Here is a 40,911-nt window from a genome sequence, read left to right on the forward strand (position 1 = left end):
GTTCCCGGAGGGGTCAGGGGTGGATCACGTGCTCGGCTCACTTGTGGCCCCGGCGGGTGCCGGGATCGGCTGAGACACGGGGCCGTTGGCGATGTCCTCGGTGAGCCGGGCCAGGACGTCGGAGATCGCCCAGTGTGCGGTGCTGCGGTGGTCGCCGTCGTACTCGCGCCAGTCGACATGGGTGCCGCGCTGCCGGTAGGCAATCAGAGCCTTTCGTCCGGCGCGGACGGGCACGATCAGATCGAGTTCCCCGTGGTAGAGATGCAGGGGCACATCAATTTTCCCGTGTGCGAGGGTCTCCAGGGCGAGGACCCTTCTCCACCAGTGGTCGTTCCACGGGTCGGGTTCGCGGCACCAGTGCGCGAGGGGCTCTGGGAACCGTTGCAGCAGTTCCAGGGCGGTGAGGTGGCGGGCCTCGGCGGCAGCGACGAGACCGTCCTCGTTGAGCACGTGCCGCAGGGGCAGGTGGTCGTAGGCGCGAGCCAGGCCGATCAGCCCGGCGAACGCGAGCCCCGCGAGACCGGTGTGGGTGCCCCGGCTGACCAGCGGAGCCAGTACCGCGAGGTCGGAGGCGACTGCTCCGGCCGCGACGCCACGCAGGTCGATCTCGGGGGCGTACCAGGGCTGCAGCTCCCCCGCCACCGCCGCGACACGGCCACCGTCGGCGTATCCCCAGGCCACCACCGGCGCGACCGCGACCCCGAGGTCCGCGCCCCGATACACCGCTCGCGCGAGGTCCAGCACGCTCCGGGCTCCGGCGCGGGCGGCGAGGAAGGTGTGCGGGCCGCCTCCGGTGATGCCCAGGCCCTCTCCGTCGGGGATTGCCACCACCCACCCTCGCCGCAACGCGGCCTCGATACCGGTGGTGTCGGGTTCGGCGCCGATTGCCAGCAGTTGCGACGGCGCGCAGACCCCGCCGAGGCCGCGAAATTCCGGGCAGTACACCAGGATCGCGGTCGCGCCGGGGGCTGCGATGGTCTCGGGGATCAGCACGATCCCCGAGGCCGCGATGGTTTCGGAGTGGGCGTTGGCCGTGGCGTAGACGACCTGCCACGCCCCCCGCGCCTCCCTCAGCTGCGCGACGAACACCGGTCGTGTGCGCACGAGGTCTCCGGGGCGGTAGCCGTCGAGGGTCGTGACGTGGTAGAAGTCGTTGCTGCTGGTGGTCATTGGTAGCTCCCGGCGAGGTCGTGGGCGAGTGCGGTCAGCCATGCGATGCCGCTGGCGAGTTGCCCGGCTGCGGCGTAGCCGGTGTGGCGGCCGTGTATGTCGGCGTAGCGAAGCCACACCGCCGGATCGAGCAGGTCGGCGTTGTCGCCGACCAGCTGGCCCCATGCGGCGGACAACTGCCCGGCCAGCTTCGGCAACTGCCCGACCGGGTCGGAGGCCACCACCCCGGTGATCTGTCCCCACCGCGCCGTCGCGGCAGCCGTCTGGTCCGGACCGGGTCGTGGAGTACGGGGGTCGGAGGCGTCGGTAAGCCGGTCGGCCAAGCTCGCCGCGGGCACGTAATCGACGACGCCGGGCCCGATTCGGAAGTCGTTGTTCACCACGGTGGTCCACGCGTCACCAAGCACACCCGACAGCAGCGCCTGGATTGAGCCGAGCGCGGCCACCGGATCACGCAGATCCGCCTGGGCAGCGACCTGCGCGGCCACCCGCAACAGGGCGGCGCGATCGGGTGCCGAGCAACTCAAGTCACCCTCGACACAGATATCGGCGACCCGCCCGGTCAACGCCCCGTACTCGACACCCTCGCCGGTGGCGATGCCGCCGCCGGAGGCGGGCGCGGTGGTGATCGCCACACCCGACACCGCCGCCCCAGAAGTGCCGGGAGCGGGGTCAGGGGTGAGTTGGCCGGGGCGGCCGGGGATCACCGGCGATCCCGGGGCGCGATCGGGGTCGGAGTACAAGGCGATGCCTGCCACCCGCTCGGCCGCGACGGGTCCCTCGCCCGCGCCGACAGCTCGCGCGAACTCCGATACCACCTGCGCACCTTGGGAATATCCGACCACGGCCAGGGCGGTGCCGGGGCAGTCGGCGGCGATCCGGTCGGCGGTGGCCGTGAGTGCGGCCAGGCCCTCGCCCACGGAGACCGCGTAGGAGTCGGGGCCGCCGCCGGTGCCCACCGCGCCACCGAACCCGGCGGGATAGGCGATGTAGGTGCGCTGCACCAGATCCGGGACAGTGGCCGCTACCGGGCCGAGCAGGAATCCGAGCATGCCGGTGTCGGCGGTCTCGGAGGCTTCCGGCGAGGACTCGCCGGTGCCTTGTACCCCGAGGACCCACAGCACGGGGCAGCCCGGCCCGGACGGGGACGGTTGCGCCGACACCGAGCCGGGCGTGCTCAGCGCGCTCGTGCAGGCTGCCAGGACGGTGGCGGTGAGGAGACGGAGACCGGTCACGGCTGGCCCACCCCCACTCCGGCACCGAAGCCCGCGCCCACCGTGCCACCGACCAGCGCGCCGACCACGGCGGCGGGAACTCCGGCCACGATCGCGCCCGCGACAGCGCCCGCTGCCGCGCCCAGCGCGGTACCGGCCACACCGGAGGTGATCGTGCCGATGACCGGCACGGTCACCACGGTGCCCAGTGCGGCCCCGGCGATACCGCCGATCGTGCCACCGGCCAGCCCGCCCGCGACCGCGCCCGCTGCCGCCGCCGGGGTCCCCGCCAGCGCGCCTCCGATCGCACCACCGGCTCCCGCCCGGCGATCGTTGAACCGGCCACCCGATCAGAGCGTCCCGCCGGGATCCCGATCGAGTCCAGGAACGTCGCGGCCTGCGCTTCGGCGTTCGCGGCGGTGGTGTTGATGCCGTCGCGGATCTCCGGGGGCAGCCAGTCCGGTGACGGGGTCTCCCACTGGCCGACGCGGATCGTGTCCGGCGGCGGCTGGATCGGCGCGACTGGAGGCACTGGTTCGGGTGAGTGCAGCTCGATCACCTGCACCGGCGGTGCGGGAGCAGGTGGAGGCGCCGGGCGCCGGGCCGGGCCGTTGCGGATCTCGGGCGCCTGTTGCGGATACACAGCGGCCTCGGGCGGCGGTTCCGGGCTGGACCGGGGCGGTGACTCCGGGCTGGTCGGCGATCGGATCCAGCGTCACAGCACTGGCTTGCGGCGCGACCAGCATCATCACCACCGGCACAGCGCCGACAGTCAATATGTGGCGACCCCACAGCAGCCGACTCCCGTACGCGAGGGATGTATTCCCGTTTTCGGGCACGACAAATAACCCTTTCGATCGAATGAGAAAGGAGAGGAAAAGGATCAGAAAATGCGCGTGACAACGCGCGAGAAGCGACGGATTCCCCGGCTGCCGACCGCAGCCGGGGACCCGTCGCCGTATTCCTCATTTCAGAGGAATGGCATGGCTGATCAGACGAACGACAGGACCAGGCTCAACGCCTGCGAGGCGACCGACAGGACATTCGAGACCAGCGAAGCGCCTGCGTCGAGCAGCGACAGGATGGTGTAAGGGTCCACAGTTATTCCTTTACCGGAGGAGGTGCAGTTGCCCCACCATCACAGCCCCGAAAACCACTGCCGCGCCACCCCTTCGAGAGGTAAAGAATGTGCTACCACAACCATTACCCCTCCAGCCGCACATAGCGACCTGCGTCGATGCAAGAAAGGGGTAACGCGAGTATCAGTAGAGAAACTAGAGAGATGTCCCGAACGCGCGGATCATCCCGGCACGCGAGCACAGCAATACGCCGCGCCTGCCGCGCGGATGCCTATGGCTATCTGTCGGCTAGCTCACGGAGAATAATATTTGCCGGGGATGATCTTTCTCTGGTAGGAACGAATCGAGTCGGGGGAAGTGAACCCTTCAACGTACCCCACGTGGAAGGAAGTACGAAAGACCGTAGTAGGAGGGGCTTTACGTGACCCGGACAACGAACCCGGCCCGCCATCCACGACGACGCCGCCAGCAGGACCGCACCTGCTCGTCTTGTTCGGAGATACCCGACCTCGGTGGCTGGGCACGCCGGATCCGCGAGCGCCACAAGCTCCCGCGCCCGCGCGCCGCCGACCGCCTCCACATCAGCAAACACATGCTCAAAAAGATCGAACACAACCAGGCGACGCCCTCGCCAGCGGTTTTGAGCCACCTCGTCACCGCCTACGACCTCGATCGCGCGCAGGAACGCTACATCCGCGACCTCGCCCGGCCCCCGGTCACTCTGCCGCCGATCGCGGAACTACGCACCCGCACCGACACTCCCGAGCACCGGGCGACACTGATCAATCTCGACCGCCGCGAGGTCGCCGGCGCCTACCTCGATCCGCTGTGGAATGTGGTCCTCGCCAACGAACGGTTCACCGCGAGCTTGCCCGGCATCGAAGGATTCCGCGACAACGTCGCCTTGTGGTTCTTTCACCCCGGCTCCACCACGCCCACCGCCGAACCCGTCCTCGTGCACTGGGACAGCGCCGCCGCCTACCTGGTCGCGACCCTGCGAGGCGCCCTCGGACGCCACCGCGACACCCCGCACGCCCTCACCCTCATCCACGACCTTCGCGGCGCGGCCACCTTCCGCGAGAGGTGGGACACCAGCGACGCGGTCGCCTACGGCCGCCGCCCCGAGGAACCAATCCACCTGCGCGACCCCACCACCGGCGAGCCGTACTCCGCACACATTCACCTCGGCTACGCCTCGAGTTCCCACGACATCCGATTCTGCGTGTACTACCGCCAGCCCTACAGCGGACCAGCACTGCTCTGACCGACCCCCGAACAGGAGTACCGAATGACAGGCAATTCCCCCGACCGCCACCAGCACGCCGAATCGGCACCTCGTCGTTCGCGCACCAGGGAAACCGCCCACCCGCTACCCCCGCACAGACAGGAAAGATGAAATGCACCAAGCCCCGCCACTCGACGGGATGCCCGACTTCCACGACTCGCTGGAATGGCTGCGCCACCGCGATCACCTGACCCGCGAGTCCGCCGCCCAACAAGCCGGTTTCAGCAGCTCCTACCTCAACAAGCTCATCCGGGATCGGACCTACCCCGGCCCTGGCGTCTTCGCCAAACTGGCCGACGCCTTCGACCTCGACCCCGCACAGCGACGACACCTACACGAACTGTGGAAACCCTCCGACAACCTGCCACCCGCCCAGCAGCTACGCCAGCACCTCACCGTCCTAGGCATCCAAACCCACCTCGACCACCTCGATAACCGCCAAGCCCTCGCCGTCTACCTCGACCCCCTCCGAACCGTGCTGCACGGCAACCGGACATTCCACCGCATGGTGCCCAGCATCGCCGAGGCCGACAACAACTACTTCCAATGGATGTTCTCCCCCTCCGCCCGCAACCGCATTCACAACTGGGACAACGAAGCCCGCTACACCGCCACCATCCTGCGCGGAACCCTCGGTCGATACCGCGACCTCCCCCGAGCACGAACCCTGTTCCGGAAACTGCGGACCACCCCCGAATTCCCCCGCATCTGGGAAGCCACACCCATGCAAGTCACCTACGACCGCCCCCGCCCGACACCGATCCACATACGTACACCCGGCACCGACAAGCCCCTCTCCCTCAACCTCGAGATCAGCGACTACCCCGACTGCCCCCACGTCCTCCTCGCCTACGGCCTCTACGACACCTCAGCCATCGCCCGCTAACGGCTGCACCATCTGTCAGGCACCGGTGGCGGCGAGATATTCATCGAGTTCTCGTACTACCGGCGCGTCTGGTGCGACCGTTTTGAGGGCGAGCCGGGTTGTTTGGACCTCGGTCGCCAGGCGGGGTGATCCGTAGGCTGTGGCGACGGTGCTGGTGGCGCGGGTGATGCGTGCGGACTCCTCGATCTCCCCGGCCTGGCACAGTGCGGCGGCGAGCCCGATATCGGCGAATCCTCGCGAGAGGGCGTAGGCCGGGTCGATGAGGTCGACACAGTGACGCGCCGCGGTGACCGCTGGCTGTCGATCACCCAGTTTGACCAGGCATTCCGACCGGAATCCGTGGTGTATCGCCGGATCGAACACATAGGCCGGCAGAGTCGCCTCTGCGCTGTCGATGAGGTCGTTGGCTTCATCCAGTGCGCTGCGGCATTGGCGGGCGTCGCCTCGTTCGGCGTGGGCCTCGGCGGCCATGTCCAGCGCGTAGGCGGTCAGCAGTCGGTCTCGGGATTGAGTGGCCCACCAGCGGGCGGCGGCGGCGTGGTCGACTCCGAGCCCGGGTTGCCCGTCTCGGGTCGCAGCGAGGGAGGCGTTGCACAGTACGAGCGCGGTGAGCGCCGGGTCGGCGGCGGCGTCGGCCGCTGTCCGGGCGACCTCGTAGTGGGCGGCTGCTGCGCGCGTGTCGCCGGAGTCGTATGCCTGCCAGCCGATCACGCGCGCCAGCGAGGCGCGGACGGCGTGGAGGCGGGGTTTGAGTTTGGAGGGACAGTCCGGGAGCAGGGTTTCGACAAGTTCGGCCTGTCCGCGCCGGATCGCGGCCACAGCGCGGGGGCCGAAGGACTCGTACTGCTGGGCGGTGACCTCGCAGACGGCTTCGAGTTGTTCGATGGCGGCTTGGTCGACCTTGCCACCGAGGGCGTATCCGAGGCGGCTTCGTGATGCTTCGTCGAGTCCGGCCAGCACGGCGGCGGCGGGCAACGTCCCGGCCGCGCCGAGGAAGGCCAGCAGTTCACGTCGGTTCATATCGATCCACGCCTTCAGGTCGAGGGGAAGCTGGTGCAGGTCGACCGCCGCCGAGAAGGCGGGATCGACCGCGAACTGGTGAGCGGTATGGGCGTCGAAGGCGGTCAGTAGTGCTCCACCGGCTCGGACTGCCGCGTCGGCGGCGATCCAGAACCGGCGCTCGGGTACTGCCCGACCGGCTTCGACATGCGCGATATAGGAGCGGTCGACCCGGCATTGCTTGGCCACGACCAGCTGGGTCAGTCCCGCGTCACGGCGGGCTTGGGCCAGCATCGCACCTAACGTCGGTCGCCCTGTCTCGAGCATGTCCCCACCCAGCTCTCAACCTTGTCTTGTTGTTTCGTCCACGATAGGCGCGATGGTCCCCGATGGTGAGGCTTTGTGACAGCGGCCTGTGATCACTGTGGTCACACACGAATTCACCGATGACATGGGTGGTGCCCACTCCCACCCGATGAAGGAGGACTCGTGAGTACCGTCCTTGTCACCGGAGCCGCCGGATATGTCGGCTCCGTCCTGGTTCCCGAACTACTCGAGCACGGACACACCGTGATCGCGCTCGACACGTTCCCGCACGGCCCCGTCCTCGACCCGCACCCCGGTCTGCACGTCGAAACCGGCGACATGCGCAGCATTGCAGCGGATCTGCTCACCGGGGTCGACACCGTTATCGCGCTGGCGGCGGTGTCCAACGATCCCGCCGGACAACTCGACCCGTCCTGGACGGGCGCGGTCAACCGCGACGGCACAGTGCGCCTGGCGATGCTGGCGCGCGAACAGGGGGTGCGTCGCTTCGTCCACGCCTCCACGGCTGCGGTGTATGGTGCGGCCGACGTTGTCCTGGACGAGGATTCGCCGCTGGCACCGCAGTCGGAGTACTCGCGCAGCAAGCAGGCTGCCGAGCAGGCACTGTCGCAGCTGGCGACCGATGGGTTCCGGCCGATCTCGCTGCGGATCAGCACGCTGTTCGGTGTATCGCCGAGGATGCGGATCGATCTGGCCGTACACGCAATGGTGCACCGGGGCCTCACCGAGGGTGTGGTGCGGGTGGATGGGGACGGCGCCCAATGGCGGCCGATGCTGCATGTGCGTGACGCAGCGCAGGCGTACCTGCGTTGTGTCGAGCAGTCGGATACCGGGTGGCCTGCCGCACCGGTGTGGAACGTGGTCGGGGAGAACATCCGCGTTCGCACGCTGGCTCGTACGGTGGCCGGTGAACTCAGCGGCGTGAGTGTCGAGTTCACCGGTGGCCCACCCGACACCCGCAACTACCGCCTCGACGGGGAGGCTTTCGCCGCCGCGACCGGATTCGTGGCCACGCAGTCGATCGTGGCCGGGATACGGGAGGTCCGCGACTGGTTCCGCACCGACCCGGCCCGCTTGGATCACGCGGCCACCGACAGTTCGTTCTCCACCGCGGCGAGTCTGCGCCGCCAGCTCGTCGTCCCGGCCATCGACGGCGGTATGCCGATCCGGCTGCGCCCCCTGCCGTTCGCTCTGCCCTCGTTCGGTCCCGACGAGGAACACGAAGTGCTGGCGACGCTACGTTCGGGGTGGCTTGCGACCGGGCCTCGCGCCAAGCGCTTCGAGGAGATGGTGGCCGAGTACGTCGGCGCCCGCCACGCTGTGGCGACCAACTCCTGCACCGGCGCATTGCACACCGCGCTCGTCGCCGCGGGCATCGGTGCGGGCGATGAGGTGATCACTTCCCCGATCACCTGGCCCGCGACCGGCAACGTCATCGTCCACGCCGGGGCGGTGCCGGTGTTCGCCGACATCGACCCCGACACGCTGATGGTGACCCCGGAGACGATCGCGACAGCGATCACACCCCGTACGCGGGCGATCATGCCGGTACACATCGGCGGTCAACCCTGCGACATCGCCGGAATCTCCGCGCTAGCAGCAGAACACGGGCTACTGGTGATCGAGGACGCCGCCCACGCCCTGGGCGCGGAACAGGACGGTCGGCGTATCGGATCGTGGTCGCCGATGACCTGCTTCAGCTTCTACGCGACAAAGAACGTCTCTTGCGGCGAGGGCGGAATGCTGGTCACCGATGACGACGATCTGGCCGAGAAAGCCAGGATGCTGGTCATGCACGGCATCTCCCGTGATGCGTGGAAACGGTACTCGGTCAACGGTTCTCCGCATTGGCAGCAGTACATGGCCGGATTCAAGTACCACATGCCCGACCTGTCGGCGGCGCTTGGTATCCACCAGCTGCCGAAGCTCGATGAGTTCATTCGGACCCGTGCGGCGTATGCCGACCGCTACGACGCGATGTTCGCCGGACTGGAGTCGGTGCGGCCGCTGCGCCGCCGCACGGGTGTGCGGCATGCGCACCATCTCTACATCGTGGATCTGGATCTGGATCGGTTGAGCATCGACCGGGACGAGTTCGTCGCGGCGTTGCGTGAGGAGGGCATCAGCACCGGCATTCACTTCATCGCGCTCAACCAGCAGCCGTACTATCGGCGCGAGCACGGGATGGCGGCCGAGACAGCATCCCTGGCCAGCCAGGTGTCCGACCGTATTCTGAGTCTGCCGCTCTATCCCGCGATGAGCGAGACCGACGTCGATGATGTCGCCACGGCGGTCCGCAAGCTCGCTATCGCCTACCAGCGCTGAAAGGAACCTGATGGCGAAGAAGGAAGGCACGCAGATCATCTTGGTCAACCCGCGTAACGAGGTCTTGATGTACCTGCGCGACGACAAACCCGACATTCTCTACCCGAACCAGTGGAGTCTGCTCGGCGGGATGATCGAGCCGGGAGAAACACCCGAAGAGACCATTGTCCGCGAGATCGAGGAGGAAATCGGTATCCAGCTCGACCCGTCGGCCGTGCACTACCTGTGCACACGAGACCTCGACTTCGGGATCGAGCACACCTTCACAACGGACGTCGATTTCGAGATCGAGGACGTGACGCTCACCGAGGGCCAGGGCCTGCGGTGGTTCAGCGAAGCCGATGTCGCGACGACCGAGTTGGCGTACGCCGACAACGCGATCCTGGAAACCTTCTTCGGGTCACTGGAGACAAGCTCGCGGTAGCCTCTGTCGTCCGGATCGAGGGTTGAGCCCTCGATCCGGACGGACCCGGAGAAGTGGCGTGTCTGGACTTCGGCCGTCCGTCAGACCAGCAAAGCTGTGGTTCGTAGGCCGCGACCTCGTCCATAGCTACGCGGCCAGGAGGTTGAACTCTCCAGCGTGAACTCCCCGGATGAACGCGGTCCATTCATCCGGGGTGAAATCCAATTCGGCAGCTGTGTCGGGGATAGGGGCTACCTCAACGCCACAGGATTGACTGCATGTGGAACCGCCACGCAGGCGCCGGTACATCATAAGCTTTGCAGGGTGGCGATTCGTGCGGCGATAACTGGAAGGATTCCTGGGAGTCGCGGATCGACGCCATCACCTTCGTGGAGGATTCGGTGTATCTCTCGGTTAACTTTGGAGAGCGCTTCAATGAGTGAGTGCAACAGATATCCGGCGTGCGGTTCGAGTTCGATAAGATTCTGGAGCTTTGCGAGGCCGTCATCGATGCTTCCTGTGCGAAGTTGGACGACGATATCGAGCGAGTCGAGGCCAATGCGGGTATCGGGATCGGCGTCGGCACGCAGCGATGGTATGAGTCTGCCGAGATCCTCGAATTTTCGCGCGTTATAGAGTTCATTGATAAGAGCATTCCGCGCGGCTGGGCGTGTATCTGGCCAAGGGTCTGCGTCGATGATCCTTTGCAGGATTTCGTTCGGTACGCGCAGCACTTCGGCCGACTGATAATCAGCCGTACGGGTCAACCAAATTCGAAGCTCTCCAGCGTAGGTATAGCCGAGATCTTGGTAGGCTCGGCGTGAATCGGCGATCACGGCTTCGATCCCCCGCACCGCCAGGACTGCCACAGCGGCAAGGACGTCGGGTGACACCTGCATGAACGACAGATCGTGAATTATGTTGGTGAGAATCGGAACGGCCATTGCGTTCGCCGCCGGTTCGGCACCGACGACGCTCAAGGTGGCGGCAGCCGCGCGCGCGAAGTGGATGGAGCGGTCGTAGCGTCTTCTGCTCGCATGGCAAGTGCTGAGTTCGGCTTGCAGTAACGCCTTGGTGTAGGAGTAAGACCGTTGTCCCTGTGGGCCGTAGGAGTGAAGCGGCTCGTGCGCATCAACGATGGCGAGGAGCGCTTCCGCATGAATGCGAATTTGGTCTGTGCCGAGAAAATCACTGCCAACGCGCAGCGACCCCAGCCATCCTCTCAAGAAATGCATCAACACAGTCGAGTCCGCCTGTAGCTGTCCCGGCGGAAGGGATCGCAATCGTGATGTCTGCAAGATCTGGTGGATCAGCGGGTGGACGGCAATGGTCTCATCCGTGGGGCTCTGGTTTTCACCGGTGCGCAGTGTCCGTCGCGCGATTGACTGCGTTCGGAGGGTCGCGACGACCCCTCGCCGAAGTACCGGATCCGCCTCGGATGGCATCGGAGCCTCGGCGACGTCCATCTTGATCGTCGGCACCGACGCCTGCAACATGAGGTTCAGGGGGATCTGTTCCGGGGCGAGCAATGATCCCATCTCGAGTACCGCGCGGGCACTTGTGCCGTGTCCGGTCGGGCCGTCAGTTGCCAGCGTAGCGACGGCATGCTGCACCGCTTTGAAGGCCGTCCGATTGAAGCCAGGCGGAATCGACAAGGTGTCGTCGAGCGCGGCGAGATCTGCGAAGTATTGCGGCGCTAGTTCACCAACCGAACCTTGAGCATTCTTGAAATATATTCCGGCCATACTTACGGCAAGCGGAATATTCCCGAGGGACTCGACTATCCCGGCTACGACATGATCATCCACTTCGTTCTCTCGGAGACCAGCGTACGCTCGGAAACAAAATTCGGCCTCCACCGATGTGAAGCCCTTGATCTCGATAACCGTCGAGTCAGGCCACCATCCGGTTTCATTGACGCTGGCGATCAGGATGACACCGTGGCCTCGCGTCGGAAGATACCTTTCGATGTCGCCCCTACCAGCAGCTCCATCGAACACAAGAAGCCACGGCCCTGGATGCCGGCCTAAAAGGCCGGTGAAGACCGGAGCGATATCGCCATCAGACACCGGGGCACCATTGGTCAATTGGAGCACAAGATCGCGGATCTGAGTCTCGAGATAGGCGGAGTCTCGGCAGTCGAGCCAGCACATAAATGCGAAAGACACTGCGTCGAGGTGACAGTAGTCGGACGCAACGACCGATTTCCCAGATCCGGTGTGACCAGCCAAAACAATCCGAGACGGCAGACGAGAAGAGTCCTCGGGAAATTCACTCTTGATCTCGGCAAGGTAGGCAAGACGCGGAACTGTGGAGGCGTAGTGGGGAACCCCGGACAGCGGCAGTCCCCAATCGAAGCCGCCCGCGATCTTGGCAATCCGCGCATCAGGCAGCGCGAGCAGCTCTACGACTTCGAGTGCGTCGATACGATACGGTGAATCCGATGCCGCCGCGTCGAAAATTCTCTCCAAAAGTATCGGCACCAGCAAATCACACGTAATCTCTCCTAGGCTGAGCTGGCGGTCTCTGCGAAACTCTCGGATCAGCGCGCTGATCGACTCTCTAACCTCACGGCGACTCCTGCAGTCCACCGTAATTGTGGGATGGAGATCAGGCTCCGACACGCCGATGAGTGCCGCCGACCATTCGTAGGACACGACACCAGCACGCGGTGATCGACGGTTGTCTACCGTGACGTCGTCGGCCAGCGTCGGTGACAGTGGTTTGTTCGTATACAGCGCGAAATCCTGCGCATTGTGGACAGCGAGTCTCTGCAAGACTTCCCGTGCCGCAGCGGGCGTGAGCGGATTCTCGGCCGGATTCAAAGACGATTTCACCTGATAGTGGTGGGTAGCGATTCCATCGGTCAGGAATCCGAAGTCGACAATGTCGTCGACCGCACCACTCGCAGCGACCACCAGAGGTTCTACCTCGAGCGCCACCCGCGGCAAGAGGTCCAGGTTGTCCCGCAAGTACAGCAGGAACTGCTCGATGGTCGCCATGTATTGATACTTCAGGCCGAACGCAGCGATTGTGCCCCCACCAGCAGCCATCGACACCACCTACTCCAGCTCTCGCCCCAACGTTCGGACTCAACCGCCAAGCTCGGACAGCGGACGCCCCACGCTTTGTTGCTAAGGAGTACATTCTGCCTCGGATTCGCTGTCCACCTGCCCTTCTCACGAACATCCGGTACAACCACATCGACTGGATGCGCCCGTTCTCTGCCGAGACCGCCCGAAATGCGACAATCGGCCGAACGCTACCCATCCCAGCGTTGCACGCCCACCACGGACAGACATGACGGACAGGCAGTTCCTCGACTCGTCCGTGTGCCATCTACCCCTACGGCCCCAAACACGTAGGCCACCGCACCACGTCCCCCTCACCCAAGGGCAAAATCCGCTTCTATCACCAACTGACCGCAGCAAGTCCCCAGTTCGCGTGCGTTCCCATCTTCGATGCGCCCCGCCGAAGACACAGCATGCACGCGGGTTAGGCATTGTCTCCTTTCGAGTCGTTGTCCGCCGGCCCCGGTCGGGTACGCACGCATACTCGTAGGGTTACCCGGTAGGGGTACAGTGAACCGACAAGGAGACCAAGGAGGCCGTCGATGACCGTGGACAGTTACTTCGACCGAGCAGGCGCTCGAATTGCGTACCAGTTCAGCGGTTTCGGTTCGCCGGTCGGCTACGCCCACGGGGTCCCCCTCAGCCGCGCGGCGGTCCGTCGGCTCGGTTTGTTCGACTTCGATGCGTTGGGTGCGGGGCGGCGTCTGCTTGCCTACGATCAGCGCGGGCACGGCAAATCCACGGGACGACCGATCGCCGAGGACTATCGGTTCGAGAACTTCACGGCGGATCTGATCGCATTGCTGGACGCAGTCGGAGTAAGCGAGCCGATGGACTTCGCGGGGTCTTCGCTGGGATCCGACTGCGCTCTCCGCGCGGCCATCCTCGCGCCACAGCGGTTTCGTCGACTTGCGCTGCTGATTCCGCCAGTCTCCTGGGAGCGTGGGCCCGAACGCGCAACTCAGTGGTACTTCGACACGGCAGAGGACATCGAGAGGCTGGGCGCTCCAGCGTGGCGGCAGAAGTTGGCCCACGCTGATCCGCTGCCGATCTTCGCCGGATACCCTCGGTTCGATCTCACCCCTGATGTACCCGATGAGTTGTTACCCGCGATCCTGTGCGGCGTCGGTATGTCCGAGCTGCCTGCGCCCGAGGAGATAGCTACAGTTCAGCAGCCCACCATAATCCTTGCCTGGGATACCGATCCGTTGCATCCGGTGTCTACCTCGGAGCGGCTGCATGAGTTGATACCCAACTCGTCACTGCATGTGGCGCGGTCGGTGGACGACATTCAAACCTGGACCGACCGCGTCGTCGAGTTCTTCGCAGGCTGAGACACAGGTCAACTGCGCGGGCGCGCGTCGGCGATCAGCGGTGCAGTGAACCGCGAGACCTTCGGCAACGACCGTTACGACGCCGGTTCGCGCACCATGGCAGTCCAGGGCGTATTCCATCGCCGACCGGGCCCGCTGCCGCCCGATACGCGGCCGCGTGCGGTGGTTACAGCCGGGCTGGGAGTTCGTCCGCAGCCCGAGCGGACCCGTATCCGACTGGTGCCACGAATTCCCGAGGATCGGGCTGGCCTGAATCGGTCCGTCAGATTCTTTAGGAGTGCCGAGAATTCGGTCTCGCGAGGACACGGATCAACAGACTGCGGATCGGCGTGCGGTCACGCCGTCGACGGGCGAGACGCGCTGCCGACCGGTCTCCGAGCGCGAGACCGGTCGGCAGCGCAGGTGAGGATCAGCCCTGGGTCAACAGGGTCTGCATCTGTTGAATCTCAGCTTGCTGGTCGGCGATGATGCGCTGGGCCAGCGCTTTGGCGTCAGGGTTGGCGCCCTGGGCCAGTTCGGTCTGAGCCATCTGGATCGCGCCTTGGTGATGTTCGATCATCATGGTCAACCACATCCGGTCGAACTCGGCACCGGTGGCTGCCTGCAGCTGCGCCATCTGCTCGGCGGTCATCATGCCGGGCATCGGGGTCAAGCCGTGATCCATACCGGGCATCGAGGTAGAACCGTGATCCATACCGGGCATCGAGGTGGTGGACGTACTGGCCGCGGCGCCCCAGGCCCGCAGCCAGCTGTTCATGGTGTCGATCTCCGGGCCTTGCGCCTGCTGGATGCGGGCGGCGAGGTCGCGGATCGCGGAATTGGCGGCGCGGCCTTGCGCCAGCTCGGCCATCTCCACGGCCTGAGTGTGATGAGGGATCATGTCCTGGGCGAAGCGAATGTCGGCCTCGTTGCGCTGACCTGTGGCCGCTGTGCCGCTGGGGCCGGCGGGCGCTGTGGTCGGTGAGGCGCTCGCAGACATCGAGGACATGTCGTGGTCGCCGGAGTCGTCGCTACAGCCGGTCAGCACGACGGCCGCGGCCAGGATCGCCAACGCGGTTCCGGTCGAAGTTCGGGTGGTCATGGTGCGCTCCTAGTGAGTCTGGAAGTGATGGGTGTGGTCGGGCAGCGCCGCGACCCGGATCGGTCCGGGTCCGGCGGGCGTCGATCACAGCCGCAACACGCACAAACAGGCCAGGCGTCTCGATGTCGGCAGAGGAGGCGGACGGGCGAAGGCCATTGGGTACTCGGTACTGCCACCGACTCTTGCCCGGCGCAACGGGTGGCTGCCCAGCGCGATCAGCATCAACGCGAACCCGGCCGCGGCCAGGAGCACAGCCAGGCACAAATGCAGCAGGTGCCCGCTATCGTGGCCGACCGGGGTGTCGTGACCATCAGGGGCGATCAGCAGCTGCGGACAGCGTTGATGGCAGGATCGGTGCGTCGCTACAACCGCTTCGTCAACGGCGCGAGCAGCGTGGGAGATGGGGGCAGCATGATCGTTGCGGTGGATGTGTGCCGATGGCCCCGCGAGGTGGTGCATGCCTGCAACGGCCACCGCCAGTATGGCCAGCAGCAGCGAACGCCGGAGCGTCCGAGCAGATGCGAGCTGCACGAACGCCAATCTAGCAGCCGCGCCGGTTGCGGTGGGACCCATCTCGCTCGCCACGAGCCGGCCCCGCATGCGAAATGACCCACCCTTCGGGGCGGGCCATTCCGCATGCGGGGCCGAATTGAAACTTCTACACGGTCTCGGGCACGGATTCCGGCGCGGGGCTGCGCATCGTGAGCGCGGTTAGACCGGCCCCCGCCAGGGCGATGAAGGCCGCGCCTTGGAATGCCGCAGCGAAACCGTCGGTGAGTTCAGGCAGGTCTCCGGTCTGGTCCGCGCCGAATGCCGTGGCGACGGCGGTCATCGCGGCCAGTCCGATGGCTGATCCCACCTGGTAACTGACGTTGACGATGCCGGAGGCCACTCCGCCTTCTTCGGGACGTGCCGCGGAGATGGCGGTACCCAAGGACGGTATGAAGGCCAGTGACATGCCGCCAGCGGCCACCAGCGACGCGGGAAGCACGTCGACCCAGAAGTTGCCTGTGGGTCGGACCAGCGACATGATCCCCAGGCCGAGGCCGAGTACTGCCAGGCCGGTGACGATCATCGGCTTGGCGCCGAAGCGCTGCATCGCCCGCGGCGCGAGCACCACCATGCCGAGCATGATCAGCGTGGTCATCGGCAGCAGCGCCGCGCCGGAGGGGAACGCGCTGTAGCCGAGCACCTGCTGCAGGTACAGGTTGAGGAAGAACCACATCGGCACCCACGCCGCCCCGAGCAGCAGCTGAGCCGCGTTGGCGGCGGCGAGATTCGGCGCACGGAAGATCCCGAGCCGCATCAGTGGTTCGCGACGGCGCGATTGGACGACGACGAAGCCGATGAGCAGCCCGGCCGCGGCGGCCAGCGCCGCCCAGGTCTGGCCCGAGCCCCAACCGACCTCCGGCGCGCGCACGATCGCGTACACGGCGGCACCGAGACCCGCGGTGACAGTCACCGCGCCGAGAAGATCCATCGACCCCGACCGGCCCGGAGCGCTGGGCATCAGGGCAGGGACCGCGATCAGGGCGAGGACGGCAATCGGGATGTTGATGTAGAAGACCCACGGCCAGTCGAGGTACTCGGTGATGACTCCACCGAGGAATACGCCTGCTGTGCCACCTGCCGGAGCCGCGGCGCCGTAGATGGCCAGCGCCTTGGTCAATTCGCGGGGTGTGGAGCCGAACAGCATCATCAGCAGCGTCAGAGCGGAGGGCGCGATCAGTGCGGCACCTGCGCCTTGGACGGCTCGGCCCGCGAGTTCGGTGCCGACATTGCCCGCGGCGCCGGCGAGCACGGAGCCGATCAGCAGCACCAGCCAGCCCGCACCGAAGACCCGGCGGGCACCGAGTAGGTCAGACAAGCGCCCACCCAGCAGCAGCAAGCCGCCGAAGGCGACCACATAGGCGTTGAACACCCACGTCAGATTCTCCGGAGAGAACCCGAGATCGGCCTGCATCTTCGGCAGCGCGATGCCGATGATCGAGGTGTCCATGATGACCATGAACTGGGCGGCGGCAATAACCGCCAGCGCCGACCACTTGCGCGTGGCCGGCGACGTCTGTGTCGACATTTCGAATCCCGTCCTTACCTATATCGGTGATCTGGCGGCATACCATACCCCCCTAGGGTATATATCCGTCAAGCCCTCGGGCGAACGGAGTTCGAAGCCACGCGGGGCGGGGGTGACAGCCGGGAAAGGCTGGGCATGCGCGAAGGCTGGATTGATACCAGACCTGAGCACCCCCTCGGGCCGAGTCGTTCCACCTACCCAGGGCCACCGACTCCGACAGGGACGCCGTCGATCGAGAGTCGGCGGCCGAGCGGCGAAATGATGCGATCGCGGTCGCTGACACGAAGGCAGGGCCCTTGCCGCGGAATCCTCCCGGCGTGACCCACCCCATAAGGCGAGGACTTGCCACATACCCCCATGGGGTATATGTTTCGAGTCGTCCGAACGAACAAGGCCCAGAGAGGTTCGAACGATGAGCATCGAGACGCACGCCGCGCATCACACCCACCATCACGCACCTGCCCACCACGCGGGGCACAGCGAGCGGACCGGCCACAGCGAACACGGGGGCGGCGCGCCGGGCGGGCTACAGATCACCCAGGACGGATACACCCTGGACCTCGACACCGAGATCGTCCGCCCCGGCGAATTCGACTTCACCTTCCGGATCCTCGGTCCGGATCAGCGTGCGGTCACAGATTTCGACGAGATCCACGACAAGAAGCTGCACTTGATCGTCGCGCGGCGGGAGCTGACCGGCTTCTGGCACGTTCATCCCGAACTCGCGGCGGACGGCACCTGGTCGGTGCGGCTGAATCTTCCCGACGCGGGCGCCTACCGCGTCTTCACCGACATCGCGCCGAGCGCCTTCGGCCGGACCATCACCCTCGGCGCCGACCTCGCCGTCACGGGGGCCTACGAGCCACAGCCGGTCCCGCAGCCGACCCGGCTGGTCACGGTGGACGACTATGACATCGCGCTGGCGGGCGAACTCGCCCCCGGCGAGGGGCGGCTGCTCACCCTCACCGTGCGCAAGAACGGTGAACCCGTCACCGACCTCCAGCCCTATCTCGCCGCTTTCGGACATCTCGTGGTGCTGCGCGCGGGCGATCTGGCCTACGTGCACGTGCACCCCAACGGCGCCCCCGGCGACGGAGTGACCGCCCCCGGACCCGACATCACCTTCCACACCGTCGTCCCCGGCCCCGGAACCTACCGGCTGTTCCTCGACTTCAAGCACGGCGATGCGGTCCGCACCGCGGCCTTCACCCTGCCCGCCACCGCCCACCGGCACTGAACGACCACCGCGAAGGAGAAGTCATGTGTGCCCGCTGGTGTCCCAGAACCCGTGACCCCCCGTACGACTCCACTCCTTGGAAGGAAGTGTTCGGCGATGCGACAGTCGATGATCACCTCACTGTTCACCCACCGCGACTACCTGCGCCTGTTCACCGCCCAGGTCTCAGCCCTGTTCGGCACCGGATTGACCACCGTGGCGCTGGGACTGCTCGCCTATGAACTCGCCGGTGCCGACGCGGCCGCAGTGCTCGGCACCGCACTGACCATCAAGATGATGGTTTACGTCACGGTAGCGCCGATCGTGGCCGCCTACGCCCACCGTTTCCCGCGTAGGGGCTTCATGGTAAGCCTCAACGTGATTCGCGCCGCAGTGGTGCTGGCGCTGCCGTTCATCGATCAGGTCTGGCAGATTTACGTGCTGATCGCGGTCCTGCAGACCGCCTCCGCCGCGTACACCCCGACCTACCAGGCGGTGATTCCCGACATCCTGCCCGACGAACGCCAATACACCCGCGCCCTGTCAGCCGCGCAACTCGCCGCGACGATGGAAACTCTGCTCAGCCCGATGCTCGCCGCAGCGGCACTGACCCTGATCAGCTTCCACTGGCTGTTCGTCGGCACCGCCATCGGATTCGCGGTCTCGGCCGTCCTGGTGCTCACCACCCGCATCCCCGACACCGGCGCGACCGCCCAAGGCTCGTTCCGGGATCGCATCGTGATCGGTATGCGGATTTTCGCAGCCACTCCCCGGCTGCGCGGACTACTCGGTCTCAACCTGGTGATCGCGGCAGCAGGTTCGGTGATCATGGTGAACACCGTCAACTACGTGCGTGACACCCTCGGCGGCACTCAGTCCGGAGTTGCGATGCTGTTAGCCGCCAACGGGTTGGGCACCATGATCGTCGCACTGGCGCTGCCGCGGGTCCTCGACGGCCTCGACGCCCGGCCGGTGATGTTGGCCGGCGCCGCCACCCTCATCGCCGGACTCGCGGGGGCCATCGCACTGTCGACCGCTGACACGGGGCAATGGCGATGGGCCGCCGCGATCGCGGTGTGGAGCCTCGTCGGTGCGGGCACCGCGGCGGTGCTCACACCGACCGGCCAGGTCCTGCGGCGCTCGTCGCAGCCGGCCGACCGGCCCGCCCTCTTCGCTGCCCAGTTCTCGCTGTCGCACGTCGCCTGGTTGATCACCTACCCCATCGCTGGGTGGCTGACCACCGCCGCCGGTCTCACCACCACCTGGGTGACGCTGGCTGTGCTCGCCGTCGCTGGAATCATCGTGGCAGTACGGATGTGGCCGCGTAACGATCCGGCAGAGCTGACGCACCTGCACGAACTCGGCACCATCGACCCCGCCCGCCTGGTCGGCGCCGTCCAGGTGAGCGAGCGCCTCTACCAGCACACCCATCCTTTCGTCATCGATGCCGAGCACCGGCGCTGGCCTACCCAGACGACACGGCAACCCGCCATGGCAGGACGGTGAAATGGCATAGCCCGCTCTCTTATTGCGAGCTCGGGCATCGATCAACTCTCCAGGCCGCCATCCTTTGCATACATAGCGTATCGTGAATAGACACTATGTCTCCAAAAATCGCGAAGGTGACACTACAGAGGACACGACGATGTTCACTTCCACGCCCGACTCACACCTCCCGTACCCCGGCTCGCGACGCCCGACCGGACCCGACGACCTGTACTCCACTCCTCCGCCCTGGGATATCGGGCGGCCTCAGCCCGCCTTCCTCACCCTTGCCGATGCAGGCGAGATCCGAGGGCGGGTGCTCGATATCGGATGCGGTACCGGCGAACACGCCTTGTTGGCAGCAGCTCGCGGGCACGAGGCGGTCGGTGTCGACCAATCAGCTCAGGCCATCGCACTGGCGGAGCAGAAGGCCCGTGACCGCGGCCTGAGCGCACAGTTCGTGCGTCATGACGCCTTCCGGCTCACCGAACTCGGGGAAACCTTCGACACCGTGCTCGACTGCGGATTGTTCCACCTCTTCGCCCCCGAGGCCCGCGCCGACTACGTTGCCGGCCTCGCCAGCGCCCTCCGTGCCGGCGGGCGCTACTTCATGCTCGGCTTCAGCGATCGCCAACCCGGCGACTGGGGCCCCCACCGGCTGAGCCGCAGCGACATCCAGGCCGCATTTCGCGAGGGCTGGCGGGTCGAATCGATCGAGCAGTCCACGATCGAGATCCTGCCGGATCCACATGGCGTCCGGGCATGGCTGGCTACGATCACCAGGATGGACATCGAGGGCGCCGATCGAGACCCGCATTCGGACTGACAACGGACAGATACCTCCGAAGTGATCCCGCAACATACCGCTGGGCATGTTCGGAAAGAGACCATCGGCCGCACATGCGCGGCGGGAGCCCTGCCCTGCGCCGTACGGTGTCGTGGCGGGCCCGACTGGTCCCTGCAGATAGTTCTCCTTGCAGAGACGGATGGCTATAGTCGTGATGTGACACGCCACGGAGTGCGAGGGCGGACTGTTCGCGCGGTCCTCGCGGTACTCATTGTCGGCGGTCTGCTGGGACTGGGCTCCAGCCATTGCCAAATTCTCAAAGCCAGGCATCTAGCCCAGGCACATTCCGCATCGGCGGGCACAGCGTCCTCTTCCGACATGGTCATCGTCGCGGCGTCGACGGTTGAGATCGCTACCGGCTCTCTTGCGCATTCACACCCCCGCGACAGTGAAGCGAAGCATGTCGCTGGACATCTCAAGGTCAAGTCGGTGACACCGCGGACGGAGAAGTCGGCAACAGCTCCATCCGCAACGGTCCCGATTCTGACTGACTTGGTAGCAGTAGTGGCCGCGACGATACGAGCTCCGCCACCACCAGAATCGGCTATCGCCGATAGCCGCGACATTCTGACCCGATTCTGCATTTCCCGACGCTGACAGGTCAGCGACAAGCCGACGAATCACGTCGGCCGGTGTCCGCTGCCCTGATCATCGTCCGCCGCCCAGCTCCGGCGGCCCACCCAGAATCGAATTCACATGAAACGGTCGACGATAAATGACGCCGAGGTAATCCATCCCATCTTTGCCCGCTCCCCGGTGAAGCTGCTCCACCGGGCGAACTTCGCCCCTGCGGGCCTGGTCGGAAACACCCCGATGCTGTGGGTAGCCGAACCGCTCGCCGCCTCCAGACGGGGGTTCTGGACCGAACTCGAAGGCGCCGACCCAGGTGGCAACAAGACCCGTTCCGTCTTGCATCTGATCGAGCAAGCCGAGATCCGCGAGGATTTGCGCCACTCCTGGACGCGCCCCACGGTCGTCGCCCCTGGCGGTGAGGTCGCCATTCCGTTCGGCGCTGGCTTCCGCAGCTCCGACCGGCCCGCCGGACAGGAGTCCGCAGAATGAGTATCGCGGCGTGTCTGCTGCTCTACGGATTCACCGTCGCGGTCCTGGCACCGCAAGTCTTCGAGCATCTCACCGACGGACGCCTTACCCCGCGGCAGGCGTTGTTCGCCTGGTTGACCGCGATCGGCTCGGTAGCGGCTTCCTTGGCGCTGGCGCTTGTCGTCCTGATCATCGATCTGCTGAGCGACCTCGCCCACCCCGGGCACATGCAGATGCTGCATACTTGCTTCTCTCAACTGCACGACGCGGCCACCGGCCGATACGGCGTGCTCGTGCAGGGTGGGTTGCTGACGCTGACCGTGTTCGCAGCGACAGCCGCCGCCGTAGGTGGCGGGCGGTTGGTGTGGACATTGCTGCGAGCACGCAGCACCACGCACGACCATGCGCGCAAGGTGCGCATGGTGGGCCGCCACAACGCGGAGTTGGACGCGGTCGTGCTCGACCTTGCCGAACCAGCCGCCTACTGCGCGGCAGGTAAGCCCCACACGGTCGTCGTCACCACTGCACTGGTGGCAGCACTCGAGGAGCGCCATCTCGCGGCCGTACTGGCACACGAACGCGCCCACCTCGCGGGGCGGCACCACCTACTACTGGCGGTGACGCGAGGGCTGGCAACCGGCTTTCCCTGGTTTCGTATCTTCACCGTCGGCGCCACCGAGGTCGCTCGTCTGCTCGAGATGTGTGCCGACGACAGCGCGGCCCGCGCCTACGGCCCCGACACAGTGCGGGAGGCTTTGCAGATGTTGGCCGCATCCGCTACCGAGCCGACGGGAGCGCTCGCGGCGACCGGCGACAGCCTGGCCAGACGGGTGGCACGGCTCACGGCGCCCGCCCGAGACACGCAGCGCTCCCGCCGCCGATTTGGGGCTGCGGCCGCCCTCGTCACGATCGTCCCTTTGATGGCAACCATCGTGGCCGCCGTAGGTATCGCCATGTGCGCCCAGATGCCGATTTGATGGGCGGTTCGGACGGCGGGCGCACAGCCTGTCGGACTGGCCGCCGCATGGTCGCCGGTACTTCTGTTCACATGATCAACGACGGCTTGTCGAAGTCTTGGTTGGCCAATGGCCTCGTCCGGTGTAAACCAATTCCTGGTTCTCCGGTGCCGAGCCGGTTCGCCTCGAGTCCTGGGTCGTTCGGTGCCGCCCCGCGGACTCGCTGGGACTCGCCTGGTCGTGGGGTGGTCGGTCGAGGCGGTGCAGGGCGAAGGCCGCGATAAGGCCGATTACGCTGAGCCCGGCCCAGACTGCCCAGTCCGCGCCGGCATCGCGTGCGGCGCCGACGACCGTGCCGGTGGCGAGGTTGCCGATCAGGATTCCGACGCCCACCACGGTGTTGTAGAAGCCGTAGTGGGTCGCCACGAGTTTTCCGTCGGCCAGTGACACCACGGTATCCATTTCGAACGGGAATACCGCCGCCGTGCCGACTGCCAGCAGTGCGGCCGCGACCAGCAGCGCGGCGGCGGCGGGCGCGGTACCGAACCGAACCGGGTCCGGGATCACCACCAACGGCAGGAATGACACGGCGAGAATCCCCATCCCGACGACCAGGCTGCGACCGGTGCCCCAGCGGGCGCGGAACCATGCGGTGATGCGCAGTTGACCGGCGACCGCCACAATCCCGGACACTACGAACAGCGCCGACACCAGCACCTGCGATTGGGCCCCTGCGACGAACTCCGCCTGCAGCGGCAGCGCGAGGTACACCTGGAACGACAGCACGTAAGAGCCGATCATCGCCAGCGCGAACCACACGAACCGCCGATTGCCGACTACGGTCCGCCAATCATCGAGCACGGAGGCCTTCGCGGCGGGTGCCTCGGCGCGGCGTGCCGGTAGCGCGAACAGCTGCGCCACGGTGAGCGCCGCGAACACCACTGCCGCCGCCCCTGCGGTCACCCGGAAGTCGAGGGCCATCAATGCCAGCCCGACCAACGGACCGGCGAGGATGCCCGCTTGATAGAAGATGTTGAACACCGCGAATGCCTCGACCCGCCGCTCGCCGGTGTCGGCGGCCAGGTAGGCGCGCACGGCCGGGTTGAACAAGGCCCCGGCGAAGCCGGTGGCGGCCGATGCCACCAGAAGGCCTGGCAGCGAGGTCGCGAACACCAGCAGGGCGAACCCGCCGGTGCGCAGCAGACAGCCCGCGACAATCAGTGGCTTGTAGCCGAGCCGGTCGGCGAGGGTACCGCCGATCAGGAACATGCCCTGCTGGGAGAAGTTGCGCACACCCAGTACCAGCCCCACCGCCCACGCTGCCAGGCCCAGCGGCCCGGCCAGGTATCCGGCCAGGTACGGCATCAGCATGTAGAAGCCGAGATTGATGCCGAACTGGTTGACCATCAACAGCCGAGCGGCCAGGTCGAAGCTACCGAACTTCCGTAACACGATCACGCCAGCGGCTCCCGGTCGCGCGCCAGGTTTCGCGGGTCCACCACCGTGGCACACCGAGTCCAGGACCGCACCACCCGTTCGGCCGGATGCGCGATCGTGTCCGGCTCGACGGGAGGAGTGGCGTCGAGCAGGCCGTGCTCCTCGCAATAGGCGTCGTTGTAGATGGTGTCGAAGTAACGGTGCGGACCGTCGGGGAAGACCGCCGCGATCCGGGTATCGGTGTCATACACGCGGGCCGCCCAGCCCGCGACCAGCGCGACCGCACCCACGCTCCAGCCACCAGTCGCGTGGTGGGTAGCGGCCAGGGTGCGGCAGGCCCACACCGCCTCCGACGGCGCCACCCAGTGCACTTCGTCGAACGCGTCGTAGTCCACATTGACCGGGTAGATGCTCGACCCGAGACCTCGCATCAATCGTGTCCCAGCCGGCTGGCCGAAGATCGTGGAAGCGACGGTGTCGACTCCGATCAGCTTCATGTCCGGATTGAATCGCCGCAGCACCCGCGCGACCCCGGCGGAGTGGCCTCCTGTGCCGACCGCGCACACCAGCACATCCACCATTCCCAGCTGCTCCACCAGCTCCAGAGCCAACGATTCGTAACCATCGACGTTGTCCGGGTTGCTGTACTGGTCCGGGCACCACGCATCGGGCTCACCCGCGAGCAACTCGGCCACGCGATCGCGGCGGGCTTGCTGCCAGCCACCGGTCGGATGTGGTTCGCTGACCAGGTCCACTTTTGTTCCGTAGGCGGCGAGCATGCGGGCTACGATCGGCTCGAGACCCGGATCGGTGACCACCGTGACCGGATGGCGGGACACCATCCCCGCCAGCGCCAAACCCAGACCCAACGTGCCGCTCGTGGATTCGACGATCCGTGCCCCCGGAGCCAAGTCGCCACGCTCTTCGGCCCGGCGCACCATATGCAGGGCGGGGCGGTCCTTCATCCCACCGGGATTGAACCCTTCGAGCTTGGCCCAGAACCCGCGGCCAGCAGGTGCCAAGGGAGAACCGACCCACAACACCGGAGTGTTGCCGACCAGCGCCTGAGGCGACCGGGCAGCCAGCGGCGCGCCGACCAAGGCCGCCGAGGACTGCGGAAACCCGTCGAGCACGATCTTGTCCATGACTGTCGCTTTCTGTATCGAAACCGCCCCACAGGCGGCGAAGACGTGAGCAGGCAGCAGACACCGGCCGACTTCACACAACGTCGGCCTGGCGCTGACCGATCAGCGTCGGGCGATACAGAACTTCGTCAACGTAGCCCGGCCACCGGCGACGGGCACATACACTCTCGGCGGGCCCCGCACCCCGCTAACCGCCGACAGGCCGATGGCCGCGGCAACGAATGCCACCGCGAAGGCAAAGGCGAGAATATTCAGCGGCGGGACATGCACGACTGCACTGGGCAATACCGACTCCACAATGCAGTGAGTCAGATGCGGTGCGCAGTCATCAGCAGGAGGAAAGACGAAATCATGCGCGATATGTTCCACCGCCGACGGCGCAAGATGCCCGGGATGCGAGACGAACGACGTATGCCGATGCGCATCATTGCCATGCAACGCACAGTCGAGCATCGGCACAACGAGCAGCACCGCGATGAGCAGCGCCACCACGGAGCCACCGAGCCGCAACCGATCGCCGAACCGCATAGTGCGCTCGACTATAGCAACTAATCCGTAACGAGGCCGGTCCAGGCAGGTCACGGTAGTACCTCGGCCGAAGCCCGCCACGATTCCACATCAGCGATCCCCACCACTATCAGAGTCCCTTTTTCTCTGCCCGAGCCCGCAGGCTCAGCGCGCCACGGCCGTTCGAGCGCACTGCGGCGAGTTGCCGAATCGTCCGAATTGCCAGGCACTTCCAACCACACCCCCTTCGATGTAGGCAACAACCGATTGACATCCCGCACCAACAACCTACTATCTATGTACATAAATAGTAGGCGCGAGGTGACCGGAAACACGACTAGGAGCAGTCTCGGATGATCGAAGTCGTTCCGGGTCCGGAACGTGATCTCTACCTCTGCGATCTCCATCGCTGCCCCGAGTAGGGCGCTGTTTCGCGCGTCCACCAAGGCGGCAGTTCATCCTCAGCAACACCAACTCGGAAGACATCGGGAACCATGACAAACAACTCGGCTGGTCCCACTCGCCGACCCACCACCCGACTGGCCATCGCCTCCGCCGCAGCTCTCGGCTCCGCGGCAATACTGGCCACACCCGCGACCGCGGCGCCCACAACCATCGCCTCGATCATGCCGACCGTGGGGCACGGGGGAACCCACTCCGGTGGCGGCAGCGGCGGCGGCGACCACCCCGGCAACCGAAGTGCACAACACACCCATTCCGGTCTGGGCGAAGGCAGTCGTCCCGCACCGCCGCCGCTTCACGAGCACGAGTAGATACCAGGTCAGCAAGCTGCTGCGTGCACTACTGCCGGGTCCAGCCGGCCATGCGGCAACCACCTTCACCAGTTACCACCGCCCGGCACCAGGAGAATTGATGTCGTTCGAGCGAAGTTCCCGCTCGGCGCCGATGACTCGGCGCGGATTCCTCGCCATCGGCGTCGGCGCGACGACCGCTGCCGTGCTGACCGCATGCTCCAACCGATCGCAGGACTCGCGCACACTCGTCATGCCGGACTCCGACGCGGTCCGCGCCGCCGAGAACCAGCGCAGGGCAACGGCCGCGCCGATCCGTGAGGTCGCACTGCGCGCCGAGCCGACAACCGTCGACCTCGGCGGCGTGCAGGTGGCGACCTGGACCTACGGCGGCCGCCTACCAGGCCGGGAGATCCGACTCGCCCGAGGCGAGGTGCTGCGAGCTGAAGTCACCAACGGACTGCCCGCACCCTCGACCATCCACTGGCACGGCGTTGCCCTACGCAACGACATGGACGGCGTGCACGGCCTCACCCAGGCGCCGATCGCGCCAGCGTCCACTTTCCGGTACGAGTTCACCGTGCCCGATCCGGGCACCTACTGGTTCCACCCGCACATGGGCGTCCAGCTGGACCGCGGCCTGTACGCGCCGCTGATCATCGAGGACCCCACCGACGGCAAGGACTACGACGTAGAGGCCGTGGTGGTACTCGACGACTGGCTCGACGGCGTGGACGGCCGCGATCCCGACAAGCAGCTCCAGCAGCTGCGTGATCGAGGCATGGCCGGCATGGACATGGGTGGCACCAGTGGCATGGACCACGGCGGGATGAACATGGGCTCCTCAACGATGTCGATGCCAACCGACCCGAACGCGCCGCTGGGCGCCGACGCCGGCGACGTGACCTACCCCTTCTATCTCGTCAACGGGCGACTTGGCACCGACCCGGTCACCTTGCCCGCCAAGCCCGGCCAGCGCATGCGGCTACGCATTATCAACGCCGCCTCCGACACCGCCTTTCGAGTTGCGGTTGGCGGCCACCTCATGCGCATCACCCACAGCGACGGATTCCCTGTTCAACCGGTTACCGCAGCAAACCTGCTCATCAGCATGGGTGAACGGTACGACGCGATCATCGAACTGGGCGACGGCGTCTTCCCGCTGGTCGCTGCGGCCGAAGGCAAGACGGGTCAAGGTTTCGCGCTCATCCGCACCAGCGGCGGCAGCCCACCGCCCGCCGACACGCGACCGACCGAACTGGCCACCCCGCCAGTCACCGCAGACCATCTCGCGGCGCTCGAGTCCGTGCGGCTGACGAAACGCGGCCCGGACCGCACGCTCGATGTCGTCCTCGACTCGGACAAGTCCCGCTACATCTGGACGATCAACGGAAAGGTTTTCGAAGAACGAACCCCCTTGGAAGTGACCGAGGGGCAGCGGGTGCGGCTGCGATTCGTCAACAAGACGATGATGTTCCATCCCATGCACCTGCACGGCCACACCTTCGAAGTCGTCAACCCCTCCGGCACCGGCCCGCGCAAGGACACCTCGATCGTGCTGCCCATGCAAACTCTCGAGGTCGACCTCGATACCGACAACCCCGGCCAATGGCTGGTGCACTGCCACAACGTCTACCATGGCGAAGCCGGGATGATGAGTGTGATGTCCTACGTCCACTGATCCCCGTCCCGCACGTCGGCCGCTCCGTGCAAGTAGAGACCGGGCGCACAATAGTGATTCCAAGGGGCCGCCGCCCTACCGCCGAGCAGTATCACCAGCAGGCACTGCCTTATTTTCCATAACCCCACCGGCCAGGTCCCGGCAACAAGTTCGGAAAGCTCCAGGGTCGGTGCACGCTCGAGTTCGCCCATAGGGAACAAAACCGGCATCAATACCTCGCGGTGTTGATAAGCCGCTTCAAGCCCGTAAGCGCCAACCATCAGGATGGGGGCCGACCACCGCATCTGCGCCCAGCGGCGCTGCGCTACCGGCGCGCAACTCCGCAGCAGATTCCCGCCAGTCGCCGCGCCTATGCCGACGGCTCCACTGGCAGGCAGGCGCAACTACGGTCCCCGCAGCGACGACGCCCGGGCCGATGGCCGTGGAACACCTGGGGCCCACCGAGCCTCTCACTCATCTTCCGTAGGAGCCGACCGTAAGCCCGTCCCAACACGAACGCCGAGCCGTAGCCGGCCTCCCACAGCTGCTGTCCGGCTCCGGCCAGTTCGCGACGAACCGGACAGCGCCCCGTGGAAAGCATCAGCAGCGTCGCAACCAAAATCTCCGCACGCAATGCCTTGCGAAATCTGCGACAGTCATTCCCTACCATTTCCTACTACCTTTGTACACAGATGGTAAGTGATAGCCTCGGTGACATGCGCAAACGCGGATTCGGGGATCTGGAAGCGACTCTGATGGACCAGCTATGGAGCCGCGAGACCCCGACCACGGTCCGTGAAATCTTCGACGATCTCATCACCGACCGCGATATCGCCTACACCACAGTGATGACGACACTGGACAACCTGCATCGCAAAGGCTGGCTGACCCGCAAACGCGACGGCAAGGCCTACCGCTATCAGGCCAAAATGACCCGTGAGCAGTACAGCGCCCAGCTCATGCGGGAAGTCTATGAAAGCGGCGGACGCAGCGACCTCGTGCTCGCCCACTTCCTCGAGCAAATGAGCCCCGATGAGTCCATGCGACTGCGGCAGGCGCTGCGGCAACTGGACACCGCCGAGGGTGTCGAATGAGCATTTCGGCAAGCCTGCTCCTCTAGCGGAGTTCGTTGGCGAGCCGTCGGGCCCGATCGCAGTTTTCCCCATCGGTCAGGATGCTGACAGTGGGGACATCGACGTATACCACCTTGTCGCCGAAACGCACCAGCACGCCGTGAGCGGGGTGGTGGGCGTCCTTGGTGACAGTGCAGAACGCTTCGTCGCCGAACCGGGTGTCGTTCAGGAAGAAGGTTCTCAGCGTTACTGTGTCCTGGGGGTCGCGGGTGCGGGCCTTTCCCGCTCACGCCGGAATACAGCTGTCGCATCGCTCCCCGAGTGCGTCCTCGCGAACACCATGCTGATGCGCACGCGGTCGCCGCCCTCCCATCCGCTGACATCCCGAGCGCAGACGTCCCCTTCCGCCAGCACGTTCCTGGCCATGCCCGGGGTCGGAGCGGCGGAAGGCGCGGGCTCGTAATCGAACCTGCCAACCGTCGTTCCGGCCCCGAGCACACGAACGACGTCCCTTTCCGACAACTTCTTGCACCCATCGCTGAATTCGGAGAGCAGGGGGAGAGCGTAGGCAATAGCTACTATCGACCCGGCTAGCGCGACCGCCGCTGCCAGCATGAGCGCCACTATCGCTGCTGCTGTCCGCAGCGTCATCCCACGTTCGCGGACGACCGGGGTCTGGATACGGCCCAGCAGCCACTGATGCGACTGCTGGGAGGTCGGCCGCTTCAGTGTGTCCGGATCGAAGCGACCGGGGTCAACTACCTTGCGGCCAGTGCGTTTTACGCTCATTTCTTTCGCCCGATCACGAGTAGGTAGGGGTCGATCAGCGTGCGGCCGCTGGTCTCGACGGTGGTGGCGCGTCGGGCGAGGTGGTCGTGCAGCCGGGTTCTGGCCTGCGGCCATCGGCCCTGCTCTTCTAGCCTCGGCCAATCACGCTTATTGAGCTGATGATCGTTTTGAAATGGCGAAAGGTGCTCTGAGCTGCGATGATTCGACTTGTCGAAGGTTGAATCAGCAGTATCGAGGAGCACCTTTCTGGTGTGGGAGTCTATGTCGTGGTACCCGTCGCTGAAAATTGACGGGGACGGATCGCAGGTGGTGTCGCAGGCCGGGGCGGTGGCGCTGCTGCGGACTGCGGCGAGGGTGGGGTTGGATCGGGCGTTGTCGCAGGTGCTGGCGCCGTGGCGGAAACCCCTCGCGATTCATGATCCGGGGAAGATCCTGCTGGATTTGGCCGTGACGGTCGCCGTCGGCGGCGACTGCGCCGCCGACCTGGCGTTGCTACGCGGTGAACCGGGCGTGTTCGGTGCCGTGGCGTCGGACCCGACGGTGTCCCGGCTGATCACGACACTGGCCGCCGACGCGCCGCAGGTGTTGGCCGCCATCGCATCTGCCCGTGCCACCGCCCGCTCGGCGGCCTGGCGGGCTGCTGGCGACCAGGCACCGGATTACGCGATCACCGCCGAGAACCCACTGACCATCGATCTGGATGCGACGTTGCTCGATGCGCACTCCGAGAAGGAATGCGCGGCACCGACATTCAAGAAGGGATATGGTTTCCACCCGCTGCTGGCGTTCGCCGATCACGGCCCGGACGGCACCGGTGAACCGGTCGCCGAACTGCTGCGGGCGGGCAACGCTGGCGCCAATACCGCCGCCGACCACAAGCAGGTCCTGGCCGCCGCGATCGCGCAGCTGCCGTGGCAGCCGGGCTACCGGATCGGCCGCAAAGTACTGGTGCGCACCGATTCCGGTGGCGGCACCCACGATTTCGTCGACTACTGCACCGCGCGGCGGGTCCAGTATTCGCTGGGTTTCACCCTCACCGACACCATTGTCGAGGCGGTCGACCGGATCCCGAAACACGTATGGACTCCCGCCTACGACGCCGACGGCGAGGTCCGTGAAGGAGCCTGGGTCGCCGAGCTCACCGGCATGCTCGACCTGACCGGCTGGCCGGACAGTATGCGCCTTATCGTGCGGAAAGAACGTCCGCATCCCGGCGCTCAGCTGCGGTTCACCGACGTCGCCGGCCTCAGGTTGACCGCGTTCGTCACCAACACTCGCCGCGGTCAGCTCCCTGACCTGGAACTAGTCACCGCCGCCGCGCCCGCGCCGAGGACCGCATCCGAGCCGCGAAAGACACCGGACTGCGCAACCTGCCGTTCAAAGGGTTCAACGCCAACCGGATCTGGGTCGCGATCGTCGCGCTCGCGCTCGATCTGACCGCTTGGCTGCAGACCCTCGGCCTGCACAACCATCCAGCCCGCCGCTGGGAACCGAAAACACTTCGCCTGCAACTATTCTCGATCCCAGCCCGGGTCGCACGCCACGCCCGCCGTGTCCATCTGCGCTTATCCCGTCACCACCGCGGCACCGGCCTGTTACTCACCGCACTGAACCGCCTGAACCCAGGCTGACCAGCCAAAACCACACCTACGACTGAAAGGACCATCATCCGGGCCCGTGGAACCCGGCAGCCACCCCGCTGACCGGGCTACCCCGCATTGCCCACCCGTCGCTGATCAGCGACCGGAAACCAATCCGAACCCGATCACGCCGGGCCGAAGGCCCGGCGAAAGGTCGAGGCTAGCTGCGATCGTAGCGCGGCAAGTACAGTCATCCTTTCGGTCTCTTGATCGGCGAAATTATCGGAGGGGGTGGATTTGCAGTCCGCTGTGGCTACCTCGTTGTCCGACTGCTCTCCATCCGGCGAGCGTGTTACTCGATTGGCGAGCGCCTGCCCGGCCGTGGCGGCGAACCTGGCCGCGATATCGCTGTGAGCCTGTGTGATCAGGATCAGAGGCTGGAGTAAATCCGTCTGCCTGAACCTTGTCCGACCGGTTCGAATGCCTCGCTGATGTAGCCGGAGATCTCAATGACCTGTCCGGGTTGGGCCGTGCTGGCGCAGCGCGGAATTCTTGTGCTCGGTGATGATGTCGCTGAGCCGGAACACCGACGCCGGTCCGGAAATACGTGCCGCGCGGCGAACACCGCGACACGGGTCAGTCGGCGCACTGTACGGCTGAATACGGACGGTGGCAACGGGATTCGCAAGGTCGTTATGACGTGGTCCTCCGACAGTGCCAGTACCAGCCAGCGGCCGAACCAGTGCAGTGGCCGGGGGAACCATCGTGTTGCGAACTGATTGATGAGCGCGTTCGCCAGCCGTTGTCCGGCTTCTGAGTACGCGAAGTCCGCGCCGTGCTCGTAGGACTCGAGAAATGCTTCCATGTCCTGCCAGGTGTGCGGGATGTCGGTGACGCCGAGGCTGCGTGACACCGCGCGCCAGTGGATGAGCTGGGCGTTCCGCTCGTTGTCGCTCAGCCCTGGTGCCCCCACATGCCGCAGGAGCCGGTCGTAGATAAGCGTGAATACCGCGGCACTGTGCTGAAAGGTGTGCTGTGGCATCGGCCAGTTGCGGGCGACGCCCGAATGCCAGTTCCGCACGAATTCCAGGCTCTTGGTGGTTTTCGGGCTGGAGATGCCGTCATCGATCCACGAGAACAGATAAAACATGGTCTCATCGGCACGCTGGATTCCCTGGTCGTAGAGCATCCCGGTGCCGTTGCGGTCGACCGACACCGCCGACTCGGGTGGCCCTGCGAAGCGGACGAAGCCGACGGTATAGAACAGGTGCACGGCCAGCAGGCTCTTCGGCAGCAGTTGGCAACTGGTCAATCTCACGATTTGTTCACTATCCGTTGCCGGATCGAGTCGTTCGACTTCCGAGCGAATCCACTTGTAGCCACGCCTATTGCTTGGCATGAGGGTCTCCCTAAGGTTGTTTCACTCGGGCTGGCTGATCGAGTCCGGGACCGCCGGTTCTGGGGCTGGAGTCGGGCGGGTGCGCAACAGGGCGAGGGTCAAGAGCGCGCCCAGCGCGGCCAGTGTGGCCGCCGCCGCGAATGCGGCGTTCAGTCCGGTCCGATACGCCTCGGCGGTCGTGGAACGGTTCGCCACCAACTCGGCGAGTAGCAGAAGGGCGGTGACGCCGAGCCCGGATCCGACCCGTTGCGTGGTGTTGACGATGCCCGCCGCGATTCCGGCATCGGCCTTGTCGACGGAGGTCACCGCGGGTGCGGTGACCCCGACGAAGGCCGCAGGCAGCCCGATGCCCAACAGCACCGCGCCGGGCAGCACATCGATCAGGTAGCTGCCGTGCTCCGGTAGCCGGGCGAACCACGCCATGGCCAAAGCCTGTAGCGCCAGGCCCGTGGCCAGGACCCGCCAGGAGCCCAGCCGATCCAGTGCGTAGGGAATCAGGCTGCGCGAGATGACGATGTTCACCACGGCCACCGGGAGCACCGCGAGGCCGGACTCGGTCGGACTGTAGTGCTGGGTGTTCTGCAGATACAGCGCGAGCAGCGCGAAGGTGGGCACGTGCGAAGCTCCGACGAGCGCGTTAACCACGGCCGCACCGCTGACCTGCCGAATCCTGAACAGCCGCAATGGCATCAGCGGATGTGGGCTTCGTGCTTCGAGAAGCACGAAGCCGGCGAGCAAGGCCATCCCGATGCCGAGTTCGAGGCCCGCCACCGTGCGAGTCGACTCGTCGCCGAGTGCGCCGACGGCGTAACCGATGATCAGCAGCGCGGCGGTGCCGGTGATGGCGCCGGGCACGTCGAGGCGGTTTGCTCCCCGACTGGACGCTGCTCGGTCGGCGGGCAGCAGCCGGAGGAATGCCAGCGCAAGCAACCCGACGGGCAGGTTGATCAGGAAGATCGATGGCCAGTCGAACAGATCGGTGAGCGGGCCGCCGACCGCAGTCCCGATGGCTGCACCCGCCGCCCCCATCGCGCTCCACACCCCGAAGGCGCGGTTGCGCGCGGACGGTTCGGTGAATGTAGCGGTGAGCAGTGCGAGCTGCGCCGGAATGATCACCGCCGCACCGAGACCCTGTAGTGCCCGCGCGGCGATCAGGACCGCGGGCACTGCAGCGAATCCGGCCAGTGCAGACGCCACCGTGAACACCGCGAGCCCGCTTGCGAACACCCGACGCGGTCCCAGCAGGTCGACGGCGCGCCCGCCGAGAAGCATGAATCCGCCGAAGGCCAGCAGGTATGCGTTCGTCACCCAGCCCAGCCCCGATTCATCGAGGCCCAGATCCTCGCCGATCCTGGGCAGCGCCACATTCAGCACGGTCGTGTCCAGGAAGACCACGAGTTCGATGGCCGTGATCAAGAGCAGGATCATTCGGTCTCTCACGCCGAATACTCCTCGATCCGTCATGACCCAACCTTTCACTAGAGTGGCACTACAGTCACTGTTTCACTAGAGTCGTGGTCTAGTCAAGTACGATCTGTGACATGACTGGGAAAGGAACCGGTGTGCGGGCAGCCAAAACCATGGCAAATCGAGCCAAGATGCTCGCTGTGGCGCGGGAGCTGTTCACCACCCGCGGATACACGGCCACGACAATGAAGGCCATCGCCGAGGAGGCGGGCATGGCAGTGCAGACGCTGTACTTCACCTTCGCCACCAAACGCGCGATCCTGTCCGAGCTGCTGGATGTCGAGATCGCGGGCGATACCGAACCGGTCGCCACCATGGACCGGCCCTGGTTCGCCGAGGCGATGGCGGCCGCGCCCGCCGACCAACTCCGGCTCCAGGTCGCCGCAGCAGCAACGATTTACGCCCGGGTCTGCGCTCTGCTCGAAGTCATTCGATCTGCCGCGGCGACCGAACCCGAGCTGGCCGAACTCTGGCAGACCAATATCACTCAGCGCCACCTCGTCCAGCTCCGCCTCGCCGAGGCGCTCGCCACCAAGACCCCGTTGCGCGCGGGCATCGATGCCACGCGCGCGGCCGATATCGCCCTGGCGATCCTCGCCCCCGAGGCCTATCACCTGCTGGTACACGAACGGGGATGGACGTCGGAGGAATGGGCGTCATGGGCCACCGATGCACTGACCAGGCAATTGCTGCCATAACGGCGGCGTGAAAGGAGACACCCCGCGATGAGAGTTCTCGTTCTCGGTGGATACGGCGCGGTCGGAAAGCATCTGGTCGCCGAACTGCGGCGCACCGGTGACACTGTCGTGGTGGCTGGACGTGACCGGACCCGTGCCGATGTCACGATCGACCTCAGCGAGCCGAGATTGCGGTCGTATCGGGAGGCGCTGGACGGCATCGATGTTGTTGCCAACACGACCGGGGCCGAGAATCCGCTCTTGGCCCAACACGCCGCCGATCACGGATCGGCGTTCGTGGACGTCACCGCGTCGACCGAGTATGTTGCGCAGCTGGAACAGCTGCCGCCGGACGGTCCGGCGATAGTCAGCGTCGGACTGGCGCCGGGGCTGACAAATTTGCTGGCCGCTGCCATTCATGCACAATCGTCGGGCCCTATAGATATCGCTGTCCTGCTAGGCGCAGGAGAACGGCACGGCGCCGCCGCGACCGAATGGTCATATAGTCTGCTGGGCAGGAAATTTCGAGCCGAGAACGAGTTCGTTCGCAACTACACCCGGCCGAAGGTGTTCGTGCTACCCGCCCATGGACGGCGCCGACTGCTGCGGACCGACTTCTCTGACCAGCACACCCTCACCCGTGATCTGGATGTCCGCGTGCGGACATACTTCGCCCTCGACTCGCGCATCGCGACCGCCGGACTGAGCCTGGCCACGTGGATTCCCGGCGCCGCCAAGATGCCGCGCGGTCTGCATTTCCCCGGAACCGACGGGTGGACGGTGCTGGCACGTGCGCAATCCGGCAGCGCCCTCTGGGCTCGCGGCCACAGCCAGTCCCGGGCCACCGCACTGCTGGCCGTTCCAGCCATCCATGCCGCCGTCGGCCTGACACCGGGCGTACACCACCTTCACAACGTGCTGACGCTCGCCGACGTGCCCACAGACTCCGGCATCGACATCGGGACGGCAAAACCGACCACACGTCAATGAGGCACGTGCTGACACATTGGATAGACCTCTTCAAGCCCCATCCTCACCGCTCGAGCGGGCCGAAGACTACCGCCGCCGGCCGCGAACGGATGTGGGTCGACAAAGCGTCGAGGAGATCCACCGCCGTTGACGATCCGCTCCAGCGCGATCTACTATATACTAACGTAGATAGTAGATAGAGGTGCTGTCGGCGACGACTGCGGCTTCGACGGCCCGACCGCAGCCCCAGTTCTTGACTGTCAGTGGGATCTCCAGCCCTCGAGGCGTCAGCGAGGCGAAACATGAGCTACTCCACATCGCGAAGGACCCGCAGGGTCACAACGCGCACCGCCGCCGCGATCGCGATAGCCGGAAGTTTTACGCTCCTTGCCATACCCGCCGTCGCATCATCCACGCCTAGAACGACCGCCTCGCCGGTCGCGAGTTCGCACGGTGATTACGACGATGGCATTGGTTACGGTCATGGCCATAGCCGCCGCGACGGCCACAATTACAGTTACGGCTCCGGCTACGGCCACCTTTACGGCCACGGCTACCAACCTCCCCTCGGTGTGCCGCGCACCGGTAGCCGGTAAATCGTTCACCAGGTACACGCCATGTCGCCGTCGATCCCAAGTTCGCGAAGCAGGGCTGCCATTGAGCGGTGTCGACGATCGCGAGCCCGACTGCCCTGCCGACTGCAGCGGTCGTGTTCAACCCGGGACAGCGCCCTGATTCGTTAGCGCGACACGCTACGCAGGCCGCCTGTGGCGACTGCCAAGCCACCCAGACCGTATCGAGCAGCGCCAGGCCGCCGCGCGGCGATGTCGGCCGCCGTCCGCCGCCTGCTCACGCCCGTCCGCCCGACTGAGGTCTCGAGGAATCCGAATCCAACCAACGAACGCTCATTCTGCGGTAAACGAAAAAGGGGCGGTGTGTGCGTACGAATCGATGGGTACTCACAATACGAGCAGTTCCGGTTCAGTGCCGCTCACGATTCGGAGCGGGAACCTTTGGCAGTGTCGAGAGTCCGGCGAACACCCGCAGGCACGTGGCGGGCGCTTTCAGGCGCAGATCCGTTGCCGCTTGGCTTCCGTCCGCTGGCGCAGCTGGTGGAGAACCCGCCCCGTTCGGCGCGATCAAGGCGGTTATGAAGACACTTTGTTCTTGTCGAGACAGGTTGTAATGTAAAGTGCAGGCCTTTGGTCGGCCTCCGTAGGGGACGGATAGGAGGGTGGCAGGCAATGGGCACTGCGATCGATGCCAAGGAAGTCGTCAAGTCCTACTCCTTGGGCGCTGGCAGGGTGGTCGCGGTAGACCGCCTGAGCCTGGAGGTTCAAGAGGGGGATTTCGTGGCCGTCAGTGGCCGCTCCGGCAGCGGCAAGACCACCCTGCTGAACATGCTCGCCGGCTTGGACCGGCCGACATCCGGGAGGGTTCGCGCAGGTGGAGCCGATTTGGGTTCACTGTCGGAATCTGGTCTCGCAGCGTGGCGTGTGCGTAACGTCGGGCACGTGTTTCAGCTCTGCACGCTTTTGAGGAGCCGCACAGTTATCGACAATGTCCTGTTGCCAATGGATTTCGTTGAGATCGTCGACGCCCACCAACGCCATGAACGCGCCCGGCAACTGCTCGACCGTGTCGGCATCGCCAATCTCGCTGATCGGCTTCCCGACACGCTATCGGGCGGTGAATTGCGACGCGCCGTGATCGCACGAGCATTGGCGAACGATCCCCCTTTGATCTTGGCCGATGAACCGACCGGCGACCTCGACTGCGCAAGCGGCGACGAGGTATTGAACCTGCTCACGGATCTGAACTACGAGGGCCGCACTGTCGTGCTGGTATCCCATGAGCGGGATCTTCGAGCGGTCGTCAAACGCGAGGTCACTCTCGCCGAGGGCCGAATCGTCAGTGACGAGCGGGTCGCCTCGATCGCACTGTGACCGCTGTCGCCAGTATGTAGCAGCGTGCCGAACGGCACTTAGACCGTGTCTTACGTGGTTGTAATTCGTTTGCGGCGTGTCGTATCCCGGTTGTGCCGCATGATGTTCGACTGGTGACCGACGAGTTGTCGAAACGCTTTGTGCCGGACGAGTTGTGGACCTTGGCCCAGCCGTTACTGCTGAGTTCACGCCGCGTCCGCAGGGTGGCGGCCTCGCGCCGATCGACGAGCGGGCGGTGTTCACCGCTTGTCGGAAGGGTTTTCTGCTACTGGACCGCTCTCAGATGTGGGGCCCCATGTCCAGATGCAAGTATCGCTTGGTGATTCGGTGATCGGTGTGGCTGGCGCCGGATATGCGCAGACCACCATTCTGTAGGACCGTGTCCACTGGGCGCGAACACAGGCAGGGCGGCAGTCAGCGCATCACCAACCTGGATGGTGCTTCGAAAGTTGTTGCGGTGTATAGAGTGACAGCGTGGCTTTGGAGTGGGTGGCTGTCGTGGGGACGTTGGGCGGCGCAGTCCTTGGGGCAGGTTCCACGATGTTCATCGAGGCACTCCGAGCTCGGCGGGAGCGGTCAGCACGCCTCGAAGACACGCGACGCCAAGCCTACGTAAAGTATCTGACGGCCCTGACCCAGACTGACAATGCGATGCAAGCCCTCGCAATTGGACGGTCGCGTCCGCTGGATCGCGCCGAAACTACCGCGGCGTTTCGGTCGAACCACCTGGTCGCGGCGATATACGAACTCGAATTGTTCGCGCCGAAATCCGTATGTGACAACGCCTGGCTGGCATACGACAGGCTGAGAGACATCCGGGAAACGCTGATCACTCAGAGCGTGACGATCGAACATGCCGGCGCTGGCTCACCGGAGTGGCGGGCGGTCCACGAGCCGTTCTTGGTTGCGCTGAAGCAGCTGCGCGGATCGATGCGGGGGCAGTCGGGTGGTCTCGACAGGGCATAGCCCTAAGACTGGGTCTTACGTTGTTGTAGTTCGTTCGATGTGTGTCGTAACCGGTTGTGCCGCATGATGTCTGGTCGTGGCCGATTGTCTGTCGCAACGTCTGGTCCCGGATGGGTTGTGGGCGCTGGTCGAGCCTTTGTTGCCGAAGTTCGAGGGTCGCCCGCAGGGTGGTGGCACGGCGCCGGTCGATGAGCGGGCCGTGTTCACCGCGGTGGTGTTCGTGCTGACCAGCGGTTGTGCGTGGCGGATGCTGTCGCCATCGTTCGGGGTCACTGTCCCGACGGCGCATCGCCGATTCACCGTCTGGACCGAGGCCGGTCTCTGGCGGCGGTTACACCGCGCGGTGTTGGACGAGCTGGGTAGTCAGGGCTTGATCGACTGGTCGCGGGCGGTGATCGACGCGGCGTCGGTGCGAGCGAAAAAAGGGGCGATATGACCGGCCCGAGCCCGGTCGATCGAGGCAAGTCCGGTTCGAAGATCCACGTGCTGTCCGCCCGCGCGGGAATTCCTCTGGCCGTGGGTATTTCGGCAGCCAATACCAACGACGCCGAAGCGCTGCGCCCGCTCGTGCGGGCGATCCCGGCAGTGCGGTCGCGGCGCGGGCCACGCCGACGCCGACCGGCAAAGCTGCACGCCGACAAGGCATACGATCACACCGAGCTGCGCCGATGGGTCCGTGACCGGGGCATCGGCGTCCGGATCGCCCGCAAGGGCATCGAATCCAGCGACCACCTCGGCCTTCACCGCTGGGTCATCGAACGAACAATCTCCTGGCTGAGCGGCTACCACCGGCTCAACTTCGCTACGACCGCAAGGCCACGCACTTCCTGGGCTTCCTCACCCTCGCCGCAGCATTGACCGCCTACAAGAAACTCGCGAAGGCGAAATCAGCGACATGAGACACGGTCTTAGGGTGTCGCCGTTATCTCCACGACCGCGCACGCAGCCTCCATACCCGGTCCGCCGCTGAAGAGCATGACGTGGTCTCCTGTGCTGACCGCGCCGGTGCGCAACAGATACTCGAGTCCACGAATCTGATCCACCGGCCCCGCATGACCGACCGTCCGAGTGAACTCCCAAATGCCACGGTCCTCCTCGATACCCAACGGATCCAGGAAAATCGCATGCAGCCCCTCATGGGTGAACCCATCGTGCACCACCCGCACGATATCGTCCAAACCCACCCCCGCATCCTTCAACGCCCGCTCCACCGTATCGATCAGCACGGCACCGAAATCACCGAGCGACCGCTCGCCGGCCACCGGCTCGCGCCGACAATAGTCCATGCGCTCATCGAAGTTCAGTGTGCCACCAGCAGTCAGTCCCGGCGGAAAGAGCTGCTCACCCCCACGGTGCTGGCGTTCCAGTTCTGGGTCGGAGACCGAATCGATCGACAACAACCGAGCAAAACCCCCACGCTTCGACAACACCACCGCCCCACCACCATCAGCCAACACGAACAACCGCGACGCCGACCACCGATTCACCGCAGGCGTCCCAAAGTTATCCGCCGCCGTCAACAACGCCGCCACACGCCCCTGCTCCGCACCCAGAAAACACGCCGCCAAATGCACCGCCGAAAAGAACCCGATACACCCATTCCGGATCTCCACCGACGTCACCGGCCGATTCACCGTATTCCGATTCACATAATGCTGCGCCGACCACCCATCCGGCCCCTGCGGATGCACATTCGTATGAAACACCGCATCGATCTCACCCACATCCACCCCCGACCCCGCCAAAGC

General features: G+C 65.6%; 34 protein-coding genes and 3 pseudogenes. 20 read left to right on the forward strand and 17 right to left on the reverse strand.

Going from position 1 to position 40,911, the window contains the following annotated elements; genetic code table 11:
- Positions 1-24: 24 nt before the first annotated feature.
- The 4 genes from HOV91_RS26260 to HOV91_RS26275 are packed head-to-tail and all read right to left on the reverse strand — an operon-like array spanning position 25 to position 3,027.
- Positions 25-1,170 (reverse strand): lipase family protein, encoded by a 1,146-nt coding sequence (locus HOV91_RS26260; protein WP_174188038.1) that lies wholly within the window; start codon positions 1,168-1,170, stop codon positions 25-27.
- Positions 1,167-2,405 (reverse strand): cutinase family protein, encoded by a 1,239-nt coding sequence (locus tag HOV91_RS26265; RefSeq protein ID WP_174188039.1) that lies wholly within the window; start codon positions 2,403-2,405, stop codon positions 1,167-1,169. Before HOV91_RS26265 ends, HOV91_RS26260 begins: the two co-directional genes overlap by 4 nt.
- Positions 2,402-2,584, reverse strand: coding sequence for a hypothetical protein (locus tag HOV91_RS26270; RefSeq protein ID WP_174188040.1), 183 nt, complete (start codon positions 2,582-2,584; stop codon positions 2,402-2,404). The genes HOV91_RS26265 and HOV91_RS26270 overlap by 4 nt, the downstream gene beginning before the upstream one ends.
- Complete coding sequence (locus HOV91_RS26275; protein ID WP_174188041.1) at positions 2,578-3,027, reverse strand: hypothetical protein; 450 nt, start codon at positions 3,025-3,027, stop codon at positions 2,578-2,580. The genes HOV91_RS26270 and HOV91_RS26275 overlap by 7 nt, the downstream gene beginning before the upstream one ends.
- Positions 3,028-3,884: 857 nt before the next feature.
- Here HOV91_RS26275 and HOV91_RS40870 point away from each other — a divergent pair.
- Together HOV91_RS40870 and HOV91_RS26285 are read left to right on the forward strand one after the other, a co-directional pair.
- Positions 3,885-4,727, forward strand: coding sequence for a helix-turn-helix domain-containing protein (locus HOV91_RS40870; protein WP_174188042.1), 843 nt, complete (start codon positions 3,885-3,887; stop codon positions 4,725-4,727).
- 133 nt (positions 4,728-4,860) lie between these two features.
- Positions 4,861-5,634, forward strand: a complete 774-nt coding sequence (locus tag HOV91_RS26285) for a helix-turn-helix domain-containing protein (protein WP_174188043.1) — start codon at positions 4,861-4,863, stop codon at positions 5,632-5,634.
- Positions 5,635-5,649: 15 nt separating this feature from the next.
- Here the strand turns inward: HOV91_RS26285 and HOV91_RS26290 are convergent, their stop codons facing one another.
- Positions 5,650-6,927, reverse strand: a complete 1,278-nt coding sequence (locus HOV91_RS26290; protein ID WP_174188044.1) for a helix-turn-helix domain-containing protein — start codon at positions 6,925-6,927, stop codon at positions 5,650-5,652.
- Between the two features lie 195 nt (positions 6,928-7,122).
- On the opposite strand from HOV91_RS26290, the gene HOV91_RS40875 reads away from it, so the two are divergent.
- Both HOV91_RS40875 and HOV91_RS26300 read left to right on the forward strand, forming a co-directional pair.
- Complete coding sequence (locus tag HOV91_RS40875; RefSeq protein ID WP_174188045.1) at positions 7,123-9,285, forward strand: aminotransferase class I/II-fold pyridoxal phosphate-dependent enzyme; 2,163 nt, start codon at positions 7,123-7,125, stop codon at positions 9,283-9,285.
- A gap of 10 nt (positions 9,286-9,295) precedes the next feature.
- Positions 9,296-9,709: an NUDIX hydrolase gene (locus HOV91_RS26300; RefSeq protein WP_174188046.1), complete on the forward strand. Its 414-nt coding sequence runs from the start codon at positions 9,296-9,298 to the stop codon at positions 9,707-9,709.
- Between the two features lie 287 nt (positions 9,710-9,996).
- On the opposite strand, the gene HOV91_RS26305 is transcribed toward HOV91_RS26300, so the two are convergent.
- Positions 9,997-12,741 (reverse strand): tetratricopeptide repeat-containing protein, encoded by a 2,745-nt coding sequence (locus HOV91_RS26305; RefSeq protein WP_174188047.1) that lies wholly within the window; start codon positions 12,739-12,741, stop codon positions 9,997-9,999.
- A gap of 560 nt (positions 12,742-13,301) precedes the next feature.
- Between HOV91_RS26305 and HOV91_RS26310 the strand changes: the two genes are divergently transcribed.
- A complete protein-coding gene (locus HOV91_RS26310) occupies positions 13,302-14,093 on the forward strand; it encodes an alpha/beta fold hydrolase (RefSeq protein WP_174188048.1) in 792 nt (263 codons plus the stop codon).
- A 409-nt stretch (positions 14,094-14,502) separates the two neighbouring features.
- Here the strand turns inward: HOV91_RS26310 and HOV91_RS26315 are convergent, their stop codons facing one another.
- The 3 genes from HOV91_RS26315 to HOV91_RS26325 form a co-directional block, all read right to left on the reverse strand.
- On the reverse strand, positions 14,503-15,174 hold the full coding sequence (locus HOV91_RS26315) for a DUF305 domain-containing protein (RefSeq protein WP_174188049.1): 672 nt from the start codon (positions 15,172-15,174) through the stop codon (positions 14,503-14,505).
- Positions 15,175-15,258: 84 nt separating this feature from the next.
- On the reverse strand, positions 15,259-15,705 hold the full coding sequence (locus tag HOV91_RS26320) for a hypothetical protein (protein WP_217441175.1): 447 nt from the start codon (positions 15,703-15,705) through the stop codon (positions 15,259-15,261).
- A gap of 127 nt (positions 15,706-15,832) precedes the next feature.
- Positions 15,833-17,251: an MFS transporter gene (locus HOV91_RS26325; RefSeq protein ID WP_174188050.1), complete on the reverse strand. Its 1,419-nt coding sequence runs from the start codon at positions 17,249-17,251 to the stop codon at positions 15,833-15,835.
- A gap of 412 nt (positions 17,252-17,663) precedes the next feature.
- Between HOV91_RS26325 and HOV91_RS26330 the strand changes: the two genes are divergently transcribed.
- The 6 genes from HOV91_RS26330 (at position 17,664) to HOV91_RS26350 (ending at position 22,817) form a co-directional block, all read left to right on the forward strand.
- The gene (locus HOV91_RS26330) at positions 17,664-18,488 is read left to right on the forward strand and encodes a DUF8832 domain-containing protein (RefSeq protein WP_246350876.1); all 825 of its coding nucleotides are present in this window, start codon (positions 17,664-17,666) and stop codon (positions 18,486-18,488) included.
- Positions 18,489-18,596: 108 nt separating this feature from the next.
- Complete coding sequence (locus HOV91_RS26335) at positions 18,597-19,973, forward strand: MFS transporter (protein WP_217441178.1); 1,377 nt, start codon at positions 18,597-18,599, stop codon at positions 19,971-19,973.
- Positions 19,974-20,112: 139 nt separating this feature from the next.
- Positions 20,113-20,778, forward strand: a complete 666-nt coding sequence (locus HOV91_RS26340) for a class I SAM-dependent methyltransferase (protein WP_174188051.1) — start codon at positions 20,113-20,115, stop codon at positions 20,776-20,778.
- Between the two features lie 192 nt (positions 20,779-20,970).
- Complete coding sequence (gene lpqS / locus HOV91_RS41320; protein WP_498072317.1) at positions 20,971-21,396, forward strand: putative copper homeostasis (lipo)protein LpqS; 426 nt, start codon at positions 20,971-20,973, stop codon at positions 21,394-21,396.
- A gap of 99 nt (positions 21,397-21,495) precedes the next feature.
- The gene (locus HOV91_RS26345; protein ID WP_174188052.1) at positions 21,496-21,861 is read left to right on the forward strand and encodes a hypothetical protein; all 366 of its coding nucleotides are present in this window, start codon (positions 21,496-21,498) and stop codon (positions 21,859-21,861) included.
- Positions 21,858-22,817: a M56 family metallopeptidase gene (locus HOV91_RS26350; RefSeq protein WP_174188053.1), complete on the forward strand. Its 960-nt coding sequence runs from the start codon at positions 21,858-21,860 to the stop codon at positions 22,815-22,817. The genes HOV91_RS26345 and HOV91_RS26350 overlap by 4 nt, the downstream gene beginning before the upstream one ends.
- Positions 22,818-22,892: 75 nt before the next feature.
- On the opposite strand, the gene HOV91_RS26355 is transcribed toward HOV91_RS26350, so the two are convergent.
- The 3 genes from HOV91_RS26355 to lpqS (HOV91_RS26365) all read right to left on the reverse strand — a co-directional run bounded on the left by HOV91_RS26355 (position 22,893) and on the right by lpqS (HOV91_RS26365) (position 25,906).
- The gene (locus HOV91_RS26355; RefSeq protein ID WP_312884775.1) at positions 22,893-24,254 is read right to left on the reverse strand and encodes an MFS transporter; all 1,362 of its coding nucleotides are present in this window, start codon (positions 24,252-24,254) and stop codon (positions 22,893-22,895) included.
- Entirely contained in the window at positions 24,251-25,378 is a 1,128-nt protein-coding gene (locus tag HOV91_RS26360) for a PLP-dependent cysteine synthase family protein (RefSeq protein WP_174188054.1), read from the reverse strand. The genes HOV91_RS26355 and HOV91_RS26360 overlap by 4 nt, the downstream gene beginning before the upstream one ends.
- Before the next feature lie 102 nt (positions 25,379-25,480).
- On the reverse strand, positions 25,481-25,906 hold the full coding sequence (lpqS, locus tag HOV91_RS26365; protein ID WP_174188055.1) for a putative copper homeostasis (lipo)protein LpqS: 426 nt from the start codon (positions 25,904-25,906) through the stop codon (positions 25,481-25,483).
- Between the two features lie 852 nt (positions 25,907-26,758).
- Here lpqS (HOV91_RS26365) and HOV91_RS26370 point away from each other — a divergent pair.
- Positions 26,759-28,318, forward strand: a complete 1,560-nt coding sequence (locus HOV91_RS26370) for a multicopper oxidase family protein (RefSeq protein WP_217441176.1) — start codon at positions 26,759-26,761, stop codon at positions 28,316-28,318.
- Positions 28,319-29,013: 695 nt separating this feature from the next.
- Entirely contained in the window at positions 29,014-29,391 is a 378-nt protein-coding gene (locus HOV91_RS26375) for a BlaI/MecI/CopY family transcriptional regulator (protein ID WP_174188056.1), read from the forward strand.
- Positions 29,392-29,616: 225 nt separating this feature from the next.
- On the opposite strand, the gene HOV91_RS26380 is transcribed toward HOV91_RS26375, so the two are convergent.
- Both HOV91_RS26380 and HOV91_RS26385 read right to left on the reverse strand, forming a co-directional pair.
- Positions 29,617-30,159 carry a hypothetical protein gene (locus tag HOV91_RS26380; RefSeq protein ID WP_174188057.1) on the reverse strand — a complete coding sequence of 181 codons (543 nt, stop codon included), beginning with the start codon at positions 30,157-30,159 and terminating at the stop codon, positions 29,617-29,619.
- Positions 30,156-30,401 carry a hypothetical protein gene (locus tag HOV91_RS26385; RefSeq protein ID WP_174188058.1) on the reverse strand — a complete coding sequence of 82 codons (246 nt, stop codon included), beginning with the start codon at positions 30,399-30,401 and terminating at the stop codon, positions 30,156-30,158. Before HOV91_RS26385 ends, HOV91_RS26380 begins: the two co-directional genes overlap by 4 nt.
- Before the next feature lie 7 nt (positions 30,402-30,408).
- Between HOV91_RS26385 and HOV91_RS26390 the strand changes: the two are divergent.
- Positions 30,409-31,790 (forward strand): annotated as a pseudogene (locus tag HOV91_RS26390) (IS1380 family transposase).
- 379 nt (positions 31,791-32,169) lie between these two features.
- Here the strand turns inward: HOV91_RS26390 and HOV91_RS26395 are convergent.
- On the reverse strand, positions 32,170-33,138 hold the full coding sequence (locus HOV91_RS26395) for an oxygenase MpaB family protein (RefSeq protein ID WP_174188059.1): 969 nt from the start codon (positions 33,136-33,138) through the stop codon (positions 32,170-32,172).
- A 21-nt stretch (positions 33,139-33,159) separates the two neighbouring features.
- The gene (locus HOV91_RS26400) at positions 33,160-34,578 is read right to left on the reverse strand and encodes an MFS transporter (protein WP_312884776.1); all 1,419 of its coding nucleotides are present in this window, start codon (positions 34,576-34,578) and stop codon (positions 33,160-33,162) included.
- A gap of 101 nt (positions 34,579-34,679) precedes the next feature.
- On the opposite strand from HOV91_RS26400, the gene HOV91_RS26405 reads away from it, so the two are divergent.
- From HOV91_RS26405 to HOV91_RS26425, 6 genes and pseudogenes are all read left to right on the forward strand, one after another.
- Positions 34,680-35,303, forward strand: a complete 624-nt coding sequence (locus HOV91_RS26405) for a TetR/AcrR family transcriptional regulator (RefSeq protein WP_174188060.1) — start codon at positions 34,680-34,682, stop codon at positions 35,301-35,303.
- A 27-nt stretch (positions 35,304-35,330) separates the two neighbouring features.
- Positions 35,331-36,272, forward strand: coding sequence for a saccharopine dehydrogenase family protein (locus HOV91_RS26410; RefSeq protein ID WP_174188061.1), 942 nt, complete (start codon positions 35,331-35,333; stop codon positions 36,270-36,272).
- Positions 36,273-37,495: 1,223 nt separating this feature from the next.
- Positions 37,496-38,197 (forward strand): ABC transporter ATP-binding protein, encoded by a 702-nt coding sequence (locus tag HOV91_RS26415; RefSeq protein ID WP_174188062.1) that lies wholly within the window; start codon positions 37,496-37,498, stop codon positions 38,195-38,197.
- Positions 38,198-38,337: 140 nt separating this feature from the next.
- Positions 38,338-38,444: pseudogene (locus HOV91_RS40110) on the forward strand (IS5/IS1182 family transposase); the annotation flags it as partial.
- A gap of 293 nt (positions 38,445-38,737) precedes the next feature.
- Positions 38,738-39,163 (forward strand): hypothetical protein, encoded by a 426-nt coding sequence (locus tag HOV91_RS26420; protein WP_174188063.1) that lies wholly within the window; start codon positions 38,738-38,740, stop codon positions 39,161-39,163.
- Between the two features lie 76 nt (positions 39,164-39,239).
- Positions 39,240-40,062 (forward strand): annotated as a pseudogene (locus tag HOV91_RS26425) (IS5 family transposase).
- 9 nt (positions 40,063-40,071) lie between these two features.
- On the opposite strand, the gene HOV91_RS26430 reads toward HOV91_RS26425, so the two are convergent.
- Positions 40,072-40,911, reverse strand: an 840-nt coding sequence (locus HOV91_RS26430) for a ketoacyl-ACP synthase III family protein (RefSeq protein ID WP_174188064.1), incomplete at its 5' end; no start/stop codon positions are given.

Origin of the sequence: Nocardia barduliensis (assembly GCF_013315795.1) — a bacterium.
In the GTDB taxonomy this organism is placed as follows: domain Bacteria; phylum Actinomycetota; class Actinomycetes; order Mycobacteriales; family Mycobacteriaceae; genus Nocardia; species Nocardia barduliensis.

What these genes read in the sequence shown, in the direction of transcription:
- HOV91_RS26260 (WP_174188038.1), bottom strand. Translation starts at nt 1,170, where the DNA reads ATGACCACCAGCAGCAACGACTTCTACCACGTCACGACCCTCGACGGC.
- HOV91_RS26285 (WP_174188043.1), top strand. Translation starts at nt 4,861, where the DNA reads ATGCACCAAGCCCCGCCACTCGACGGGATGCCCGACTTCCACGACTCG.
- HOV91_RS26290 (WP_174188044.1), bottom strand. Translation starts at nt 6,927, where the DNA reads ATGCTGGCCCAAGCCCGCCGTGACGCGGGACTGACCCAGCTGGTCGTG.
- HOV91_RS26300 (WP_174188046.1), top strand. Translation starts at nt 9,296, where the DNA reads ATGGCGAAGAAGGAAGGCACGCAGATCATCTTGGTCAACCCGCGTAAC.
- HOV91_RS26305 (WP_174188047.1), bottom strand. Translation starts at nt 12,741, where the DNA reads ATGGCTGCTGGTGGGGGCACAATCGCTGCGTTCGGCCTGAAGTATCAA.
- HOV91_RS26310 (WP_174188048.1), top strand. Translation starts at nt 13,302, where the DNA reads ATGACCGTGGACAGTTACTTCGACCGAGCAGGCGCTCGAATTGCGTAC.
- HOV91_RS26315 (WP_174188049.1), bottom strand. Translation starts at nt 15,174, where the DNA reads ATGACCACCCGAACTTCGACCGGAACCGCGTTGGCGATCCTGGCCGCG.
- HOV91_RS26325 (WP_174188050.1), bottom strand. Translation starts at nt 17,251, where the DNA reads ATGTCGACACAGACGTCGCCGGCCACGCGCAAGTGGTCGGCGCTGGCG.
- HOV91_RS26330 (WP_246350876.1), top strand. Translation starts at nt 17,664, where the DNA reads ATGAGCATCGAGACGCACGCCGCGCATCACACCCACCATCACGCACCT.
- HOV91_RS26335 (WP_217441178.1), top strand. Translation starts at nt 18,597, where the DNA reads ATGATCACCTCACTGTTCACCCACCGCGACTACCTGCGCCTGTTCACC.
- HOV91_RS26340 (WP_174188051.1), top strand. Translation starts at nt 20,113, where the DNA reads ATGTTCACTTCCACGCCCGACTCACACCTCCCGTACCCCGGCTCGCGA.
- HOV91_RS26345 (WP_174188052.1), top strand. Translation starts at nt 21,496, where the DNA reads ATGAAACGGTCGACGATAAATGACGCCGAGGTAATCCATCCCATCTTT.
- HOV91_RS26350 (WP_174188053.1), top strand. Translation starts at nt 21,858, where the DNA reads ATGAGTATCGCGGCGTGTCTGCTGCTCTACGGATTCACCGTCGCGGTC.
- HOV91_RS26360 (WP_174188054.1), bottom strand. Translation starts at nt 25,378, where the DNA reads ATGGACAAGATCGTGCTCGACGGGTTTCCGCAGTCCTCGGCGGCCTTG.
- lpqS (WP_174188055.1), bottom strand. Translation starts at nt 25,906, where the DNA reads ATGCGGTTCGGCGATCGGTTGCGGCTCGGTGGCTCCGTGGTGGCGCTG.
- HOV91_RS26370 (WP_217441176.1), top strand. Translation starts at nt 26,759, where the DNA reads ATGTCGTTCGAGCGAAGTTCCCGCTCGGCGCCGATGACTCGGCGCGGA.
- HOV91_RS26375 (WP_174188056.1), top strand. Translation starts at nt 29,014, where the DNA reads ATGCGCAAACGCGGATTCGGGGATCTGGAAGCGACTCTGATGGACCAG.
- HOV91_RS26380 (WP_174188057.1), bottom strand. Translation starts at nt 30,159, where the DNA reads ATGAGCGTAAAACGCACTGGCCGCAAGGTAGTTGACCCCGGTCGCTTC.
- HOV91_RS26395 (WP_174188059.1), bottom strand. Translation starts at nt 33,138, where the DNA reads ATGCCAAGCAATAGGCGTGGCTACAAGTGGATTCGCTCGGAAGTCGAA.
- HOV91_RS26405 (WP_174188060.1), top strand. Translation starts at nt 34,680, where the DNA reads ATGACTGGGAAAGGAACCGGTGTGCGGGCAGCCAAAACCATGGCAAAT.
- HOV91_RS26410 (WP_174188061.1), top strand. Translation starts at nt 35,331, where the DNA reads ATGAGAGTTCTCGTTCTCGGTGGATACGGCGCGGTCGGAAAGCATCTG.
- HOV91_RS26415 (WP_174188062.1), top strand. Translation starts at nt 37,496, where the DNA reads ATGGGCACTGCGATCGATGCCAAGGAAGTCGTCAAGTCCTACTCCTTG.
- HOV91_RS26420 (WP_174188063.1), top strand. Translation starts at nt 38,738, where the DNA reads ATGTTCATCGAGGCACTCCGAGCTCGGCGGGAGCGGTCAGCACGCCTC.